The 56,132-nt window shown below is 64.6% G+C and carries 50 protein-coding genes; 23 read left to right on the top strand and 27 right to left on the bottom strand.

Annotated elements, in window-relative coordinates:
• Positions 1 to 235: 235 nt before the first annotated feature.
• The 10 genes from AC0L3K_RS33680 to AC0L3K_RS33635 all read right to left on the bottom strand — a co-directional run bounded on the left by AC0L3K_RS33680 (position 236) and on the right by AC0L3K_RS33635 (position 11,742).
• Entirely contained in the window at positions 236 to 1,273 is a 1,038-nt protein-coding gene (locus AC0L3K_RS33680; protein ID WP_473367624.1) for an amino acid ABC transporter substrate-binding protein, read from the bottom strand.
• A 59-nt stretch (positions 1,274 to 1,332) separates the two neighbouring features.
• Positions 1,333 to 1,926 carry a L,D-transpeptidase gene (locus AC0L3K_RS33675; protein WP_007597994.1) on the bottom strand — a complete coding sequence of 198 codons (594 nt, stop codon included), beginning with the start codon at positions 1,924 to 1,926 and terminating at the stop codon, positions 1,333 to 1,335.
• 383 nt (positions 1,927 to 2,309) lie between these two features.
• A complete protein-coding gene (locus AC0L3K_RS33670; RefSeq protein ID WP_473367622.1) occupies positions 2,310 to 3,284 on the bottom strand; it encodes a hypothetical protein in 975 nt (324 codons plus the stop codon).
• A gap of 103 nt (positions 3,285 to 3,387) precedes the next feature.
• On the bottom strand, positions 3,388 to 3,951 hold the full coding sequence (locus AC0L3K_RS33665; protein ID WP_473367621.1) for a thioredoxin family protein: 564 nt from the start codon (positions 3,949 to 3,951) through the stop codon (positions 3,388 to 3,390).
• A gap of 31 nt (positions 3,952 to 3,982) precedes the next feature.
• Complete coding sequence (locus tag AC0L3K_RS33660) at positions 3,983 to 4,681, bottom strand: cytochrome c biogenesis CcdA family protein (RefSeq protein ID WP_473367620.1); 699 nt, start codon at positions 4,679 to 4,681, stop codon at positions 3,983 to 3,985.
• Between the two features lie 508 nt (positions 4,682 to 5,189).
• A complete protein-coding gene (locus AC0L3K_RS33655; RefSeq protein WP_018456005.1) occupies positions 5,190 to 5,801 on the bottom strand; it encodes a sigma-70 family RNA polymerase sigma factor in 612 nt (203 codons plus the stop codon).
• Between the two features lie 400 nt (positions 5,802 to 6,201).
• Positions 6,202 to 6,936: a response regulator gene (locus tag AC0L3K_RS33650; protein ID WP_007597984.1), complete on the bottom strand. Its 735-nt coding sequence runs from the start codon at positions 6,934 to 6,936 to the stop codon at positions 6,202 to 6,204.
• A gap of 10 nt (positions 6,937 to 6,946) precedes the next feature.
• On the bottom strand, positions 6,947 to 8,692 hold the full coding sequence (locus AC0L3K_RS33645) for an ATP-binding response regulator (RefSeq protein ID WP_007597982.1): 1,746 nt from the start codon (positions 8,690 to 8,692) through the stop codon (positions 6,947 to 6,949).
• Positions 8,662 to 10,692: a sensor histidine kinase gene (locus AC0L3K_RS33640; RefSeq protein ID WP_007597974.1), complete on the bottom strand. Its 2,031-nt coding sequence runs from the start codon at positions 10,690 to 10,692 to the stop codon at positions 8,662 to 8,664. The genes AC0L3K_RS33645 and AC0L3K_RS33640 overlap by 31 nt, the downstream gene beginning before the upstream one ends.
• A 54-nt stretch (positions 10,693 to 10,746) precedes the next feature.
• Positions 10,747 to 11,742: a TRAP transporter substrate-binding protein gene (locus tag AC0L3K_RS33635; RefSeq protein ID WP_354200167.1), complete on the bottom strand. Its 996-nt coding sequence runs from the start codon at positions 11,740 to 11,742 to the stop codon at positions 10,747 to 10,749.
• 185 nt (positions 11,743 to 11,927) lie between these two features.
• On the opposite strand from AC0L3K_RS33635, the gene ugpB reads away from it, so the two are divergent.
• The 10 genes from ugpB to AC0L3K_RS33585 all read left to right on the top strand — a co-directional run bounded on the left by ugpB (position 11,928) and on the right by AC0L3K_RS33585 (position 23,172).
• Entirely contained in the window at positions 11,928 to 13,268 is a 1,341-nt protein-coding gene (ugpB, locus tag AC0L3K_RS33630; RefSeq protein ID WP_354127110.1) for a sn-glycerol-3-phosphate ABC transporter substrate-binding protein UgpB, read from the top strand.
• A gap of 190 nt (positions 13,269 to 13,458) precedes the next feature.
• A complete protein-coding gene (locus AC0L3K_RS33625; protein WP_473367619.1) occupies positions 13,459 to 14,406 on the top strand; it encodes an aminoglycoside phosphotransferase family protein in 948 nt (315 codons plus the stop codon).
• 395 nt (positions 14,407 to 14,801) lie between these two features.
• Positions 14,802 to 16,424 carry an ABC transporter substrate-binding protein gene (locus AC0L3K_RS33620; protein WP_354200165.1) on the top strand — a complete coding sequence of 541 codons (1,623 nt, stop codon included), beginning with the start codon at positions 14,802 to 14,804 and terminating at the stop codon, positions 16,422 to 16,424.
• A gap of 239 nt (positions 16,425 to 16,663) precedes the next feature.
• Entirely contained in the window at positions 16,664 to 17,677 is a 1,014-nt protein-coding gene (locus AC0L3K_RS33615) for an ABC transporter permease (protein ID WP_106941332.1), read from the top strand.
• A gap of 9 nt (positions 17,678 to 17,686) precedes the next feature.
• Positions 17,687 to 18,586: an ABC transporter permease gene (locus AC0L3K_RS33610; protein ID WP_354127039.1), complete on the top strand. Its 900-nt coding sequence runs from the start codon at positions 17,687 to 17,689 to the stop codon at positions 18,584 to 18,586.
• A 103-nt stretch (positions 18,587 to 18,689) separates the two neighbouring features.
• Entirely contained in the window at positions 18,690 to 20,447 is a 1,758-nt protein-coding gene (locus AC0L3K_RS33605) for a dipeptide ABC transporter ATP-binding protein (RefSeq protein WP_007597964.1), read from the top strand.
• Between the two features lie 19 nt (positions 20,448 to 20,466).
• A complete protein-coding gene (locus AC0L3K_RS33600; protein WP_007597962.1) occupies positions 20,467 to 20,646 on the top strand; it encodes a DUF4089 domain-containing protein in 180 nt (59 codons plus the stop codon).
• A gap of 7 nt (positions 20,647 to 20,653) precedes the next feature.
• A complete protein-coding gene (locus AC0L3K_RS33595) occupies positions 20,654 to 22,051 on the top strand; it encodes an AtzE family amidohydrolase (RefSeq protein WP_219678982.1) in 1,398 nt (465 codons plus the stop codon).
• Between the two features lies 1 nt (position 22,052).
• Entirely contained in the window at positions 22,053 to 22,445 is a 393-nt protein-coding gene (hpxZ, locus tag AC0L3K_RS33590) for an oxalurate catabolism protein HpxZ (protein ID WP_007597958.1), read from the top strand.
• Positions 22,446 to 22,449: 4 nt separating this feature from the next.
• Positions 22,450 to 23,172 carry a GntR family transcriptional regulator gene (locus AC0L3K_RS33585; protein WP_219678988.1) on the top strand — a complete coding sequence of 241 codons (723 nt, stop codon included), beginning with the start codon at positions 22,450 to 22,452 and terminating at the stop codon, positions 23,170 to 23,172.
• A 111-nt stretch (positions 23,173 to 23,283) separates the two neighbouring features.
• Here the strand turns inward: AC0L3K_RS33585 and atzF are convergent, their stop codons facing one another.
• The gene (atzF, locus tag AC0L3K_RS33580; RefSeq protein WP_473367623.1) at positions 23,284 to 25,089 is read right to left on the bottom strand and encodes an allophanate hydrolase; all 1,806 of its coding nucleotides are present in this window, start codon (positions 25,087 to 25,089) and stop codon (positions 23,284 to 23,286) included.
• A gap of 306 nt (positions 25,090 to 25,395) precedes the next feature.
• On the opposite strand from atzF, the gene AC0L3K_RS33575 reads away from it, so the two are divergent.
• Positions 25,396 to 27,252, top strand: a complete 1,857-nt coding sequence (locus tag AC0L3K_RS33575) for a feruloyl-CoA synthase (protein WP_473367618.1) — start codon at positions 25,396 to 25,398, stop codon at positions 27,250 to 27,252.
• Positions 27,253 to 27,559: 307 nt separating this feature from the next.
• Here AC0L3K_RS33575 and AC0L3K_RS33570 read toward each other — a convergent pair whose 3' ends face one another.
• Complete coding sequence (locus AC0L3K_RS33570) at positions 27,560 to 28,066, bottom strand: MarR family winged helix-turn-helix transcriptional regulator (RefSeq protein ID WP_354200162.1); 507 nt, start codon at positions 28,064 to 28,066, stop codon at positions 27,560 to 27,562.
• An 83-nt stretch (positions 28,067 to 28,149) separates the two neighbouring features.
• Here AC0L3K_RS33570 and AC0L3K_RS33565 point away from each other — a divergent pair, with 83 nt between their 5' ends.
• Positions 28,150 to 29,370, top strand: coding sequence for a cytochrome P450 (locus AC0L3K_RS33565; RefSeq protein WP_354162194.1), 1,221 nt, complete (start codon positions 28,150 to 28,152; stop codon positions 29,368 to 29,370).
• Between the two features lie 44 nt (positions 29,371 to 29,414).
• Complete coding sequence (locus AC0L3K_RS33560; protein WP_007597950.1) at positions 29,415 to 30,626, top strand: ABC transporter substrate-binding protein; 1,212 nt, start codon at positions 29,415 to 29,417, stop codon at positions 30,624 to 30,626.
• Between the two features lie 176 nt (positions 30,627 to 30,802).
• On the opposite strand, the gene AC0L3K_RS33555 is transcribed toward AC0L3K_RS33560, so the two are convergent.
• A complete protein-coding gene (locus AC0L3K_RS33555; protein ID WP_354127032.1) occupies positions 30,803 to 32,065 on the bottom strand; it encodes an NAD(P)/FAD-dependent oxidoreductase in 1,263 nt (420 codons plus the stop codon).
• A 307-nt stretch (positions 32,066 to 32,372) separates the two neighbouring features.
• Between AC0L3K_RS33555 and AC0L3K_RS33550 the strand changes: the two genes are divergently transcribed.
• A complete protein-coding gene (locus AC0L3K_RS33550; RefSeq protein WP_007597947.1) occupies positions 32,373 to 33,545 on the top strand; it encodes an ABC transporter substrate-binding protein in 1,173 nt (390 codons plus the stop codon).
• A gap of 150 nt (positions 33,546 to 33,695) precedes the next feature.
• Here AC0L3K_RS33550 and AC0L3K_RS33545 read toward each other — a convergent pair whose 3' ends face one another.
• From AC0L3K_RS33545 to AC0L3K_RS33505, 9 genes are all read right to left on the bottom strand, one after another.
• Entirely contained in the window at positions 33,696 to 35,567 is a 1,872-nt protein-coding gene (locus AC0L3K_RS33545; protein WP_473367617.1) for a bifunctional sugar phosphate isomerase/epimerase/4-hydroxyphenylpyruvate dioxygenase family protein, read from the bottom strand.
• Positions 35,564 to 36,301, bottom strand: coding sequence for an ABC transporter ATP-binding protein (locus AC0L3K_RS33540; RefSeq protein WP_007597945.1), 738 nt, complete (start codon positions 36,299 to 36,301; stop codon positions 35,564 to 35,566). The genes AC0L3K_RS33545 and AC0L3K_RS33540 overlap by 4 nt, the downstream gene beginning before the upstream one ends.
• A 10-nt stretch (positions 36,302 to 36,311) precedes the next feature.
• Positions 36,312 to 37,055, bottom strand: coding sequence for an ABC transporter ATP-binding protein (locus tag AC0L3K_RS33535; protein WP_219678996.1), 744 nt, complete (start codon positions 37,053 to 37,055; stop codon positions 36,312 to 36,314).
• Positions 37,052 to 38,050: a branched-chain amino acid ABC transporter permease gene (locus tag AC0L3K_RS33530; RefSeq protein ID WP_354127030.1), complete on the bottom strand. Its 999-nt coding sequence runs from the start codon at positions 38,048 to 38,050 to the stop codon at positions 37,052 to 37,054. The genes AC0L3K_RS33535 and AC0L3K_RS33530 overlap by 4 nt, the downstream gene beginning before the upstream one ends.
• Positions 38,047 to 38,922 (bottom strand): branched-chain amino acid ABC transporter permease, encoded by an 876-nt coding sequence (locus AC0L3K_RS33525; protein ID WP_354127029.1) that lies wholly within the window; start codon positions 38,920 to 38,922, stop codon positions 38,047 to 38,049. Before AC0L3K_RS33525 ends, AC0L3K_RS33530 begins: the two co-directional genes overlap by 4 nt.
• A 157-nt stretch (positions 38,923 to 39,079) precedes the next feature.
• Entirely contained in the window at positions 39,080 to 40,210 is a 1,131-nt protein-coding gene (locus AC0L3K_RS33520; protein WP_007597937.1) for an ABC transporter substrate-binding protein, read from the bottom strand.
• Positions 40,211 to 40,268: 58 nt separating this feature from the next.
• Positions 40,269 to 41,147 (bottom strand): shikimate dehydrogenase, encoded by an 879-nt coding sequence (locus tag AC0L3K_RS33515; protein ID WP_354162211.1) that lies wholly within the window; start codon positions 41,145 to 41,147, stop codon positions 40,269 to 40,271.
• Positions 41,148 to 41,290: 143 nt separating this feature from the next.
• Positions 41,291 to 42,229 (bottom strand): LysR family transcriptional regulator, encoded by a 939-nt coding sequence (locus AC0L3K_RS33510; protein WP_219679008.1) that lies wholly within the window; start codon positions 42,227 to 42,229, stop codon positions 41,291 to 41,293.
• A 328-nt stretch (positions 42,230 to 42,557) separates the two neighbouring features.
• Positions 42,558 to 42,734 (bottom strand): hypothetical protein, encoded by a 177-nt coding sequence (locus AC0L3K_RS33505; protein WP_007597932.1) that lies wholly within the window; start codon positions 42,732 to 42,734, stop codon positions 42,558 to 42,560.
• 167 nt (positions 42,735 to 42,901) lie between these two features.
• On the opposite strand from AC0L3K_RS33505, the gene AC0L3K_RS33500 reads away from it, so the two are divergent.
• The 7 genes from AC0L3K_RS33500 to AC0L3K_RS33470 all read left to right on the top strand — a co-directional run bounded on the left by AC0L3K_RS33500 (position 42,902) and on the right by AC0L3K_RS33470 (position 48,244).
• Entirely contained in the window at positions 42,902 to 43,630 is a 729-nt protein-coding gene (locus tag AC0L3K_RS33500; RefSeq protein ID WP_007597931.1) for a helix-turn-helix transcriptional regulator, read from the top strand.
• A gap of 83 nt (positions 43,631 to 43,713) precedes the next feature.
• A complete protein-coding gene (locus tag AC0L3K_RS33495; RefSeq protein ID WP_354200159.1) occupies positions 43,714 to 44,373 on the top strand; it encodes an acyl-homoserine-lactone synthase in 660 nt (219 codons plus the stop codon).
• 1 nt (position 44,374) lies between these two features.
• On the top strand, positions 44,375 to 44,593 hold the full coding sequence (locus tag AC0L3K_RS33490; RefSeq protein WP_027514447.1) for a hypothetical protein: 219 nt from the start codon (positions 44,375 to 44,377) through the stop codon (positions 44,591 to 44,593).
• 311 nt (positions 44,594 to 44,904) lie between these two features.
• On the top strand, positions 44,905 to 45,822 hold the full coding sequence (locus AC0L3K_RS33485; protein ID WP_007615745.1) for a branched-chain amino acid ABC transporter permease: 918 nt from the start codon (positions 44,905 to 44,907) through the stop codon (positions 45,820 to 45,822).
• Positions 45,819 to 46,763: a branched-chain amino acid ABC transporter permease gene (locus AC0L3K_RS33480; RefSeq protein ID WP_354127026.1), complete on the top strand. Its 945-nt coding sequence runs from the start codon at positions 45,819 to 45,821 to the stop codon at positions 46,761 to 46,763. The genes AC0L3K_RS33485 and AC0L3K_RS33480 overlap by 4 nt, the downstream gene beginning before the upstream one ends.
• A complete protein-coding gene (locus tag AC0L3K_RS33475) occupies positions 46,756 to 47,523 on the top strand; it encodes an ABC transporter ATP-binding protein (RefSeq protein ID WP_354127025.1) in 768 nt (255 codons plus the stop codon). The genes AC0L3K_RS33480 and AC0L3K_RS33475 overlap by 8 nt, the downstream gene beginning before the upstream one ends.
• The gene (locus tag AC0L3K_RS33470; protein WP_354127024.1) at positions 47,516 to 48,244 is read left to right on the top strand and encodes an ABC transporter ATP-binding protein; all 729 of its coding nucleotides are present in this window, start codon (positions 47,516 to 47,518) and stop codon (positions 48,242 to 48,244) included. The genes AC0L3K_RS33475 and AC0L3K_RS33470 overlap by 8 nt, the downstream gene beginning before the upstream one ends.
• 181 nt (positions 48,245 to 48,425) lie before the next feature.
• Here AC0L3K_RS33470 and AC0L3K_RS33465 read toward each other — a convergent pair whose 3' ends face one another.
• The 3 genes from AC0L3K_RS33465 to AC0L3K_RS33455 all read right to left on the bottom strand — a co-directional run bounded on the left by AC0L3K_RS33465 (position 48,426) and on the right by AC0L3K_RS33455 (position 52,069).
• Positions 48,426 to 48,773 carry a hypothetical protein gene (locus tag AC0L3K_RS33465; RefSeq protein ID WP_473367616.1) on the bottom strand — a complete coding sequence of 116 codons (348 nt, stop codon included), beginning with the start codon at positions 48,771 to 48,773 and terminating at the stop codon, positions 48,426 to 48,428.
• A gap of 339 nt (positions 48,774 to 49,112) precedes the next feature.
• Positions 49,113 to 50,561, bottom strand: a complete 1,449-nt coding sequence (locus tag AC0L3K_RS33460; RefSeq protein ID WP_473367615.1) for a glutamine synthetase family protein — start codon at positions 50,559 to 50,561, stop codon at positions 49,113 to 49,115.
• A gap of 149 nt (positions 50,562 to 50,710) precedes the next feature.
• Positions 50,711 to 52,069, bottom strand: a complete 1,359-nt coding sequence (locus tag AC0L3K_RS33455) for an aromatic ring-hydroxylating dioxygenase subunit alpha (protein ID WP_354200156.1) — start codon at positions 52,067 to 52,069, stop codon at positions 50,711 to 50,713.
• Between the two features lie 110 nt (positions 52,070 to 52,179).
• Here AC0L3K_RS33455 and AC0L3K_RS33450 point away from each other — a divergent pair, with 110 nt between their 5' ends.
• Positions 52,180 to 52,965, top strand: coding sequence for an IclR family transcriptional regulator domain-containing protein (locus AC0L3K_RS33450; RefSeq protein WP_354200155.1), 786 nt, complete (start codon positions 52,180 to 52,182; stop codon positions 52,963 to 52,965).
• An 87-nt stretch (positions 52,966 to 53,052) separates the two neighbouring features.
• Here AC0L3K_RS33450 and AC0L3K_RS33445 read toward each other — a convergent pair whose 3' ends face one another.
• Complete coding sequence (locus AC0L3K_RS33445; RefSeq protein WP_219679028.1) at positions 53,053 to 53,448, bottom strand: group II truncated hemoglobin; 396 nt, start codon at positions 53,446 to 53,448, stop codon at positions 53,053 to 53,055.
• 12 nt (positions 53,449 to 53,460) lie between these two features.
• Complete coding sequence (locus tag AC0L3K_RS33440; protein ID WP_007597907.1) at positions 53,461 to 54,369, bottom strand: helix-turn-helix transcriptional regulator; 909 nt, start codon at positions 54,367 to 54,369, stop codon at positions 53,461 to 53,463.
• A 152-nt stretch (positions 54,370 to 54,521) separates the two neighbouring features.
• Between AC0L3K_RS33440 and AC0L3K_RS33435 the strand changes: the two genes are divergently transcribed.
• Positions 54,522 to 56,063 carry a benzoate-CoA ligase family protein gene (locus AC0L3K_RS33435; RefSeq protein WP_354200154.1) on the top strand — a complete coding sequence of 514 codons (1,542 nt, stop codon included), beginning with the start codon at positions 54,522 to 54,524 and terminating at the stop codon, positions 56,061 to 56,063.
• Positions 56,064 to 56,132 lie beyond the last annotated feature (69 nt).

The raw sequence follows: 56,132 nt of genomic DNA, 5'->3' as shown, positions 1-56,132 counted from the left end.
CCGCCCCGCCCCCCCCCCCCCCCCCCCCGGCCCGGCCCCCCCCCCCCCCCCCCCCGCCCCCCTCCCCGCCCCCCCCCCCCCCCCCCCCCCCCCCACGACAGTTGAGATTGTGGATAGCGCGCCCGCCCCAAGCTCGTCATTGCGAGGAGCACTTGCGACGAAGCAATCCAGACTGTCACCGCGGGGGGATTCTGGATTGCTTCGCTTCGCTCGCAATGACGGCGGATAGAGCTCCCTACCGCACCGGCGGTGCATACTGCACGCCGCCCGCATTCCACAGCTGGTTCATGCCCCGCGGGATCTTCAGCTTCGACTTCTCGCCGATGTTGCGCTCGTACATCTCGCCATAATTGCCGACGTTGCGGATGATTCGGACGACCCAATCCTTGGTGAGGCCGAGCTGCTCGCCGTAATTGCCCTCGGTGCCGACCAGCCGCATCACTTCCGGCTTCTTCGACTTCAGGGCTTCGTCGATGTTCTCCGAGGAGACGCCGAGCTCCTCGGCGTTGATCATCGCGTACAGCGTCCACTTCACGATCATCATCCAGTCGTCGTCGCGCTGGCGCACGACGGGCGCAAGCGGCTCCTTTGAGATCATGTCCGGCAGGATCATGCTGTCGCCGGGCTTCGACAGGTTGATCCGCAGTGCGTAGAGCTGGGAGACGTCGGCGGAGAGCGTGTCGCATTTGCCGGTGTCGTAGGCTTTCACGACGTCGTCCAGCTTGTCGAACTTCACCTCTTCATACTTCATGTTGTTGGCACGGAAGTAATCCGCGACGTTGAGCGCCGTGGTGGTCCCGGTCTGGACGCAGACCTTGCTGCCGGTCAGGTCCAGCGCGGTTTCCTTGTTGCGCGCGCGCGGCAGCATGAAGCCTGCGCCGTCGTAATAGGCGACCGCGGGGAAATAGAGATCGTAGTCGAGCTCGCGCGCCATGCTCCAGGTCGAGTTGCGCGAGAGGATGTCCACTTTCCGGCTCTGCAATTCCTTGAAGCGCTCGCTGGCATCGAGCGCGACGAACTTCGCCTTGCTCGGGTCGTTGAAGATCGCGGAGGCCACCGCGCGGCAGAAATCGACGTCGAAGCCGGTCCAGTTGCCCTTGTCGTCGGGGATCGAGAAGCCCGGCAGCCCCTTGTTGACGCCGCACAGCACCTCGCCACGGCGGACGGTGCGCTTCAGCGTGCGGGTGTCGTAAAACTCGTAGATCACCGCGAGGACGCCGACCAGCACGGCAACCGCGAGCCCGATCAGCAGGCCGCCACGAAAAGTGCGCATCATTTTGCTCTCTCGAAATAATCGGGAAAAGGAATATTCGCCAGGGCGAGGAGATCAGATCAGAGCTCGGGCTTCTGCCGGATGACCACCTTGGTGCCGACCGGGACGCGATCGTAGAGATCGGCGACGTCGCGGTTGACGAGCCGGAAGCAGCCCGAGGAGACCTTGGTGCCGATCGTGTCGGGACGGTTGGTGCCGTGGATGCGGTAGACCGTGGTGCCCAGATACATGGCGCGTGCGCCGAGCGGATTGCCGGGGCCGCCGGCCATGAAGCGCGGCAGATAGGGCTGGCGCTGGATCATCTCCGGCGGCGGCGTCCAGTCCGGCCACTCCTTCTTGTTGGTGATGTTCACCAGCCCTTGCCACTGAAAACCATCGCGGCCGACGCCGATGCCGTAGCGGATCGCGCGACCACCGGGCTGCACCAGATAGAGATGCCGTTCGGCGGTCGAGATGATGAGGGTGCCGGGCGCTTCAGTGGTGCGGAAGTAGACGACCTGCTTCTGCCATTCCGGATCGAGCTCATAGGCATCGTCGGCGACCAGGCCCGGCTCGTCGCCGCGGTCGGGCTGCTGGGCGTAGGCATGGGGCGCGGACAGGATCAGGCCGATCGCAGCCACAAACATCCCGGTCAGGCGACGAAAATCCGTCATTTCAAGCTCTCCCCCACTGCCACAGCAAATATCGTTCGGAACCATCTGAACCCAGCGGCAGCTTCATGGCAAGTTGATGGCGCGCCCGGCTGGCATGTCACGAGAATGCTTTGGTTTTTTGACGGACCGCCGGCAATGCCACAAACAGGGGATGGCGCGAAAAGCAGTGAGCTGGGCACGATGTGCTCCCTCCCCCGCCTGCGGGGGAGGGTCGGGGAGAGCGTGTCTCTGCAATGGGGCACTCCCAACGTGGAGAGAACCCTCACCCGTCGCGCGGGACGATGCTTCGCATCGCCCGGACGCGCCGACCTCTCCCGCAGGCGGGAGAGGCTCAGACCGAATTCGCGGCGAGATCAAACTTCGCCAATCGCACTGGATCCCAGCTAGATCTGGTTGTTCTCCGGCGCGATCCCGAGCCGCCGGACGATCTCCGTCCCCACGGCGCGGGCCTCTGGCCTTGACCCGATGCGAGGGCTGCGAAACCGTCGTCCCGACTGCAATCGGATCACGACGATGCAGTGCTCGTCCTCGGAGCGGCCGCGGCGCTCGACCGTGATCGACTTCACGTCGCGCCCCTCGATGTGGTCGGCGCGCAGCGTGCCGTCGCCCCACAGGCGTTCGACGCGGATATCGCCCTGGCGGATGATCCAGAAGGCGCCGGTCACAAGGTTGGCATGTCGATAAACGCCGATAGCGGCGATCGCGCCGACCGGCAGCAGCATGATGTCCACCGGCCCGGGCGACAGGCCACGCCAGAGCCTGTAGGCGTAGGGAACGGCGCACAATGCGACGACGATCAGTGCGACGATCCTGATGTCTCTTGCGGAAAACGGCTCGAGGGGATCGCCGAGGCGCATCTCGGGATTGCTGGCATCGAGAGGATTGACCGGAGACTCGACCTCGGGAACGTCGAATTGCGTGGCGATCCGCGCCACCGTCTCGTGCACGTGGGTGACATCGGCGATCGGCGGCGATGTCAGGCGCTCACCGGAGGCCAGCGTGAAGGCGAGCTGGAAGCGGGCTTTCGCCCTCTTGCTGCCGGGAACCTGTAATCCCTTGATGTCGTCCTTGGCGACGATCCGCGTCCGGAGTTTTCCGAACGGGCGCTGCTCCCCGATCAGGATCTCGTCTGGCGTGATGATCCACACCACCGCCGGCGCCAGCATGATGATTCCGACGAACGCTGCTCCCACCAGCAGCGCGACCACGGAGATGATCACCTCCAGGGGGTCGTGCGTGAACAGGCCCGGCGTGAAGCACAGCGCAACGGCAGCCGCAAAGCCGGACATGACCAGCCGCTGCGCGATCGAGGCGCCTTCACGAAGGCGAATGTCAGTGCTGCTGGTGGCGTCGTCCATCGCGGGCGGCTGATTACGTGGCCCGCGAAACTCCACGGACGGGTCCGTGGAGTCAAGCAACAAGCCCGTCAGGCGAACCCAGCCGCGTGATATCCGGGCCGCATCAGCTGCTGGCGTTCAGCAGCTTTGCCACGGTGCGGTCGATCTCGTCATAGCGGCCCTCGCCCGCGTGCTGGAACACGATCTTGCCGTTCTGGTCGATGATGTACTGCGCCGGCCAATACTGGTTGCTGTAGGCATTCCAGGTCCTGGAATCATTGTCCTGCGCCACCGGATAGGTGATGCCGTGCCGCTTCAGCGCCGCCTGGACATTGGAGGCCGAGCGCTCGAACGGGAATTCCGGCGTGTGCACGCCCACCACGACGAGACCCCGGTCCTTGTACTTGGCGTAGAGCTCGGTGACGTGCGGCAGCGTGTTGACGCAGTTGACGCAGCCATAGGTCCAGAAGTCCACCAGCACGACATTGCCGCGGAGGTCGGCGAGGCTGAGCGGCTTCGAGTTGAACCAGTTGTTGATGCCGGTGAAGTCGGACGCAGTCTGCTGGCTTGCGGCAGCGGTGACGACAGGGACAGCGCGCGCGGCCTCGCCGCAGATGCCGGGGATGACAGCGCCTGTTACGGCGATGCCGATCAGTGCGGCGGAGACGGCGAGCAGTTTGAAAGTCATGGACGAGTCCTCCGGTTGAGATGCGCGATGATCACAGGCCGATCTGGCCGGTGGGATAGAAGCCGGTGAGCCACGCCACGATCAGCGTGTCGTATTGGAAATAGGCGGCGAGCGCGAAGCCGATCACGACGACGCCAAAGCCCTGCTGCAGCCGCGGCGACATGCGCGCGAGGCTGCGCACCCGCGTCGTCGCGGCCTGCCCGCCATAGGCAATCGCCAGCATCGGGATCGCCGCGCCGATCGCGTAGGCGATCAGCAGCGTGCCGGCCCAGGTCGCGTTCTCAGTCGTCGCGACCAGCGTCAGGATCGAGCCGAGCACCGGGCCGGCGCAGGGCGTCCAGACCAGGCCAAGCGTGGTGCCGAGCACGAGCCCGCCGAGCGCACCCTCGCGCTGCGTGGCGCCGGAATTGCCGAGATCGAGCCAGCCGTTGAGCCGGATCGACAGCCATTCGAACGGCGCCGGCCACAGCATCAACAGGCCGAAGCCGAGCAGCAGGATCGATGCCGCCTCGCGCAGCATGTTCGGATCGAAATTAAACAGCCGCGTGATGGCGCCGAGCAGCAGCGCGGTCGCGGAGAACGACACGACGAAGCCGAGCGCGATCATCGCCGGACGCAGATGCGAGCTGCGGCCGATCGAGGCGCCGAGCAGGATCGGGAGCATCGGCAGCGTGCACGGCGCGGCGATGGTGAGGATCCCGGCAAGGACGGCGAAGAGAAGTTCGAGCATCGGGGCACTCGTGAAGGGGGTCACGAGGATGGTTCGGCGGTGATGGGCGGATTGTTACGAGTGTCACGTGCTCGTGACGGAGGAGGTGCCGGCCAAGGGCGGCGGTGCGTTCCCTCCCCCCTTGTGGGGGAGGGTTAGGGAGGGGGGTAGCCCAGCAAATGGTCTATCCGTCTGGCATCATGCCGCGCGTACAAGTCGAGAGAGTCCCCGTGTGGGCCCCTCTCCCTGCCCCTCCCCCACAAGGGGGAGGGAAGGAGAGAGACCGCCCGCCTCACTCAAGCGCACCGCCGCAGCAGTCTGCCCCAAACACAAAACGACCCGGAGGGGGGCATCCCGTCCGGGTCGTTGGAGGTCTTGGGAGGTTTAACGAAACCGTATGTGAGCTTTATAGGAGGGAAGTTTTTCCGCCTGATGTTGTGCTTTGTTTCAATTGTTTCGTCGGCGGTAACACTTCCGTGTCCGGGACAGGGCCAAAACAGATGTCCTATCCCTTTGAAGTCTCTGAACTTCAGGCGGCGAAGCGCTCGACGCCACAGCCCTTAAGCAATTCGGCGAGTTGCTTGCGGGCGTAGAACATCCGGGTCTTCACCGTGCTCTGCGGGATGCCGATGATCTGTCCTACCTCCTCCACCGACTTCTCATGATAGTAGACCAGAGTGATGATTTCCCGATGCGCGGGTGACAGCTTCTGAACGCAGGCGCGCAGGATGGCGCTGGTGTCGCTGCGGTCGAGCGAGGTCTCCGGCGTGTCGCAACCATCGGCGATCTGGCGCACGTCTTCCTGGTCGATGTCCTCGAAGCGACGCTGGCGCATCGCGGTCAGCGCCTTGAAGCGGGCGATCGAGAGCAGCCAGGTCGAAACCTGCGAGCGGCCCTGGAATTGGCCGGCGGTCCGCCACACGTCCAGAAACACCTGGCTGACGAGGTCTTCCGCCGTGGTGGCGTCGCGCACGATCCGCAGGATGAAGCGGTAGACGCGCACATTGTGCCGGCAATAAAGGATGTGCATGGACGTCCGGTTGCCGTCGGCAATGCTTTCGAGAAGCATGTCGTCCGAGGTCGCCTGAGCGGCAATGATGCTCTGGCTGGCTTGGGCGTTGATGGCGATCACGTTCGGCATTGACTTGGCTCCCCGTAGCGCCGCAACCGAGCGGCGTTTCCTTCGACCAAAGTGTTAATGAGCCAACGTTTCGGGACGTCTGCACGAAAAGGGGAAAATGGTTTCGTGCGCCGCCAAATTGTTTCGTCGGATTAGTCGCGACGAAACATTCGGGGCAAAAAAGCGTGTAATTTCAATGTACGGAAAATACGGGGTGGGGATGAGGCGACAAGCGGAGGCGCCGGGAACGTATTTCGGGCTTTTGCGTTCGCGCTCCCGTGTCGTCCTGGACAAGCGAGCGCTGATCCAGGACCCATTACCCCAGGGAGGAGTTTGACGACGACTGTGGATCACCAGCCGTCTCCCAAATTACCCGTCGGGATAATGGGTCCTGGCTTTCGCCAGGACGACAATGGGGCCGCTACGCCTTCTCGCCCGCCGGCGAGAACAGATAGCCGCCGCCGCGGATGGTGCGGATCACGGCGGGTTTTGCCGGATCGGGCTCGATCTTGCGGCGGATGCGCATGATGCGCAGATCGACGGCGCGGTCGAAGGCTTCGGCGTCGCGCGCGTTGGCCAATTCCAGCAGGCGCTCGCGCGACAGCACGCGCTTCGGATTGGCCGCGAACACTTTCAAGAGCCCGAACTCGGATGCTGTCAGCGGGTGCTCGTTGCCCTCGTCGTCGCGCAAGGCCTGCGCTTCGAGATCGAGCCACTTGGTCCCGAACCGCACCAATTGCTCCTTGTCCGATTTCGCAGCCGCCGTTTCCGCCACCGCTTTCGCCGGCGCGCTCCGGCGCAGCACCGAGCGGATGCGCGCCATCAGCTCACGCAGCTCGCACGGCTTGGCCACGTAATCGTCCGCGCCGAGCTCGAGGCCGACGACGCGGTCGATCGGGCTCGCCGTCGCCGTCAGCATGATCACCGGCACGTTGATGCGGCTCTTGAGGTCGCGGATGATCGAGAGCCCGTCTTCCTCCGGCATGTTGAGGTCGAGCACGACGAGGTCGGGCATGCTGCCGTCGATCGCCGTGCGCAAGGACTTGCCGCCGTCGCACAGCGTCACGGTGAAGCCGTGCATCTTGAGGTAATCGCCGACCATCTCCCGGGCCGGGGCCTCGTCGTCGACGATCATGATGTGCTGGCTTTGGGTCATGGTCCTGAGATCACGGTATTTCGGTCGCGGGGAGGGTGATGGTGAAGGTCGAGCCCTTGCCGGGGCCCTCGCTCTCGGCGGTCACCTCGCCGCCGTGCATGTCGATAATACGCTTGACGATGGACAACCCAAGCCCGGTCGAGCTCTCGCCGGCGGTCGGTTTTGCCGACAGCCGCTGGAACCGGCCGAACAGGCGGCCGAGATCCTCCGGCGACAGGCCGGCGCCCTCGTCGCTGACGCGGACGATGGTGTCGCCGCCCTCATGGCTGACGATGACGCCGATCTTGCCGCCGATCGGCGAGTATTTGATGGCGTTGCTGATCAAATTGTCGATCGCCTCGCGGATGCGGTCGGTGTCGCACATGGTGACGATGTTGACGGGCGCGGTGACGCTGATCGCCTGCTGCTTGTTGACGGCGAGCGGCTGGTTGGCCTCGGCGACCTCCTTGACCAGAGCCGCGACGTCGACGGGCTCGCGGCGGATGGTGATGTCGAAGGCATCGGCCATCGCGTCCGAGATCAGATGATCGACCATCGTGGTCAGGCGCTTGGTGGCATCGCGGATGTGATCGACCTGGGCCACCACGCCGCTTGACGACGCGCCGGTCGAGATCAGCTCCTTCAGCATCTCGGTGCGGCCGAGGATGACGCCGAGCGGGTTCTTCAGATCGTGGGCAACAGTGCCGAGGATCTCGTTCTTGAAGCCGTTGGCGCGCTGCAGCCGCAGCCATTGCGCCGAGAGGCGGCGGTTGGCCTGCATCAGCGCGCGGGTGCGCTGGGCGACGCGGTCTTCCAGCTGGGTGTTGGCGGCCTGGAGCTGCTGGTAGAGGATGACGTTGTCGAAGGCGATCGAGAGCCGGCTGGAGAAGATCTCGACCAGCGAGCGGTCGGTCTCGGACAGCTCGCGCTCGGCCTGCAGCAGCACCACGACCTCGCGTCCGCTTCCGGTGCGCAAATAGATCACGCTGCGGTGGTCGGCGAATTCGTTCTTGCGGCCCTGGAAAGCGGCTTCCACCATTGCGCGCAGATCGGGGTCGAGCGCCTTCGACGAGGTCGTGCCGATGAAGCGGCTGTAGCAGCCGCTGCCGGCGAGCACCGAGAGCTCGGGGTCGATGCCGCCATTGTCGCGCAAGACCAGGATGCCGGCGCAATCGACGTTGAGCAGCGAGGCGAGCTGGGTCAGCACGCCCTCGGCGAGCCGTTGCATCGACTTGAAGTCGTACAGCGTGGAAGCCGCGTCGATGATGATCTCGAGCCCGCGCCGGGTTTGCAGCATGCGCTCGAGCTGCTGGTAGGAGCGCAGCGCCGCGGTCAGCGATGTGAACAGCTTGTCGGCGGTGAGCTCGGTCTTGGCCTTGTAGTCGTTGATGTCGTACTGCACGATCACGCGCCGCTCGGGCGCCTGGCCGGGCTGTCCGGTGCGCAGGATGATGCGCACGGTCTCGTTCTTGAGCTCGTTGCGGATGTACTCGACCAGCTCGAGGCCGGCGACATCAGTCTCCATGATGACGTCGAGCAGCACGGCAGCGATGTCGTTATGCGCGGCCATCAGCTTGCGACCTTCGGCCGCGGAATGGGCGGAGAGGATCTCCAGGCCCTGGCCGTTGAGATTGTAGTCGGACAGCGCAAAGCGCGTGCCGTCATGCACGGCCGGATCGTCGTCGATGACGGCGATCTTCCATTTCCGGGCGTCAACATCCTCCGATGCGGTACCGGTGTCGTCGATCAGGTGGAGGACATCGTCCTGTTCGGCCATTGAGAAGTCCCGTCAGTCTCTGTGCTTTGCCCGCCGCCCCTGGCGACCCGGGGCATGATAATGCGAAATGTGGTGCCTTGTCCCAGCTTGGATTCCAACATCATGCGACCGCCGAGCTGCTGGGTGACGAGGTTATAGACGATATGGAGGCCGAGTCCCGTGCCACCTTCATTGCGCCTGGTGGTAAAGAATGGGTCAAAGGCCTGGCGCTGCACGTCGGAGGTCATGCCGGCCCCGTCATCGGTGAAGATGATCTCGACGTCGTCGGCCCCGCGGGGGCGCGCCGAGATCGTGATCGTGCCGGCGCGGCCGTCGGCAAAGGCGTGGTTGGCGGCGTTGAGGAACAAATTGGTCAGGATCTGGCCGTAGGAGCCGGGATAGCCGTCGAGCAGCAGTCCCTCGGGCATGTCGACATGGAGCGTGATCGGCGACCGCTTCAGCACTGGGCGCAGGCTCGCGATGATCTGGTCGGTGGCTTCGCTGAGTGAGAACTGCCGCCGTTCGGCATGGGAGCGGTCGACCGCGACCTGCTTGAACGACTGGATCAGTTCGCCGGCGCGCTGCAAATTGGCGACGAGCTGCTGCGAGGCGTCGCGTGAGGACTGCACGAATTCTTCCAGCTGCGAGCGGCGCAGGCCGCCTTCGCCCTTGAGCTGGGCCTCGAAGATTTCGGTGCGCCGGGCAAAACTCGACGCAACGGTGAGGCTGATGCCGATCGGATTGTTGACCTCGTGCGCAACGCCGGCGACGAGGCCGCCGAGGGCTGCGAGCCTCTCGGCATCGATCAGATTCTGCTGCGCGGCGTTGAGCTCGAGCAGTGCACTCTCGGCTTTCTCCTTGGACGCGCGCAGCTCGTCCTCGGTCTGGCGTTTCGCGATGGCGTTTTCGCGGAACACTTCCACCGCGCGCGCCATGGCGCCGACTTCGTCGCGCGCGCGCGTGCCCTGCACCTCGCGGCCGAGGTCGCCGAGCGTGATCGCGCGCATCGCCGCCATGATCTGCTGCAGCGGCAGCCGGATCGACAGCGCGATCAGCACGCCGGCGGTGAGAATGATGCCGAGGAAGATCACGGCGATGGAAAGAACGCGACGGGAAATGTCCGCCAGCGTGCGGTCGAACGTCTCCTGCGCCTTCTGCTCGCGCTGGCGCATCTTGGTGGAGAGATCATCGATGGCGCCGATCGCCTCGGCCTGGTTGGCGTCGATGGTGTTGCGCAGCAGCTCGGTGCGGTTCGTGAGCTGCTCGGAGAGCTTTGCAAAGCCTTCGCGCAGCGCGGCGGTCCGGGCCGCGAGTCGTCGCAGCGCCATGCGCTGGAGGTCGTTGTCGGCGAGATCGATCATCACGGGGATGGTCTTCTCGATCGTCTCGGTGTTGCGGCGGGCGTCGTCGGCCGCACCCGATGACAGCGACAGATAGTAGGAATTGGCCGCGACCAGCATCGCGGTGAAGGCCTCGCGCGACTTGCCCAGCGAAGGCCAGATCAGCGCGTCGCGATGGCCGGTGGCGCCTTCGATGATGGAGTAGAGCCCGGCCATGTCTCTGGCCGGTCCCTGCACCTGATCCTCATAGGTCCTGGCGATGGTCGCCTGCACGCCGCGCAGCTCGCCGAAGCCGTTGAGGAAGCGGTCGGTGGTGCGCTCCAGCTCCTCGACCGAGCCCGACAGCATCGGGTCCTTGGCGGCTCGGTTGCTCAGTGTCCCCAGCACCGCCTCGCGTAGCAGCAGGATCTCGGCGAACAAATCGGGGCTCGGCTGGTTGATGTAGCGGTGGATCAGATTGTGCAGCCGTCCCGTCTCGCTTTCGAGCAGCGCCAGGATCCGGTCGGACTCGCGCACCTGGCGCACGTCGTCCCAGGCCGAGCCGAGCACCTGCGAGCCGTTCCAGATCAGCCCGACCAGCACGATGACCACGGCGGAGTTCAGCGCCGCGATGGACAGGATGCGCCAGCGGATCGGCACGGCCCGGAGCATGCCGACCAGCCGCGCGCGCAGCCGCCCCATCGGGCCCGGCGACCTGTCTGCGTGCTCGCTGTGTCCAAGCCCGGGCAAGTGGCCTCACTCCACCTTGCGAATGCGTTCGATCAGCGCGGCCGCGGCCGGATCCTGCCCGGCCTTGGCGTAGATCGCGACCATCGCGTCTTCGAACGGCTTGCGGTCGATATCCCTGACGATGGTGACGTCCGCTGCTTCCGCCTTGCGCTGCGACTGCTCCTCGAGGTCGCGCCATTTCTCGCGCATGAACCGGCTGGAGCGCTGCGCGGCTTCCCTGAAGATGGTCTGGTCGTCGGCCGACAGGCTCTTCCAGGCCTTCAGCGAGATCACCAGCACTTCGGGGCTCATCGTGTGCTCGGTGAGCGCGAGGTAGCCGGCATGCTTGTAATGGTCCGTCGTCACGTAGGAGGGCCAGTTGTTCTCGGCGCCGTCGATCAAATGGTTGGCAAGTCCGGCGAGCACCTGCCCATAGGGCATCTCGACCGGCTCCGCGCCGAGCGCGCGGATCATCTGGCTCATCAACTCCGACTGCTGCACCCGGATCCGCAATCCCTTGAGGTCCGCGACACCCCGCACAGGCCGGACGCCGTTGTAGATCGACCGCGCGCCGGAATCATAGAAGGCGAGGCCAACGAAGCCATATGGCTCGAAGCTGCCGAGGATCTCGCTGCCGATCGGCCCGTCCAGCACCTTCTGCATGTGCTCGATGGACCGGAACAGGAACGGCATCGCCAGCACGTTCATCGCCGGGACGAAATTGCCGATCAGCGCCACATTGGTCCGGTTGAGGTCGATCGCACCGACCCGGGTCTGCTCGATGGTCTCCTTCTCCTCGCCGAGTTGGCGGGAGTGAAACACCTTGACCTCGTGCCGGCCGCCGCTGCGCTCGGCGATCAGGGCGCCCATGTAGCGCAGCGCCTGCACGGTCGGATAATCCTCGGTCTGGGTGTCGGCCGCGCGGAATTCGCGCGCAGCGGCTCCCGTCGCGCAGATGGCGATCAGAAGCGCGACGAAAACCACCCCGGTCCGCGAGCGTTCGGCACGGTTCAACACTGGCACACTCAACCCCTCAGTGGTGGAGTCTATGGCGGGAGGAAAAGGTTCAATGCAATCTAGCAGATGGTCGTGGGAAGGCCATCCCGCCCGGCGCAGCGGCGTGATTGTGCGGCGCGGCCGGGGCTCATTCCCGGTTGAAACCGCAAATGCCGCGCCTTAAGCAGGGACAGCCGCTTTCGTCGTGCGGCATGGAAAGAGCCATCGTGACTTCAGCATCGCGCCTTTTGCAGGTCGTCGCCGCCTTTGCGGTCCTCTCATTGGCCGCGCCGGTGCGTGCCGCGACCGACATCGCGTGGTGGCACGCCATGTCCGGCGAGCTCGGCCGGCAGCTCGAGAAGCTCGCCTCCGACTTCAACGCCTCGCAGCCGGACTATCGCGTGGTGCCGACCTACAAGGGCAATTACACCGAGACGGTGACGGCCGCGATCTTCGCCTTCCGCTCGCGCAGCCAGCCCGCGATCGTCCAGGTCAACGAGGTCGCCACCGCCACCATGACGGCGGCCAAGGGCGCGATCTATCCCGTGTTCAGCCTGATGCGGGACATGAACGAGCCGTTCTCGCTAAATGACTACCTTCCTGCCGTCTCCGGCTACTACACCGATGCGGCCGGCAATCTTTTGTCCTTTCCGTTCAATTCGTCGACGCCGATCCTCTATTACAACAAGACCATGTTCCGCGACGCAGGGCTAGATCCGGAGACGCCGCCGAAGACCTGGCCGGAGCTTGGTGCTGCTGCGAAACGCCTGCGCGATCGCGGCGCGGCGTGCGGCTTCACCACGTCCTGGCCGTCCTGGATCCATGTCGAGAATTTCTCCGCCTTCCACAATCTGCCGCTGGCGACGCGGACCAACGGCTTCGCCGCGCTCGATGCCGAGTTGACCATCAACAATCCGTCTCTGGTGCGTCACGTCTCCGAGCTCAGCGAGTGGCAGAAGACCAAAGTGTTCGACTACAGCGGCCGCGGCCAGTCGGCCGAGCCGCGCTTCCAGAACGGCGAATGCGGCATCTTCATCGGCTCCTCGGCGACGCGCGCCGACATCAAGGCGAATTCGAAGTTCGAGATCGGCTACGGCCTGATGCCGTATTGGCCCGACGTGAAGGGCGCGCCGCAGAACTCGATCATCGGCGGCGCCACACTTTGGGTGCTGCGCGATCGACCGCGCGAGGAATACAAGGGTGTGGCGCGATTCTTCGCTTACCTCTCGCAGCCTGGCGTGCAGGCCGCGTGGCACCAGAACACCGGCTATCTGCCTGTGACCCGCGCCGCCTTCGAGCTGACGCGCGCGCAAGGTTTTTACGAGCGCAATCCCGGCTCGGCGATCTCGTTCGAGGAGATCACGCTGCATCCTCCGACGGAGAATTCGAAAGGCATCCGGCTCGGCTCCTTCGTGCTGATCCGCGGCGCGATCGAGGACGAGCTGGAGCAGGCCTTTGCCGGCCGCAAGAGCGCGCAAGCCGCGCTCGATGCCGCGGTCGAACGCGGCAACAAAATCCTGCGCCAGTTCGAACGCGCCAGCCCGGATCGGTAGCGGGCGCTGAGCGCACGCCTCGTCCTTCGAGACGCCCGCTGGCGCGGTCTCCTCAGGATGAGGCTAAGCGGCTTCGCTGCCCGCCAAAATTGTTGTCGCGCACTCCGTCCTCATCCTGAGGAGCCCGCCAAAGCGGGCGTCTCGAAGGATGGGCCGCGGGGAAACTACTCTTGAAATGCATTAGGTTACGATGTCGATGTTACTCCCCCACTTCGCCGACGCCGAGAGCTTTCGCGCCTTTCGCGCCGACCCTCCGCGATGGCTCTCCGTCGCGCTCGACATCGCCCGCAGCCACGATCTCGATGTCAGCGCGCCGCACGTGTTTACCACCGGCACCAATCTCGTGGTCGGGCTCGGCGATCGCTTGATCCTGAAAATCTTCCCGCCGCTGCTCCGCGCGCAATTCGTCTCCGAGCACGGCTCGCTGACCCAGCTTGCCGGCCGCCTCCATCTGCCGATCCCCGAGATCGTCGCCGAAGGCGAGCGCGACGGCTGGCCTTATCTCGTCGTCACACGCCTTGCCGGCACGCTTGGTTCGGAGGCCTGGCCGCAATCACCTGAAGCGCAGAAGGAACGCGTGCTGCGCCAGATCGGCGAGACCATCGCGTCCGTGCAGCGCGCTCCGCTCGGCCCGCTCGCGCAAATCCAGCCGCGCTGGGAAGACTTCGTGCGCGCCCAGATGCAGGGCTGCAAGGCGCGCCACACGCGTCTCGGTCTTGCGCCGAAATTCCTCGCCGGCCTCGACGATCTCCTGCGTGATGCGGCAAAACTGATTCCGACGGATGCGCCGCCGGTGATCCTGATCGGCGAATACATTCCGGAGAACTTCCTGCTCGCCTGCGACGACGGCCAATGGTCGCTCGCCGGGCTCTTCGACTTCGGCGACGTGCTGGCGGGATGGCGCGACTACGATCTGCTCGGCCCCAGCGCCTTCATGGCAGCGGGCCGGCCGGGGAGGGTGCGCAGCCTGCTCGAAGGCTTTGGCTACGCCAAGCCCGACTTCGCGCTCAAGCGCCGCCTGATGGCGCTGATGCTGCTGCATCGCGCCAGCGACCTCAACAGCCACATCTGCATCGAGGGCTGGCAGGACAAGGCGAACGATCTGGTCGAGCTGCAGGAGCTGATCTGGGCAGAGTAATTCACCGCTGCCGACCTCATCAACGCTGTCGTCCTGGACAAGCGCAGCGCTGATCCAGGACCCCTTACCCCAGGGCGGGGTTTTGCGAAGACTCGTGGTTGCCAGCTTCGCGCCGCAACTTCTCCCTGGGGTAATGGCTCCTGGCTTTCGCCAGGACGACGGCGGTTCAATAAGCCGCCCGCCAAACAAGCGAAGCTCAATTCAGCTTATTTTATGAGCAAATGCGCATCTTTGTATGCAACGCCCCAAATGATTGGCCCTTGATCGACGGTCCGGTCAATGGCTGTTTCATGTAGATATATCAGTGGCTTATGCTGGTTTAAACGCTCCTTAAGCCTTGGCACGAACCTTGCGAATCCAGTTCCAACCAGAAAACTTTGTGTTGGAGCCATTTCATGAAGCGCCGCGATTTCCTCAAGTCCGTTTCCGGATTGGCCGCAGGCGCGGCGCTTCCGGCCATGCCGTCCGTGATCTCGTCGGCCAAAGCCGATGCGCGCTCGGAGACGCTGCTGATCGTCTCGGAAGGCGGCCCCAACAATCTCGACATCCACGGCGTCGGCACCAACGTGCCCGGCTACGAGGTGTCCTGGAATTGTTACGATCGCCTGCTCAGCCACGAGATGAAGACCGGCCCCGGCGGCGTGCCCTATTACGACCGCGACAAGTTCAAGGGCGAGCTCGCCGAGGACTTCAAGATCGACGACATGTCGGTCACCTTCAAGCTGAAGAAGAACGCCAAATTCCACGACGGCGCGCCTGTCACCGCCAAGGACGTGAAGTGGTCGCTCGACCGCGCCGTCAGCGTCGGCGGCTTCCCCACCTTCCAGATGAGCGCGGGCTCGCTGACCAAGCCTGAGCAGTTCGTCGTGATCGACGACTACACGGTGCGTGTCGACTTCCTGAAGAAGGACAAGCTGACGATCCCCGATCTCGCGGTGATCGTGCCCTGCATCATCAATTCCGAACTGGTGAAGAAAAATGCCAGCGAAAAAGATCCGTGGGGTCTTGAGTACACCAAGCAGCAGACCGCGGGCTCCGGCGCCTACAAGGTGACGAAGTGGACAGCCGGCACCGAAGTGGTGATGGAGCGCAACGACGACTGGGTCGGCGGCCCGCTGCCTAAGATCAAGCGTGTGATCTGGCGCATGGTGCCGCAGGCCGGCAACCGTCGCGCGCTGCTGGAGCGCGGCGACGCCGACATTTCCTACGAGCTGCCGTTCAAGGATTTCCAGGAGATGAAGGCGAGCGGCAAGCTCAACGTGGTGTCGCTGCCTTTCTCCAACGGCATCCAGTATATCGGCATGAACGTGACCAAGCCGCCGTTCGACAATCCCAAAGTGCGTCAGGCGGTCGCCTACGCGATTCCCTACCAGAAGATCATGGACGCGGTGATGTTCGGGCTGGCCAATCCCATGTTCGGGGCTGCCAAGGACAAGCCGACCGAAGTCGCCTGGCCGCAGCCGCACAAATACAATACCGACATGGACAAGGCGAAAGCGCTGCTGGCCGAGGCCGGATACGCCAACGGCTTCGAGACCACGATCTCGTTCGACCTGAATTTCGCGGGCGTCAACGAGCCGCTCTGCGTGCTGGTGCAGGAGAGCCTGGCCCAGATCGGCATCAAGACCACCATCAACAAGGTGCCCGGCGCCAACTGGCGCACCGAGTTGAACAAGAAGGAGATGCCGCTCTTCACCAACGTGTTCTCGGGCTGGCTCGATTACCCCGAATACTTCTTCTACTGGTGCTATCACGGCAATAATTCCGTCTTCAACACCATGAGCTACAAGTCGGCGGAGATGGACAAGCTGATCGACGGCGCACGCGCAGCCGCCGCCACCGGTGACACCGCGACCTACGACACCGACGTGAAGGGCTTCGTCGACCTCGCCTACAGCGACATCCCGCGCATCCCGCTGTACCAGCCGTTCGTCAACGTCGCGATGCAGAAGAACATCAGCGGCTACCAATACTGGTTCCACCGGAGGCTGGATTATCGCGCGATGGCGAAGGGGTGAGGGCGGATGGCGGGCGCTGTCCTTCAGAGTGAGGTGAGCACGCTCTTCGGGCTCCCTCCCCCCTTGTGGGGTCCGAGGCGAGCGAAGCTCGCTCTCGAGGTTGGGGAGAGGGGTAGCCACAACCTCAGACCTCTCGCGGAGCCACCCCCCTCCCTAGCCCTCCCCCACAAGGGGGGAGGGAACGCAGTGGAGCGAGCCGCGCGAGCGTGCTCACCAGCGCAGCCCAGGAGGAGCACCCCATGCTGACCATGATCGGCAAGCGCCTGATGTTCGCGATTCCCTCGTTGATCGGGGTCGTCATCGTCACCTTCCTGCTGACCCGCGCGCTGCCGGGTGATCCCGCCGCCTATTTCGCCGGCCCCGCCGCGACGAAGGAAGCCGTCGAGCAGATCCGCAAGAAGCTCGGCCTCGACAAGCCGCTGATTGAACAGTTCTTCCGTTACACCAACGATCTCGCCCATGGCGATTTCGGCAACTCGCTCACGACGGGCCAGCCGGTCGCGGCCGAGATCCGCAACCGCCTGCCGGCCTCCGCCGAGTTGACGCTGCTCGGCCTCATCGTCTCGATCGTGATCGCCATCCCTCTCGGCGTGCTGGCGGCGACGCGGCCGGGATCGTGGGTCGATCATCTCTGTCGCATCACGACGACGGCCGGCGTCTCGCTGCCGGTATTCTTCACCGGTCTCGTGCTGGTCTATGTCTTCTATTTCCGGCTCGGCTGGTCGCCCGCGCCGCTCGGCCGGCTCGATGTGTTCTACAGCGCGCCGCCGACGGTCACAGGCTTCTATCTGATCGACACCCTGATCGCACGCGACTTCGAGGCGTTCCGTTCGGCATGCAGCCAGCTCATCCTGCCGGCGACGACGCTTGCGATCTTCTCGCTGGCGCCGATCGCGCGCATGACGCGCGCCTCGATGCTGGCGGTGCTGTCGTCGGAGTTCGTGCGTACCGCGCGCGCCAGCGGCCTGTCGCCGGCGACCGTCATCGTCACCTACGCCTTCCGCAACGCGATGCTCCCCGTCATCACCACGCTGAGCATGGTGTTCTCCTTCTTGCTGGGCGCCAACGTGCTGGTCGAGAAAGTGTTCGCCTGGCCCGGCATCGGCTCCTATGCGGTCGAAGCGCTGATCTCGTCGGACTTTGCTCCGGTGCAGGGTTTCGTGCTGACCATGGCGGTCATGTACGTGCTGCTCAATCTCGTGATCGACATTCTTTATGGGGTGATCGATCCGCGCGTGCGCTTGGAAGGGTAGGGGGACACAATGAGCACCGTTGCGCCTGCTGTTGAACCTGTCGGTCCCGCGCGGACCTCGGGATTCGTCGCGCTCCTCGACCAGACCCGCTACGTGCTCGGCGAGAACAAGGTCACCGGTTTTGCCTTCGCACTGCTGATCGTGATCCTCCTTGCCGCGATCTTCGGCCCCTATGTGGTGCCGTATGACCCGCTGGCGTCCGACACCGCGGCGTCGCTGAAGCCGCCGTCGGCCGCGCACTGGTTCGGCACCGACCAGTTGGGCCGCGACATCTTCAGCCGGGTCGTGGTGGCGACGCGGCTCGATACGTTCATCGCGGTCGCTTCGGTCGTCCTGGTGTTCCTGATGGGCGGGCTCGCCGGCATCGCGGCCGGCTATTTCGGCGGCTGGACCGATCGCATCGTCGGTCGCATCGCCGACACCATCATGGCGTTCCCGCTGTTCGTGCTCGCCATGGGCATCGTCGCAGCCCTCGGCAATACCGTGCAGAACATCATCCTGGCCACGGCAATCGTGAACTTTCCGCTCTACGCCCGCGTTGCGCGCGCCGAAGCCAATGTCCGCCGCAACGCCGGCTTCGTGCAGGCCGCGCGGCTGTCCGGCAACGGCGAATTCCGCATTCTCCTCGTGCATATCCTGCCGAACATCATGCCGATCATGATCGTGCAGATGTCGCTGACCATGGGCTACGCCATCCTCAATGCCGCCGGTCTCTCGTTCATCGGCCTCGGCGTCCGTCCGCCGACGGCGGAATGGGGCATCATGGTCGCCGAAGGTGCCGGCTTCATGGTGTCAGGCGAATGGTGGATCGCGCTATTCCCGGGCCTCGCTCTGATGATCGCCGTGTTCTGCTTCAACCTCCTCGGCGACGGCCTGCGCGACATCGTCGACCCCCAGCGGAGGACGTGATGGCTGGATTCCGCGCAAATTTTTGCTCAAAATTCTCCAATGATTTCAATCCCGTTCTACTGTGCATGGGGTTGTTTTCGACGTTTTTGTTTGGGAGGCACCCATGACCGCCCAGCCGCTGCTCGACGTCCAGGACCTCACGGTCGAATTCACCACCCGCCGCGGCATCGTCAAAGCCGTCCAGCACGTCAACATCTCCGTTGCCAAGGGCGAGACGCTGGCGATCGTCGGCGAGTCCGGCTCCGGCAAATCGGTGACCTCCTATGCCGTGATGCGCATTCTCGATCGTGCAGGGCGGATCGCCGAGGGCTCGGTGATGTTCTCGGGCATCGACGTCAAGGCCGCGACCGAAGACCAGATGCGCGATTTGCGCGGTCGCGAAGTCTCGATGATCTTCCAGAACCCGCGCGCCGCGCTCAACCCGATCCGGAAGGTCGGCGACCAGATCGAAGACGTGCTGCGCACCCATGTGCAGCAGGCCATGGTCTCGGACCGCGGCGAAAAGGCGATCGAGGCGCTGGAGCAGGTCAAGATCGCCCGCCCGCGCGAGCGCTATCACGCGTATCCGTTCGAATTGTCCGGCGGCATGTGCCAGCGCGTCGTCATCGCGCTCGCGCTTGCCTGCAATCCGCAGCTGCTGATTGCGGACGAGCCGACGACTGGATTGGACGTCACCACGCAGAAGGCGGTGATGGATCTGATCGTCGAGCTGACCAAGCGCAAGGCGATGTCCACCATCCTGATCACGCATGATCTCGGCCTCGCCGCAGCCTATTGCGACCGCGTCGTGGTGATGGAAAAGGGCCGGGTGGTCGAGACCGCAAAGGCCGCCGACATCTTCGCCAACCCGCAGCACCCCTACACGAAGAAGCTGATGCGCGCGACGCCGCGGCTGGGCGTGAGCCTGCGGGATCTGTTGCCGGAGGAGGAGACTCTTGCCTCTCCCAGCACCGTGTCCGCGGAAGCAGCCCCTCACCCCAACCCTCTCCCCGTGAAGGACGGGGAGAGGGAGAAGACGCCTCTTCTCCTCATCGACAAGCTGGTCAAGGAATATCCCCGCCAGGGCGCGACCGCCACGCTCGGAAAATTGTTCGGCCGCAAGCCGCCGGTCGAGCCGGATGTGTTCCGCGCGGTCGACGGCATCAGCTTCACGGTCGGCCATGGCGAGAGCGTCGGCCTGGTCGGCGAGTCCGGCTGCGGCAAATCGACCACGTCGATGATGGTGATGCGGCTGCTGGACCAGACCTCGGGCCTGATCCAGTTCGACGGCGAGGACATCGGCGCCATCGCGCCCGCCGGCTTTGCCCGGCTGCCGCAGCGCAGCCGCATCCAGATGGTGTTCCAGGATCCGACCGACAGCCTCAACCCGCGCTTCACCGCCGTGCGTGCCATCGCCGATCCCATCATGCAGCTTGGCGACATCAGGGGGCGGGACGCGCTCCGCGCCCGCTGCGAGGAGCTCGCCACCATGGTCGGCCTGCCGCACAATCTGCTGGATCGCTTCCCGCACCAATTGTCGGGCGGCCAGAAAGCCCGCGTCGGCATCGCCCGCGCCATTGCCCTGCACCCGAAACTCGTCATCCTGGACGAGCCGACCGCCGCGCTCGACGTCTCGGTCCAGGCGGTGGTCCTCAATCTGCTCCAGGACCTCAAGGCGCGGCTAGGTATGAGTTATCTGTTCGTCTCGCATGATTTGAACGTAGTGCGCTTGCTGTGCGATCGTGTCATTGTCATGCGGTCGGGTCGAATCGTCGAGGAAGGATCTTCCGAGAGGGTCTTGAGCGATCCGCAGGACGATTACACCAAGGAGCTGTTGACGGCGATCCCGCATCCGCCGCTGCAGACACTGGGCGCACACTGAGAGCTTGTTTGGGAGCGTGATGGCCGAACCGCTGGACGATTATATCGACGCTGTTACGAAAGCGTTGGCGTTGCCTGTCGAGGAAGCATGGAGGTCGTCCATTCGCGCCAATCTCGAGGTCTCGCTACGGCTCGGCCGCTTCGTCGACGAATTCGCGCTGCCGGATGAGACCGAGCCGGCGCCCGTCTTCACGGTCTGACGCCGCCATGACGACCAAGCCAGAGATGACGGCCTCCGAGATCGCGAGCGCGGTTGCGGGCCGCAAGATGTCGGCGCTCGATGCGACCGAAGCAGCGCTTGCGCGTATCAAGCAGCACGACACCATCCTCAACGCCTTCACCGACATCACCGCCGATCGCGCCCGCGCCAAAGCGCGCGCGATCGATGCCGACATCGCCGCCGGCAAGACCGTCGGCCCATTGGCCGGCGTGCCCTTCGCGGTGAAGAATTTATTCGACGTCGCAGGCCTCGCCACCCGCGCCGGCTCGAAGATAAACCGAGACCGCGCGCCCGCGACGCGCGATGCCACGCTGATCGAGCGTATGGAAGCGGCTGGCGCCGTGCTCGTCGGTGCGCTCAACATGGGCGAATACGCCTATGACTTCACCGGCGAGAACGTCCATGACGGTCCCTCGCGCAATCCGCATGATACCACGCGGATGAGCGGCGGCTCCTCCGGCGGATCCGGCAGCGCCGTCGGCGGCGCGCTGGTGCCGATCGCGCTCGGCTCCGACACCAACGGTTCGATCCGCGTGCCGTCCTCGTTCTGCGGCATCTTCGGCCTGAAGCCCACCTATGGCCGGCTCTCGCGTGCGCGCTCCTTCCCGTTCGTCGCGAGCCTCGATCATCTCGGCCCGTTCGCGCGCTCCGCCACCGATCTCGCGCTCGCCTACGACGCGATGCAGGGGCCGGATGCGGACGACGCCGCCTGCACCACCACACGTGGTCTGGAGCCGACGCTGCCGCTGCTCGCCAATCCGGTTTCGGACCTGCGCATCGCAATCGCCGGCGGGTACTTCCAGCAGAATCTGTTTCCGGAAGCCGTCGAAGCCGTCAGCCGCGTCGCCAAGGCGCTGGGCGCAACGCGCGTGGTGGACGTGCCGGAAGCCGCGCGCGCCCGCGCGGCGGCCTATGTCATCACCACCACGGAAGGCGCCTCGCTGCATCTCGACCGGCTCCGCAAGCGGCCGAACGATTTCGATCCCGCCGTGCGCGACCGGCTGATCGCGGGCGCTATGGTGCCGGCGCCGCTGGTCGACCGCGCGCAAAAATTCCGCCGCTGGTATCGAACGCAACTCGCCGAGATATTCAAGTCGGTCGACGTGCTGATCGCACCGGCGACGCCGTGCACCGCGCCGAAACTCGGCCAGATCAATTTCAATCTTGGCGGCGTCGAGCTGCCGGTGCGCGCCAATATCGGCATCCACACCCAGCCGATCTCCTTCATCGGCCTGCCTGTGGTTGCCGTGCCGGTGCCGCTCGAACCGCTGCCGATCGGCGTGCAGATCATCGCCGCGCCATGGCGCGAGGACATCGCGCTGCGCGTCGCATACGCGTTGGAGAAGATGGGCGTCGCCGCCGCGCCCAGCGCAAAAGGATTTTGAGATGGAGATCGATCTCCCCGACGTGATCGCGGACGTCAAAGCCGCGTTCGATCGCTATGAGCAGGCGTTGATCACCAACGACGTCGCGGTGCTCGGCGAGCTCTTCCGCAACGATCCCCGCACGCTGCGTTATGGCATCGGCGAGAATCTCTACGGCTATGAGGCGATCTCCGGATTCCGCGCCGGGCGCTCGCCGGTCGGCCTCAATCGCCGCACCGCGAAAACCGTGATCACCAGCTATGGCCGCGACACGGCGGTCGCCTCCACCCTGTTCTATCGCGACACGATGCCGGGCAAGGTCGGCCGGCAGATGCAGACCTGGGTAAAATTCCCGGAGGGCTGGCGCGTCGTCGCCGCCCATGTCAGCATCATCGACGAGTCGAAAGAGACCTGACCGTATGACGCTTGACGATCTTCCGCCCGGAGCGCTGCCGGCCGATCCGGCGGTGCCGCGTGTCGACCGGGCGTCACCATCAGCTCACAAAATCACGCGCGCCGAGGAGCTGCGCCTGCAGCTCGCCGACGAGATCGTGCGCGGAGCTCTGCCGCCCGGCGCGCCGCTTGACGAGACCGACATCGCGCGCCGCTTCAGCGTCTCGCGCACGCCGGTGCGGGAAGCGCTGCGCCAGCTCGTGGCAAGCGGCCTCGTCGAAGCACGCGCCCATCGCGGCGCGGTGGTGGCACAGCCTTCGTTCGAACGGCTGACGGGCATGTTCGAGGCGATGGCGGAGCTGGAAGCGCTGTGCGCGGGTCTTGCCGCCGAACGGATGTCAGCTGCCGAGCGTCACGGCCTCGAAGCCATTCACGAAGAGCTGCGGGTGTTGAGCTACGCCGGCAATCCCGAGCGCTTCCACGAGGTCAACGAGCGCTTCCACAACGCGATCTATGCGGGATCGCAGAACGGCTACATCGCCGAGATCACGCTGGCGACGCGCGTGCGCGTGCAGCCGTTTCGTCGCGCCCAGTTCCGCAACCTCGGCCGATTGGCAAAGTCGCAAGCCGAGCACGACCGCGTCGTCGTCGCCATCATGCGCGGCGACAAGCAGGGCGCCGCCGCCGCGATGCGCGCGCATATCGAGCTGGTGCGCGGGGAGTACGAGATCTACGCGGTGTCGGTGTAGGGCCGCGCGCACGGTGCCGTAGGATGGGCAAAGGCGCAAAGCGCCGTGCCCACCATCTACCCAAGCTGACGGTGATGGTGGGCACGCTTCGCTTTGCCCACCCTACGAGAACTATGCCGTAGCGGCTTCCGCCATAAACTTCCGCCATCCACCATAAGCCGTGATATCTCGCGCCTCGCCCAGCACCTCGGGCTCGACGAGAAATCCCTTCACGCTGCGGCCATCCGCCAGCCGCACGGTGCCAATCGCCATCGGCGCGGGAATCGCGTTGACGAACTTGCCGAAGGCGGACGACGACAGCATCCAGATCTCCAGCTCGATCGACGCGCCCTTGCCGGTTTCGACGCGCAGCATGCCCGGCTTCGGCGGCGTGGTCTTCAATGCGTAGAGCTTGTAGTCCGCCGCGGTCCTGGTCGCCTCGATCAGCTGGCCGTTCAGCGCTTTCAACTCGCCGTTCAACGCCATGCCGGACAGATGCGCGCCGACCACGGCGATGGGAATCTCGTCGATGCCGTTTGCGGCAAGCGGCGCCAGCGCTGCTTGCGCCACGCCCTTTGCGCCAAGCGTCAGTTTGGTATCGGCATGAAACACGCGTCCGATGCTCGCGAGCAGCGCGTCGTGGCCCGTGGGTGCAAGGAGCGTGATGCCGAACGGGATGCCGTCGGCGCGCATCGCCGCCGGCAGCGCGAGACCGCAGAGGTCGAGCAGATTCACAAAATTGGTGTAGGTGCCGAGCCGGCTGTTGAGCTCGATCGGATTGGCCAGCACCTGCGCGGTCGTATAGGCCGTCGGCGCCGTCGGCAGCACCAGCGCGTCGATATTGGTGAAGGTTCGCTCGGCGATCTTGCGCAGGCCCTGCAGGCGATAGAGCGCGGAGAAGGTCTCCGCCGCCGTCAGCCGCGCGCCGGCAGCAGTGATCTCGCGTGTCACCGGATGGATCGCATCCGGCGCGGACGCCAGCAGGTCGCGGATCACGAGATAGCGCTCGGCGACCCACGGTCCTTCGTAGAGCAGCCGCGCCGTCTCGTAGAATGGCTCGAGGTCGAACTCGACGAGGGTTGCGCCAAGCGCGATCCAGCGCTTCAACGCGTCAGCGTAAGCCGCTTCCGCCTTCTTGTCGCCGAAGAAGATCAGCTGTCCGCTGCGGGGCACGCCGAGGCGCAGGTTTGCCGGGAGCGGGGTGATCGCGCCAAGCGGCCGGTCGCGCGAGAACGGATCGGCCTGGTCGGGACCCGCCATCACGGAGAGCGCCAGCGCGGCGTCGTCCACGGTCAGCGCGAACACCGAGATACAGTCCAGCGTCCGGCAGGCCGGCACCAGGCCAGCGGTCGAAATCATGCCGAGGCTCGGCTTCAGACCAACGATGTTGTTGAGCATCGCCGGCACGCGCCCGCTGCCGGCGGTGTCGGTGCCGAGCGACAGCGGCACCAGCCCGGCGCCGACGGCGGTAGCCGATCCCGAGCTCGATCCGCCGGGAATGAGGTCCTCACGGATCGCGTTTCTGGGGATGCCATAGGGCGAGCGCACGCCGACAAGGCCGGTCGCGAACTGGTCGAGATTGGTCTTGCCGATGATGATCGCGCCGGCGGCGCGCAGCCGCGCAACCGCGGTCGAATCGTGTGTCGGGATGTACGAGAAGGCCGGGCACGCCGCGGTGGTCGGAAATCCCAGCGCGTCGATATTGTCCTTCACCACGACCGGCACGCCGTAGAGCGGCAGCGTGGCGGCCTCCTTCGCGACGAGCTTCTCGGCTTCCGCGATCGCGTCGTTTTCGTCGCGCAGGCTGATGAAGACGGCGGGATCGTTGTGGTCGCGGATGCGCTGATAGGTGCGCGCGACCGTCTGCGCCGGCGTGAGCGTGCCCGCGCGGTGCGCGGCCACGATCGCGGCGATCGTTTCAGGCTGCTCAGCCCCCATTTCAGCCCTCATGGCGACAAACTCCGGCTACGTCTCTTCACCCGGATCGAAGCAAGCGATGTGCCATTGTGTACAGAATCCGGGCAGGACAAGTGCTGCGGATGTTATCGAGAGATCAGTGGCTTGGGGGATATTTCGAGCGCCGGCTGGCCTGCGTGTCAGCGCCCTGTTACGGGCATTTGCGCAAATAATGGGCAGCTCACCGGGCCCGAGCTTGCGCCCCAACAATTGTCGTGGCCAACATGCTGGCCAACGCGGTCCCGACGAGGCTGCGGTCGGTCCCGGCTCCCGGGCGAGGAGGAAACCATGACAGCCGCCCCTCGCGGTGATGCTTCGAGCCTGTTCGCGACACCCAGAACCGTTGCCGAGCATCGCGCCGACGGCAGCATCGTGCTGCGCTCGCCCGAGCCGCTGCGCGATGGCGCGCGTTGCGTCGGCGACTGGCTGGAGCAATGGGCGCGGCAGAGGCCTGATACGATTTTCCTCGCGGAGCGCAGCAGTGCCGAAGCGCCATGGACCACCGTCACCTATGCGCAGGCGCTCCGGCAGGTGCGCGCGACAGCGTCCTGGATTCTGGCGCAAGGTCTCAGTCCGGAGCGCCCGCTCGCGATCCTCTCCGACAACAGCATCGATCATGCGTTGCTGGCATTGGCGGCCCAGCATGTCGGCGTGCCCTCGGCGGCGATCTCGCCGGCCTATTCGCTGATGTCCAAGGATTTCGACAAGCTCAAGAGCATGATCACGCTGCTTGAGCCCGCCGCGATCTATGTCTCCGCGACGAGGCCGTTTGCGGCGGCGCTGGCCGCGATCAAACCGCTGCATAGCGCGCAGATCATCAGCGGCAATTCAGACGATGCCGATGCGCTGGCCTTTCGCACCATCGCGGCAACGCCGGAGAGCCCCGACGTCGCAACGGCCTTCGCCGCAGTGACGCCCGATACGATCGCGAAATTCCTGTTTACCTCGGGCTCGACCGGCACGCCGAAAGCCGTGATCAACACCCAGCGCATGCTGACGTCGAGCCAGCAGGCCAAGGCGCAGACCTGGACGTTTCTCGAACAGGGGCGCGACGATCTCGTCATTCTCGACTGGCTGCCCTGGAGCCACACCTTCGGCGCCAACCACAATTTCAATCTCGTGCTGCGCAATGGCGGCTCGCTCTATATCGACGGCGGCAAGCCGGCGCCCGGTCTGTTTGCGATGTCACTCGCCAATCTCAGAAGCGTGATGCCGACGGTCTATTTCAACGTGCCGCGCGGCTTCGACATGCTGATCGCGGCGCTGCGCGGCGACGGGGAACTGTGTCGCCGCTTCTTCAGCGAGGTGAAATTCGCGTTCTACGCCGGTGCCGCGTTGCCGCAGAATCTCTGGGACGCGCTCGAAGAACTCTCCGTCAAGACTGTTGGCCGCGCGATGCCGATGGTCTCGGCCTGGGGCTCGACCGAGACCTCGCCGCTGGCCACCGACTGCCATTTCCTCGCGGAACGCTCGGGCAACATCGGCGTGCCTATCCCCGGCACCGAATTGAAGCTCGTCACCTCGGGCGACAAGCTGGAGGTGCGCGTGCGCGGCCCCAACGTCACGCCGGGCTATTGGAAAGCGCCGGAGCTGACCAGGCAGGCGTTCGACGACGAGGGATTTTATCTCATCGGTGACGCCGTGAAGTTCGCCGATGCGAAGCGGCCCGAGCGCGGCCTGTTCTTCGACGGTCGCGTCGCGGAGGATTTCAAACTCAATTCCGGCACCTGGGTCAGCGTCGGCACGCTGCGCCTCGCCGGCATCGCCGCGCTGGCGCCGCTCGCGCAGGATATCGTCATCACCGGCCATGGCGGCGACGAGGTGCGCTTCCTGGTGTTTCCGAACATCGCTGCGTGCCGCGCGCATGCCGGCCTGCCTGAGACCGCAGGCGTCAACGACGTGCTTGCGCATGACAAGGTCAGAGCCGCGATCGCGCAGGGTCTGGCGAAGCTCAAGCAACACGGCGCCAACTCCTCCGGCCACGCCACGCGCGCCCTGCTACTCGTCGAACCGCCGTCGGTGGACGGCGGCGAGATCACCGACAAGGGCTACATCAACCAGCGCGCGGTGCTGACGCGACGTGCCGATGCGGTAGCGCGGTTGGATCACGATGCGCCGGGCGAGTGGATCGGTTGCGTCAGATAGCCCGTCCACGCCTGCGCTAGCAGCTCTCGTGCCCCGGCTCTGCGCAGCAGCGTTTCACGCTGCAGCGCGCCCGGGACACGAGAGTTGAGCAAGCCTAAATACGCCAGCCCACCTGCCGCATCATTCTGCACGATTCTTTTGTTGCCTAAGCAACTAATTTATGCGAAGCGTTCCAGATAAAGACTGACGGCGGAAGGAACCGCCGCGTCGGATCCTGGAGGAAGCAATGCTCGGCAGAGAGGGTGCCGCGGGCGAATGCCGGCGCGTGCCTGGACATGACAGAGGTCGGCGCCGGCTGCGTAGCCGGTCAGGTCTCGGTGCTGCCGGTCACTGCGCCGAGATTTTCGTGCAGGCGGCGCAACAGGTCGATCAGAACCTCGCGCTCGCCCTTGTCCAGGCAGGACAACAGGCGCCGTTCGCGCTCGAAGGCCGCGACGATCACCTTGTCATGGATGGCGCGGCCCTTCGCCGTCAGCGAGATCGAATGGGTGCGCCCGTCGTTGGGATCGGTGCGGATCGAGATCAGCCCCCGCTTTTCAAGGCCAGCCAGCGTCCGGCTCACCGGGCCCTTGTCGAAACCAATGACGTGGCAGATGCGCGAGGCGGGGATGCCGGGCTCGATCGCCAGCAGCGACATGATCCGCCATTCCGTGACGTTGACGCCGAACTGCCGCTGATAGAACGCGGTGGCGCTGTTCGAGAGCTTGTTGGCGATGAAGGTGATGAACGCGGGGACGTAGCGGTCGAGATCGAGCGTCGGTCCCGTCTCGGCGTGCGCAGGTTTTTGGCGGGCTCTGGTCGAAGACGGCGGCATATCGGGATTCTGTCTCGCGGCGTGTCTGGAGACCTAAGGGTAAGCGCCGCACTTTCACAAGTTCAAAATGAGGGAGGACTTCCATGAGCACATCCAGCTCCCCGGAAATTAACGGTTCGTCGGCCGTCCCGCATCTCGACGTCGATCCTTTCGCAATGGATTTTTTCGCCGATCCCTATCCCACGCATGAGCTGCTGCGGGAGGCGGGACCTGTCGTCTATCTCGACAAGTGGAACGTCTATGGCGTGGCGCGCTATGCCGAGGTTCATGCCGTGCTGAATGATCCCGCGACGTTCTGCTCCAGCCGCGGCGTCGGTCTCGCCGATTTCAAAAAGGAGACGCCGTGGCGGCCGCCGAGCCTGATCCTCGAAGCCGATCCTCCCGCGCACACCCGTACCCGCGCCGTGCTCTCAAAGGTGCTGTCGCCGACGGTGATGAAGGGGCTCCGCGACCGCTTTGCCGCGGTAGCGGAACAGCGTGTGGACGCGCTGCTGGAGAAGCGCAGCTTCGATGCCATCACGGACCTCGCCGAGGCCTATCCGCTGTCGATCTTCCCGGATGCGCTCGGGCTGAAGCCGGAGGGGCGCGAGAATCTCATTCCCTATGCCAGTGTCGTGTTCAACGCCTTCGGCCCGCCGAACCAGTTGCGCCAGGAAGCGATCGCGCGCTCGGCGCCGCACCAGGCCTACGTCACCGAGCAGTGCCAGCGGGACAACCTCACGCCCGGCGGCATCGGCGCCTGCATCCACGCCCATGTCGACGAGGGTGCCATCACCGCCACCGAAGCGCCGCTGCTGGTGCGTTCGCTGCTGTCGGCGGGCCTCGACACCACGGTCAACGGCATCGGTGCTGCGGTGTATTGCCTGGCGCGCTTTCCGGAGCAGTGGCAGCGCCTGCGTGGCGATCCCACCCTGGCGCGCAACGCTTTCGAGGAGGCCGTTCGTTTTGAAAGCCCGGTGCAGACCTTCTTCCGCACGACAACGCGCGAGGTCGAACTGTCAGGCGCGACCATCGGTGAGGGCGAGAAGGTGTTGATGTTCCTGGCGGCTGCCAATCGCGATCCGCGGCGCTGGGACAAGCCTGACAGCTACGACATCACCCGCCGCACGTCCGGCCATGTTGGCTATGGCTCAGGTATTCACATGTGCGTCGGCCAGCTGGTCGCGCGGCTGGAAGGCGAGACAATGCTCGCGGCGCTGGCCCGACGGATCGCAAAAATCGAGATCACGGGCGAGCCAAAGCGCCGCTTCAACAACACGCTGCGCGGGCTCGACAGCCTGCCCGTGAGCATCACGCCGGCCTGACGCGACCGGCATCGAAAACAACAAATACGACAGGGGAGGGAACAATGAAGAACTTGAAGTGGACGCTTGCGCTGGCCGCGAGCCTGATTGGCGGCGCGGCAAATGCCGAGATTTCGGACAATGTCGTGCGCGTCGGCGTGCTCAACGACATCTCAGGCATCTTCCAGGACACCAACGGCATGGGCTCGGTCGAGGCCGCGCGCATGGCTGCCGAGGATTTCAACGGCGGCGGCAAGGGCATCAAGGTCGACATCGTCTATGCCGATCACCAGAACAAGGCCGATGTCGGCAACGCCATCGCGCGCAAATGGCTCGATGTCGAGGGTGTCGACGCCATCGTCGACGTGCCGAACTCGGCCGTCGGTCTCTCCATCAACACGCTGCTGCGCGACAGCCGCATGACGTTTCTTGCGTCGTCCACCGCGAGCTCCGATCTCACCGGCAAGGCCTGCTCGCCCAACACCATCCAGTGGGTCAACGACGCCTGGGCCACCGGCAACACCACGGCGGCGGCGATGATGTCGCGCGGCGGCAAGGAGTGGTATTTTCTCACGGTCGACTACGCACTCGGCAAGGGCATCGAGGCGGAAGCCCAGAAATACATCGAAGCGCATGGCGGCAAGGTGTTGGGCTCCAGCAAGCACCCGCTCGGCACCTCCGACTTTGCCTCCTTCCTGTTGCAGGCGCAGGGCTCGAAGGCGCAGGTGATCGGGCTCGCCAATGCCGGCGGCGACACCATCAACGCGGTAAAGCAGGCCGCTGAGTTCGGGATCCAGCAGGGCGGACAAAAGCTCGTCGCCTTCCTGCTCTTCATCAACGACGTCCACGGCATGGGCATCAAGGTCGCGCAAGGGCTCCAGCTCATGGAAGCGTTCTATTGGGACATGAACGACGACACCCGCGCCTTCGCCAAGCGGTTCGCCGCGCGGCCCGGCATGAACGGCAAGATGCCGAGCGGCAACCAGGCCGGGGTCTATGCATCCACGCTCGCTTATCTCAACGCGGTCGCCGCGACCGGCAGCGACAACGCCAAGGACGCCGTGCCCGAGATGAAGAAGTTTAGGGGTAAGGACAAGCTGTTCGGCGACACCACGATCCGCCAGGACGGCCGCGTCGTGCATCCGATGTATCTGTTCGAGGTGAAGAAGCCGGAGGAATCGAAATATCCGTACGACTATTACAAGCTGGTCTCGACGATCTCTGCGGAGCAGGCGTTTCGACCGTTGGCGGAAGGTGGGTGCGGGTTGGTGAAGTAGTGATGTAGCCGCGAGCGCCGCTGCACCCTCTCCATCTGTGGGAGAGGGTGGCTTCGCAAAGCGAAGCCGGGTGAGGGGTTCTCTCCGCGAGTCATTCTCTTTCGAGCGCGCTGAGACAGACCCCTCATCCGGCGCTTCGCGCCACCTTTTCCCGCAAGGGGAGAAGGAAGAAAAAGCTACACCACCTTGCTGCTTCCCTGCGTAATCAGCCGCGCGGCGCGCTGGTCGCGGGCGTAGATCCAGAGCCAGCTCAGCGCGACGCTGAGGCGGTGGCGCAAGCCGATCAGGAAGTAGATGTGGGCGATGCCCCAGATCCACCACGCGATGGTGCCGCGCAGCTTGATGCGGCCGAAATCGATCACCGCGAGCCGCTTGCCGATCTGCGCGAGGCTGCCGGAGTGTTTGTAGCGGAACGGCCCGGTCGGCTCCTGGCGCAGCCGGGCCTTGATGGTCTCGGCCACGTGACGGCCCTGCTGCTTGGCGGCCGGCGCGATGCCGGGCACCGGCTTGCCGTCCCAGGCGTTGATCAAAACGGTGTCGCCGATCGCAAAGATTTCTGGATGACCGGGGATGGTGAGATCGGCTTCCACTTGGACGCGTCCGGCGCGATCGGCCGGTGCGCCCAGCCATTCCGCGGCGGGCGAGGCACGGACGCCGGCGGCCCAGATCTTGGTTTTGGCATCGAGCCGCTCGCCGCCGAACACCACGCCGTCGCGGTCGATCTCAGTGACGGCCTGTCCCAGCACGACCTCGACGCCGATTTTCTCCAGCGAGGCCTGCGCATAGGCCGAGAGATCATCGGGAAAGCCTGCGAGCACGCGCGGACCCGCCTCGATCAGCACCACCCGCGCCTTGTTGGTGTCGATATTGCGGAAGTCGGCTGGCAAGGTGTGGTGCGCCATCTCGGCGATGGTCCCCGCGAGCTCCACGCCCGTTGGACCGGCGCCGACGATGACGAAAGTCAGCCGTGCCGCGCGTTTGGCCGGATCGGTCTCGCGCTCGGCGCGCTCGAACGCCACCAGGATATGACGGCGCAAGGTGGTCGCGTCCTCCAGCGTCTTCAGGCCGGGCGCGAACTGCTCCCATTCGTCGTGGCCGAAATAAGCGTGCCGCGCGCCAGTGGCGAGCACCAGCGTGTCGTACGGCACCTCGCTGCCATCGTCGATCAGCACGCAGCGCCTGTCGGCATCGACGCCGCTGACGGTCGCAAACAGCGTCGTCACATCGCGCCGGTCGCGCATCAGGTGCCGGACCGGCCAGGCGATCTCGCTGGTCGCGAGCGAGGCGGTCGCGACTTGGTAAAGCAGCGGCTGGAACAAATGATGGTTGCGGCGGTCGATCAGCGTGATCTCGACCGGGCTGCCGGCGAGCCGGTAGGTCGTCTCCAGCCCGCCGAAGCCGGCTCCGACAATGACGACGCGGTGCGGTGTCGTGGTCATGTTGCGCCCTCGAATCTCGCTGCTCTATTCTCTCATTTAAGTGCGGATTGGGCGTGGCGGTCCAATAGCCGTCATCAATGGACGCATAGGCTAAGGGTATCGAGTGTATCGCTATCCCGCGAAAAAGCGCCGCATGCTCCGCCGAAGTGAGTAGAATTATATTTCTTGCTATCGCCGATCGGGGCGAAATATGGTGCAGGGGCGGGCGCCGAGCCATTGGCGGCGCGAGAGATTTTGCGTTCAATAGAGATGACCCGGGGCGGCAATCACCCCGCTTCCGGGCATAATAATATGGAGGGGAGTGGTTATGAGGACGGCATTCTGGCTGGCGGGCGCAGCGGCGCTGGTGCTGGCAGGCCCGGCATCCGCCGGCGACACCATCAAGATCGGTTTCGTTTCGACCTTCAGCGGCCCGACCGCCGTGATCGGCAATGACATGCGCAACTCGTTCGAGCTCGCGCTCGATCATCTCGGCCGCAAGATGGACGGCAAGCCGGTCGAGGTGATCTACGAGGACGACGGACAGAAGCCCGACGTCGGCAAGCAGAAGACCGAGAAGCTGGTGCAGTCCGACAAGGTCGACTTCATCGTCGGCTATATCTGGTCCAACGTGCTGCTGGCCTCGCTGAAGACCGCGGTGGACTCGCAGACTTTCCTGATCTCGGCCAATGCCGGCCCGTCGCAACTCGCCGGCGATCTTTGTTCGCCCTACGTGTTCTCGACCTCCTGGCAGAACGACCAGACTCCGGCTGCCATGGGCCTCTACATGAACCAGAAGGGCGTCAAGAGCGTGTTCCTGATCGGCCCGAACTATGCCGCCGGCAAGGACATGCTCGCGGGCGTGAAGAGCACGTTCAAGGGAGAGGTCAAGGGCGAGGAATACACGGTCTGGCCGAGCCAGCTCGACTTCTCCGCCGAGCTGTCCAAGGCGCGCGCCTCGGGGGCCGAGTCGATCTTCGTGTTCTATCCGGGTGCAGCCGGCGTGCAGTTCCTCAATCAATATGCGCAGGCCGGGCTGAAGAGCACGATGCCGCTCTACACGGCTTTCACCGTCGACGAGCTGTCGCTGCCGCTGCAGAAGGAGAATGCGCTCGGCGTTCCCGGCGCGCAGGAATGGGTGAATGATCTGCCCAACGAGCAGAACAAGCGCTTCGTCGCCGACTATCGCAAGAAATACACCGGCCTGCGTCCCACCTATTACGGCGCGCAAGCCTACGACGCGGCCCAGCTCATCAACAGCGCGGTGGTCGCGGTGAAGGGCGACACCAGCAAGAAGGACGCGATGAAGGCCGAGATGGAGAAGGCCAACTTCAAGTCGCTGCGCGGTCCCTTCAAGTACGGCAAGAACCACATCCCGGTGCAGAGCTTCTATCTCCAGGACGTGGTCAAGGACGGCGAGGGCCAACTCTCGCTGAAGACGGTCGCGACCATCGTCGAAAACGACCAGGATCGTTTCCACGACAAATGCGCGATGAAGTGAGCTGATTGCTTCTCCCTCTCCCCGTCCTTACGGGGAGAGGGGTTCTCAGCTCTCTCTCTCTTCATTGCGAGCGTAGCGAAGCAATCCAGAATCTTTCCACGGAGGGATTCTGGATTGCTTCGTCGCAAGGGCTCCTCGCAATGACGGCCACTACACCCGCGGCATGCTCACAGGCCGCACTTCGCGTGACTGCGCGGCAAGCCTGATCCCGGCATTGGCTGCACCAAACCCCTGATAATCCCGCCGCTCCACGATCTCGAAGAAGAAACGCTCATCGAAGATGTGGGTGTAGACTTGGAAGAACTCCCCGTCGCCTTCGCGGTCGTAGAGAATATGGTTGGCGCGCAGCTGCGCCATCAGCTCGGGTGCGAGGTCGTATTTGGCTTCGATGTCATCGTAGTAATTGTCCGGGATATCCAAAAAATCCGCGCCCCGCTTGCGCATTTCCGCGACCGCCGCAAAGATGTCGCGGCAGGAGAATGCAACGTGCTGCACGCCCGAGCCGAAAAACTCCGAGATGAAACGGGCCGGCAGCGTGCGGTTGGCGGATGAGCCGTTGAGCACGAAGCGCAGGCTCTGGTCGCCGTTGATGACGGCCTGGCTTTGCACGAGGCCTCTGGGATCGGCGATCTCCATCTGCGGCAGCCGCTCGAGATCGAGGATGCCGGTGTAGAACAGCAGCCAGGACAGCATCTCGTCGTAGGGCATCGACTGCGCGATGTGATCGACAGCTAGCAGCGCGTCCGCGCCGGCGTCGCTCGGGACCGGTTCGAAATCCGTGTTCCAGTTCTTGCCGGCTTGGTCGAGAAAATACAGCAGGCTGCCGCCGACGCCGTGAATTGCGGGAATCTCGAGCTCGCCCGGCCCGACCGGCTGGTAGAAGGTGCGCGCCTTCAGTGTCTCGGCGCGCTGCATGACGAGGCCGGCATTGTCGACGTCGAGCGCGATGGCGCAGACGCCGGGGCCATGCGTCACGTAGTGCGAATGCGCAAAGCCGTCGGTCTCGGAGTTGACGACGAGCTCGACCTTGCCTTGCGACCATCGCTCCACCGCCTTGCTGCGATGCTTGCCGGTCTTGCGAAAACCGAGTTGCGCGAGCAGGCGGGCCAGTTCGCCGGCCTTGGTCTCGTTGACGGCAAACTCGATGAATCCCGTGCCTCCACTTTTGGGCTTGGGCGCCAAGGGTTCGCTGACGAGCTTTGGCCAAGCCGGTGCAAGCTGGTCCTCCAGCAGGATCAGCGAACGCAGGCCGTCGACCGCGGTCTGTATGGCCGAGCCGGCGCGGAATTGGTCGTTGAAGATCTCCAGCGACAGCGGCCCGGCATAGCCCGTCGCCGCGATCGCCGCCATGAACTCGCCGACCGGCAGGTCGCCCTGGCCGGGGAAGGAGCGGAAGTGCCGGCTCCACGACAAGATGTCGAGCTCGAGCTTCGGCGCGTCCGCAAGCTGGACCAGGAAGATCTTGTCGCCGGGGATCGAGGCCATCGCGCGGACTGGAAAGCCGGGGGCCAGTGCGTGAAAGCTGTCGAGGATCACGCCGATCGCGGGATGGTCGGCGCGCCGCACGATCTCCCAGGCGTCGCGGTAATCGTTGACGTGGCGTCCCCAGGCCAATGCCTCGTAGCCGACGCGCAAGGACCGCTTGGCGGCGTGCTCGCCAAGCTTGCGAAAATCGTCTGCGGCGCGGTCGATGCCGCCGAGCGCGGCCGGCGACACGTTGGAGCAGATCAGCAGCAGATCGGTGCCGAGCTCCTGCATCAGGTCGAACTTGCGTTCGGCGCGGGCAAAGTTGCGCGAACGCTGCGGCTCCGGCATGCCCTCGAAATCGCGGAACGGCTGAAACGCGCAAATCTCGAGATTGAGGTCCCCGCAGAGCTTTGCGATGTCGCGCGGGCCTGAGCCGAACGACAGCAGATCGTTCTCGAAAATCTCGACCGCGTCGAATCCGGCGGATGCGATGGCGCGGAGCTTTTCGTCAAGGGCGCCGGAGAGAGAGACCGTTGCGATCGAGCGTTTGGTCATGCTGCGTTGTCCTCCATGGCGCCGCCAAGGAACAATTGTCCGATGCGGGGATCATTCAAAATGCGCTTCGCACCGTCGACCATGCGGGTCTGGCCGAGCTCGAGCACGATGCCGATGTCGGAAATCTCCAGCGCCGAGCGTGCGTTCTGCTCGATCATCAGAATGGTGACGCCGCGGTCGCGCAGGGATTTCAGGATGTCGAAAGTCTGCTGCACCATCAGCGGCGACAGGCCGATCGACGGCTCGTCGATCAGCACGAGCTTCGGCTCGAGCAGCAGCGAGCGGGCGATTTCGAGCTGCTTCTGCTCGCCGCCAGATAGCGTGGAGGCCTGCTGCGTCGATTTCCGCCGCAGCGCCGGGAACAGGTCGAGCGCGGCCTCGATCCGGCTCTGCAGGTCGATGCCCTTGCCGGCGGAAACGCCGCCGAGCTCGATGTTGTGGCGCACCGACAGCTCGGGAAAGATGTTGCGGCCCTGCGGCACGTAGCAGATGCCGGCATTGAGCAGCGCGCGCTGGCTCAGATTGGTGACGTCGCGGCCGGCGAAGCTGATTTTGCCCTCGCGCAGCTTGAGCAGGCCGAAGATCGCCTTGAACACGGTGGACTTGCCGGCGCCGTTCGGGCCGATGATGGTGGTGATGGTGGCCTGCGGCACGGCGAAGGTGGTGCCGTTCAGGATCGTCATCTTGCCGTAGCCGCCGACGAGATTGTGAACCAAGAGGATCGGATCGCTCATGGTCGCTCTCCTAATGTCCGAGATAGGCTTCGATCACGGCGGGGTTCTTTCGGACCTCGTCGGGTCGTCCCATTGCCAGCACTTTGCCTTCCGCCATCACCATCACGCGCGAGCACAGCGACATCACGAATTCCATGTTGTGCTCGATCACGACGAAGGTGGCGTTCTTCTCGCGGTTGATCGCGACTAGCCGCTCCTTCAGGTCCGCCAGCATCGACGGGTTGACGCCGCCGGCGGGCTCGTCGAGCAGCACCAGCCGCGGTCCGCCCATGAAGGCCATGGCGGCGTCGAGTAGTTTTTGCTGGCCATAGGACAAACCGCCGGCCGGCTCGTCGGCAAGATGATCGAGCTTGAAAAAGCCGATCATCTGGTTGGCGGCCTCCGTCAGGCCGGCATCGGAGCGGCCGACCAGCCGCGAGGCCATGCTGCCCTGGTGCTCCTGTCCTGCGAGGATCAGGTTCTCGCGCACCGAGAGTTTTGGGAACACCTGCAGGAGCTGGAAGGTGCGGCTGACCCCGAGCTTGTTGAGCTCGGCGGGTCGCAGGCCCGTCACGACCTTGCCGTCGAGCTTGACCTCGCCGCCGCTCGGCGTGAGCTGGCCGAGGATGCAGTTGAACAGGGTCGACTTGCCGCAGCCGTTCGGTCCGATCAGGCCGAGGATCTCGCCCTCGCGGACGTCGAAAGAGACGCCGCCGACGGCGCTGATGCCGCCAAAATTCTTCTTGATGTCGGAGACTTCGAGGACCGCGCTCATTGCACTGTCTCCAGCCGGGACTTTGCGACGGCGCGCTGGGCCGAGGCCGCCTTGGTTCGGCGCTCGGCGAGATAGCGGTCGAGGATTCCCAAAATGCCGGTCGGCGACCAGATCAGCAGCCCCATCACCGCGATCGCGTACAGCATCAGATAATATCCCTCGGTGAAGCGCAGCCATTCCGGCAGCAGCACCGCGATCATCGCGCCGAGGAACGGACCCAGGAAGAAGCCGGCGCCGCCGACGATCACCATCATCAGGAGGTCGAGCGAGAGCGACAGGTTGAACGGCACGGGATCGATATATTGCGTCAGCGGCGCATAGAGCGCGCCAGCGACGCCGCCGAGCGCCGAGCCGATCGCGAATGCCATCAGCGTATAGCGGCGCGTGTCGACGCCCAGGGACTGCGCCCGCAGCGGGTTTTCACGCAACGCCATGAAGGCGCGGCCCCAGGGCGAGCGGATCAGCCACCACACTGCAAGCGACACGATCGCGAGCGAGCCGAGACAGACATAGTAGAACGGCAGCGGCTTGTTGGTCGCGATGCCGAAGATGTGCGGCCGCGGAATGTTGGAGATGCCGTAGATGCCGCCGGTGAGCCAGCTCTCGTTGCGAAACACCAGGAAGGCCAGCGTGGAGAAGGCGAGCGTGACGAAGGCGAGGTAGTGGTGCTGCACCCGCAGCGCCGGATAGCCGAGCACCCAGCCGACCGCGAAGCTCAGGCCGATCGCGACGACGATCGCCGCCGGCAGCGGCCAGCCATGCGTGGTCATGATCGCTGCCGCGTAAGCGCCGATGCCGACGAAGGCGCCCTGCGCCAGCGAGACCTGGCCCGCATAGCCAAGCGTGAGGTTGAGGCCCATCGCGGCGATGGCCATCACCGCCCATTGGCTCAGGATGAACAGGCCATAGCGGTTGAAGTTCATGGGGACTGCGATCAGCGCAGCGATGACGATGAGGCCGAACGCGATCTTGAGAGGTTTGGCGAAGCCGCTCATACGGTGCGCTCCTCGGCGCGGCCGAGCAGGCCCTGCGGCCGGAACAGGATGACGGCGATCAGGAAGATCATCGGCACGGCGGCGCGATACTGCGTCGAGACATAGGCGGCTGCGAGATTGTCGAGCACGCCGATCAGGAGGCCGCCTGCGATCGCGCCTCGCACCTGGTTGAAGCCGCCGATGATCGCGGCGATGAAGGCAGCCTGGCCCAGTACCTCGCCGGACGTGAATTTCGCGAGGTAGATCGGCGTGATCAACAGCGAGGCGAGCGCGACCAGGAACGCGTTGATCAGGAAGGTCAGGAGAATCATGCGCTCGACAGGGACGCCGATGATGCGCGCCACCGTCGGGTTCTGCGCCGCCGCCTGCATCTGGTGGCCGAGCGAGGTGCGGTCGAGAAGCGCAGTCAAGCCGAAGACGGCAAGGATGGCGAGGAGGAGAACGCCGATGCTTTGCAGCGAGACGGCATGGCCGAGGATGGAGATATCGCCGGTCGGCACGATCGAGGGGAAGGGTGAGGCTTCGGCGCTGAAGAACTGCTTGACGGCCTCCTTGAGGCCGATCGCGAGCGCCATGGTCGCGATCGCGAGCGGCAGCACGCCGTGGCGTAGCATCGGATCGACCAGTAGCATCTTGAAGGCGAGGCCGAGCAGGAGCATCGAGAGCAGGATGCCGAGGATGATCGCGAGCCAGAACGGCGCGCCGGCATGCATCGCCGCCAGCATCAGGAACGCCGGCAGCATCACGAACTCGCCCTGCGCGAAATTGATGGTCTGCGAAGTCTGCCACAGCAGCGTGAAGCCGACCGCGACCAGCGCATAGATCGCGCCGGTGGCAAGTCCCGCGACCAGAAGATCGAACAGATTGGACATTTTCCCCTCTCGGCGCTCGCGCTCTGTCTTCTCGCTCTCCCCGCTCTTCCTTTTCTCCCTCTCCCCGCGAAGGGCGGGGAGAGGGAGACGAAAGATCTCGCTCCGCATCCGCCTTCGCTAAACCTTCGGCGGACAGGCGCGGCGAGAGGCAAAGACCTCACTTCACCTTCGGCAGCACCTGCTTCACCACTTGCTTGCCTTCGACCACTTCCACCAGAAAGCTCTGGCGGTCGATGTCGCCGGTGTCGCTGAAGGTGACGTCCATCAGGATGCCCGGCTCGTCCGCGGCCTTAATGGTCAGGCCGTGCAGGGTGTCGGCGAACGCCTTCGAATCCACCTTCCCCATCTTGTCGGTGGTGGCCTTCACCATGTAGACCGCGAGATAGCCTTTCAGCCCGTTATGGTCGGGCACGTAATTGTACTTCTTCGCGAACTTGTCGCGAAACGCCTTGATCAGGTCGACCGGCGCATCTGTGGTGAGGCCGACGTGGCCGCGCGCGCCGTTGGCGGCATCGCCCGCGAGCTCGATCACCTTCTGCCCGATCAGCGTGGTCTCGCCCATCAGCGGCGCGGTGACGCCCTGACGTTTCAGCTCCTTGAGGATACGTGCGCTCTCTTCCTCGTTCAAATAGACGAACACGGCATCGGGATTGGCGGCCTTGATCTTGCCGACGTCGGCGGCGAAATCGGCCTGACCTGCTTCGGTCGAGAGATCGGCGACCACCTTGGAGCCGAGCCGGTCGAGCTCCTTGACGACGACATCGCGACCGCCGCGGCCAAAATCGTTGTTGACCCAGACCACGGCGACCGACTTCGCCTTCATGTCGTCGTGAATGTATTTGGCGACCTTCGGCATCGACGATTGCTGGCCGAACGAGGTGCGGAACAGGAATTTGTTTCCGCCTTGCGTCAGCTCGGCGGCTTCGCCGCCCATGATCTGCGCGATGCCGGCTTCGGCCGCCAACGGCGCGGTCACCTTCACCGAGCCGGAATAGCCGGGTCCGAGCAGCACATAGGGCTCGGCGTCGAGCGCCTTTTGCACCTGCGCGCGCGCGACGCCGGGGTTGGATTGCGAATCCGCATGAGTGACTTCGAGCTTGCGGCCGAGCACGCCGCCCTTGGCGTTGATCTCCTCGATCGCGAGGTCGATGCCGTTTTTCCAGTTGGTGCCGACGGTGGCGCCGCCGCCGGACAACTCGGCGACGTCGGCGAGCTTGATCGCCTGGGCGTGGACGCTGGTTGCAGTCGCGAAGGCAAGCAGGGCGCCGGCCAGAATGGTCGATTTCATGGTCTCTCCTCCCATTTTTCGTTGATGTTGTGCGCGGCCTTGTGTCCGGCCGCTTCGGTTACGCTGCGTGATAGGCCGAGCTTCGTGCCGCCATCACCTCGTCGAATGCCTCTCCCATGATCTCGGTCGATGGGGCAAGACCCGTGAACAGTTCGAAAGCGTCGGCGGCCTGGTAGATTGCAAGCTCCCGGCCGGTCATGATCCGCGCGCCCTTGGCTTGGGAAGCCGCCAGCAGCGGCGTGATCAGCGGCGAATAGACGGCGTCGGCGACCCACAGGTTTTGACGCAGCAGCGTCGGCGCGACCGGCGTTTCCCGGTTCGGCAGCATGCCGACCGGCGTGCCGTTGACGAGGCCGGTTGCGCCGTCGAGCGCATCCTCGACGCTTGCGGCGACCCTGGCGCCCCCCTGCTTGACGAGCAGCGCGGCGAGTTTTTCGGCGCGTGCCGGCTCGCTGTCGAAGATGCGGATGTCGGTCACGTCAAGGCTCGCCAGCGCAAAGGCGATCGCCTTGCCGACGCCGCCGGTGCCGATCACGGCCACCGCGTTGCCGGACGGCGCCAGCAGCGGCGCGACGGCGCGCGCAAAGCCCGTCGTGTCGGTGTTGTGGCCGGTTAGCCGGCCGTTCCTGACGACGACGGTGTTGACCGCCCCCATGGCGGCCGCACCCGGTGCCAGTTCATCGAGCAGCGGGACCACTGCCTCCTTGTAGGGAAAGGTGACGTTGACGCCGGCAAAGCCGAGCCGCCGCACGCCTTCCAGCATCAGCCGGAGCCCGGCCGTATCGGCGCCGGCCACTTCGATGAGCTGATAATGTCCGCGCAGGCCAAGCCCCTCCGCGGCGCGCTCATGCATGGCAGGGGAGGCGGAATGCGCGATGGGTGCGCCGATCAGGCCGGTCAGGAGCTTTTTGGATGCGGCGGGTCCGCGCTTTGACATGGTTCGCTATCGTCTCGTTGGGAGCGTTCGGTCCCGGCCATTAGCGGGGAAATCCGCCCAGTTCCAAGGGGCTTCCCCTAGGAACGATAGTCTTTCCTCGGCCTAACACAATTACCCTTTTGTCCTGCAAACCTAACATAATGTTATCTCTTCCGCCCCCGTGCCGCCGCGGCCCTGCCTTTGCCCTGCGACGGCTCGACTGCGCGCATCTCCGCGCGCAGGGACTCGATGAAATACTCGACATGAAGCGACAGCGGCGCGCCGCGCTTCACCGCGATATAGGTCTCGAATCGCGTTGGCTCGGTGATCTTGATCAGCTCGATGCCGGGATAGCCGCCATGGGCCACCGTGAACTGGTCGATGACGGCGATGCCGAGCCCCGCCTTCACCAGCGCGCAGACCGTGGTGCCGAAGCGGGCGCGGATGGTGATGTTGTATGCGAGGCGGTGGCGCGCGAAGATCTCGGCCATGATCCGCCCGTAGGGATCGTTGGGATCAATGCCGATCAGCGGATAGCGCGTGATCTCGGCGGCGGAGACCTGCTTGCGGCCGGCGAGCTCGTGGCCCGGCGGCACGATGCAGTAGAGCTCGCCTGAGGCGAGCGGCATGAAGTCGAGCCCGGAATGCTCCAGGCGGTAGCTCATCGCCACGCACTCGCCGCGGCCGAGCATGAGGTAGTCGATGGCTTCCTCGAGCTTGAGGATGTTGATGTCGATGCCGAGATCCGGATAGCGCCGCCGGACCCGCTCGATCGCGCGCGGCACCATGACTTGCGAAATGCTCGGCACCGAGCCGATGCGCAATTCCGACAATCCGCCGCGTCCGATCTTGGAGATGATCTCGGAAAGGTCGTCGACCTTCTTGTAGACGCCGTTGATCTGCTCGAAGATGTTCTCGGCTTCCGGGGTGGGGAAATAGCGTCCGTTCTGGCGCTGGAAGAAGCGGATGCCGAGCGAGCGCTCGGTGTATTTGACGAGGCGGCTGATGCCCGGCGCCGAAACGTTCAGCAGCTTCGCCGCGCCGCCGATCGTGCCCGTCACCATCACGGCACGGATCACTTCAACCTGGCGCAGCGTCATCATTTCCTAGGCATCCAAAAGATAATCGTGGGCGGCGCTGCCTTTCCCTCTCCCCTTTGTGGGAGAGGGTGGATCACAGCGATAGAGCGAGACGGGTGAGGGGTTCTCTCCCGCGCGAGCCTCGCGCATTTGAACGCGTGGAAACAACCCCTCATCCGGCGCCATAGCCGATGCGAAGCATCGGCGTTTTGTTTTAAGAACGGCGGCCGAAGGCCGCCTATGCCACTTCTCCCACAAGGGGAGAAGGAAGGAAACATTCGCGTTCGGTTGTTCGGTTCAGAGGAAGGCATGGCACCGAACGGACCGTTCGTGCGCTCACAGCGATTGCGTGCTAGCTCGCCGGTCCGTCCGGCGAGGCGCTCTCTGCTGGCTTGCTGCGCTCGCTTTGCAGCACCCCGCGCGCGAACTCGATGATCTTCTGCTTGTTTGCCGTTTCGCGGACCGCGAAAAATACGCGGTTGAGTTCCAGGCCGAGCACGCTGTTGAGGGCGATGTCCTCGTCTTCCATCGTGGTTTCCCCGCTTCAGACATTGTAGGTGTATCTTGACGTCGCTTCTTCCACAAGTAGATTAAACCTTCTTGGTCAATGGGATACCGGGAAACTACGGAAACCGTGAATTGAGGCAGTGCCCAAAGACGTGCTATATCGCACAGCGAGGGTCAGGAAACGCACCGATGTCCGCCGTGGATTATGGCCGGGAAGCGCTCGACTTCATTGAGGGGCTAGGGGCCTATCGGAGGGTTCCGGACGCTATGAATGCGCTCGAAGGGGCCTTCGGGCGCTTCGGCTTTGAAACCATCATCGTGACAGGGTTGCCGAATCCCGACCAGCGGTTCGCACAGATGGTGCTCGCCAAGCGCTGGCCCGCGGAATGGTTCAGCCTCTACACCCAGAACAACTACGACCGCGTCGACCCCGTGGTGCGGATGTGCCGACAATCGGTCAACCCATTCGAGTGGTCGGAAGCGCCCTATGATGCCGAACTCGATCCGGGCGCGGCGGAGGTCATGAACCGCGCCGGCGATTTCCGCATGTCGCGCGGCTTCATCGTGCCGATCCACGGGCTCACCGGCTATGAAGCCGCCGTGTCGCTCGGCGGCATCCATCTCGATCTCAACGCCCGCAGCAAGCCGGCATTGCACCTGATGGCGATGTATGGCTTCGACCACATTCGCCGTCTGCTCGATCCGGCGCCGTATCCCTCGACGCGCCTCACTCCGCGCGAGCGCGAGGTGATCTCCTGGGCCTCACAGGGCAAATCGGCCTGGGAAATCGGCGAGATACTGCACATCACGCAGCGTACCGCCGAAGAGCATCTCGCGACCGCCGGGCGCAAGCTCGGAGCCGTGAACCGTACGCATGCGGTTGCACTGGCGATTCGCAACAAGATCATCAATCCCTAAGCGACGTACTGGGAAATTTCCCAATATCGAACCATTCTCTTTTCGCAGAGGGTGCCCTCCATTGAGGACGAATGGGGGCTTTCATGATTCACGCCATTTCTGCAGTAAATCGCCACCTTTACGAAGATGTACTCGATCAGCATTTCCGGCTGCGGCACGACATCTTCGTCGAAGAGCGGCGCTGGGAGACGCTGCGCAGGCCGGATTGTCGCGAGATCGATGCTTATGACGACGAGGACACAGTCTATCTGCTTGCGCTGGAGGGACGCCGTGTTATCGGCGGTCACCGGCTCTACCCGACCACCAAGCCTTCGATGATGAGCGAAGTCTTTCCGCATCTGGCATCGGTTCGCGGCTGTCCTTCGGATCCGCTGGTCTGGGAATGGTCGCGCTACTTCGTCGTGCGCGATCGCCGCGACGGCGCGCTCAACCTGCAACTGATGGCGGCGGTGCAGGAGTTCTGCCTCGGTCAGGGGATCGCGCAGGTCAGCGCGATCATGGAAACCTGGTGGTTGCCGCGCTTTCATGAGGCCGGCTTCGTCGTGACCCCGCTCGGCCTACCGGCTCTGGTGGAGAATGCGTGGACCATGGCGGCGACGATCGACATTCGTCGCGAGACGCTCGATGCCCTGCATGATCGCATCGGTGTGCCTTCTATCGTGCAACAGGACGGCCCGCGTCTGGACGCCGTCGCCCGTGCCAACCTCTGCGGCCTCGCTGCCGCGCAACGAAAGAGCGCCTGAGATGTCGAACATGATGCGGGACAGCCAGATCATGGCGCAGATCAAGGACGAAAATCTCGGCTACATGTCCGACATGGCGCTCGAACTCGCGCAGATGGCGGAAGACACCGGATTGGCGACGCTCGCCTATCTGTTCCGGATGGCGGCGCTGGAGGCCTCGACGGCCAATAGCGTGCTTGCCGAGCCGGATGACCTTCCCCGGCAGATGACGTCGCACTAGGCGGCTCCATCTACACGTTGCGACGAATTCACACCCTCTCTCCGGCAACGGAGGGAGGGTGATCCGTTTTGGGTGCGTCAGGTTGACCCATCCTGCGCGGCAGTCTTCTTGCAAGGCCGATTGCAGGGGCCAGGACCGATCGGATGCATCGGCATGCAACAAAGTGCATGTTGGGTGTCGAATCGCTCTTGCCTCGGAACGATACTGCCATTACCCATTTTTCCGCCTTGTAGAGGCAGGGGGAGCTCTTTCACTGATGGCGACCGTGTTCGAACATCGGCGCGAACCTGCGTGCGCCTGAAAGAGTTTTGATGCTGCTCGTCGTCGAACAGTTCTTGAACGGATTGCAGTTTGGCCTGCTGCTGTTCCTGCTCGCCGCCGGCCTGACGCTGGTGTTCGGGATCATGGATCTCGTCAACCTCGCGCACGGCTCGCTCTACATGATGGGCGCCTATTTCGCCGCGACCTTCGCAGCCTGGACCGGCAGCTTCCTGCTCGGCGCGCTGCTGGCGCTCGGCGCGACGCTCGTGCTCGGCATTGTGCTCGAGATGACCGCGCTGCGGCATCTCTATGGACGCGACCATCTCGACCATGTGCTCGCGACCTTCGGCCTGATCCTGTTCTTCAATGAAGCCGTGCGGCTGATCTGGGGGCCGGCCGGGCTTGCGCTGCCGCTGCCGGCCTGGCTCACCGTGCCGGTGCCGATCCTGCCGGGCATTCACTATCCCGCTTATCGCCTCGCCATCATCGTCGTGGCGCTGCTGGTTGCGCTGCTGCTCTATCTCGGCGTGATGCGCACCCGCATCGGCATGCTGATCCGGGCCGGCGCCTCCAACCGCGAGATGATCGGTGCGCTCGGCATCAACATCAAGCTGCTCTACACCCTGGTGTTCGGCCTCGGTGCCGCGCTCGCCGGCCTTGCCGGCTTGATGCAGGCGCCGATCCTCACCGTGCAGATCGGCATGGGCGAGAACATCCTGATTCTGGCCTTCGTTATCATCGTGATCGGCGGTATCGGTTCGATCCGCGGCGCGTTCCTGGCCGCGATCTTTGTCGGCATGATCGACACGCTCGGCCGCGCTTTCCTGCCCAATTTGTTGCGGCAGGTGCTGAGCGGCGCCGCGGCCTCCACCGCCGCGCCCGCGTTGTCGTCCATGCTGATCTATCTGCTGATGGCGATCGTGCTGGTGGTGCGTCCGGAGGGGCTGTTTCCGGCCAACCGCCGATGAAGGCTTTCACTGTGAGTAAGGCCGTCACGGCCCTGATGCTGGCGGGCCTCGTGCTGCTGCCGCTGTATTCGCAACTCTCCGGCAACATCTTCATCCTGACGCTGTTCACGCGCATCGTCATTCTGGCGCTGGCGGCCGCGAGCCTCAACCTCATCATGGGTTTTGGCGGCATGATGAGCTTTGGCCACGCCGCCTATCTCGGCATCGGCGGTTACGCGGTCGGCATGCTGGCGCAGGAAGGCGTGGGAAGCGGCTTCATCCAGTTTCCGGTCGCGCTCGCGGCGTCCGCGACTTACGCGCTGGTGATCGGCGCGCTCTCGCTTCGCACGCGTGGCGTTTACTTCATCATGATCACGCTCGCCTTCGCGCAGATGGCCTATTACGTCGCCTCGGGGCTGGCGCGTTATGGCGGCGATGACGGCCTCACCGTCTACAAGCGCAGCGACTTCTCCGGGCTGATCAATCTGTCGAACCGCACGCAGTTCTATTATCTCTGCCTCGCCTGCCTATTGGGCGTGGTCTTCCTGATCTGGCGCATCGCCAATTCGCGCTTCGGCCTCGTCCTGCAGGGCCTGCGCTCCAACGAGCAGCGCATGCAGGCGATCGGCTTTCCCTCGAAACGCTACCAGCTGGTCTGCTTCGTCATCTCGGGCATGATGTGCGGCCTTGCCGGCGCGCTGCTCGCCAACAACACCGATTTCGTCAGCCCGGCCGCGATGTACTGGACGCGTTCCGGCGACCTCATGGTGATGGTGATCCTCGGGGGCATGGGCACGCTGTTCGGTCCGGTCATCGGCGCCGTGGTGTATTTGCTGCTGGAAGAGTTCTTGTCGCAGCTCACCGAATACTGGGCGCTGATCATGGGCCCGATGCTGCTGCTGATCGTGCTGTTCGGCCGCGGCGGCATCATGGGCCTGCTCGGGAGGCTCCAACGTGGCTGAGCCGCTGCTCCGCGTTGACAAGCTGGTGCGCCGCTTCGGCGGCATCATTGCGACCGACAACGTCTCGCTCGACGTCGCGGCGGGTGAGCTGCACGCCATCATCGGCCCGAACGGCGCCGGCAAGACCACGCTGATCAGCCAGCTCACCGGGCATCTGGAGCCGCATTCCGGCAGCGTCTCGCTGGCGGGGCGCGACATCACCTATCTGCCGGCCTATCGCCGCTGCGCGTTGGGCCTGGCACGTTCGTTCCAGATCACTTCGCTGCTGCTCGATTTCACCGCCGCCGACAATGTTGCGCTCGCGGCGCAAGCGCATGCCGGCACCTCGTTTCGCTTCTTCGCCGATGCACGCAAGGAGAAGGGCCTGCGCGATGCCGCGCATGCCGCGCTCGACCGCGTCGGTCTCGCCCATCGTGCCGATGTCCTGGTGTCCAGGCTCAGTCATGGCGAGCGTCGCCAGATCGAGCTGGCCGTGGCGCTGGCAAGCAAGCCGAAACTTTTGCTGCTCGACGAGCCGATGGCCGGCCTCGGCGTCACCGAGTCCCAGCGCATGGTGCAGCTGCTCCAGGAACTGCGGAAAGAGGTCTCGATCGTGCTGGTCGAGCACGACATGCCGGCGGTGTTTGCGCTGGCCGACCGTATCTCGGTGCTGGTCTATGGCCGCGTCATCGCCTCCGGCGATCCGGCCGCGATCAGGGCGAACGAGGACGTCAAGCGCGCCTATCTCGGCGAGGCGCATGTGGTGACGCACCATGGCTGAAAAAGGGATGGGTGACACGCTGCTCGAGGTCGACGGCATCGAGACCTGCTATGGCCTGTCCCAGGTGCTGTTCGGCCTGTCGCTGTCGGTCAAATCAGGCGAGATGGTCTCGCTGATGGGCCGCAACGGCATGGGCAAGACCACGACCATCCGCTCCATCATGGGCCTGACGCCGGCGCGCGCAGGCAGCATCCGCTTTGCGGGTTCGGAAGTGCGGACGCAGCCGTCCTACAGGATCGCGCAACTCGGTGTCGGCCTCGTCCCCGAGGGGCGGCAGATTTTCCCGAACCTCACCGTGCGCGAAAACCTGGTCGCGGCCGCCGCCGATCGTTTCGACAGCAGCAATCCCTGGACGCTGGCGGCGATCTACGTGATGTTTCCGCGCCTGGCCGAGCGCGCCTCCAACATGGGCAACCAGCTCTCCGGCGGCGAGCAGCAGATGCTCGCAATTGGCCGCGCGCTGATGACCAACCCGAAGCTCCTCATCCTGGATGAAGCCACCGAAGGCCTGGCGCCGCTGATCCGCGAAGAGATCTGGAGCTGCCTGTCGCTGCTCAAGAGCCGGGGACAGTCGATCCTGGTCGTCGACAAGAACGTCGACCACCTGGCCCGCATCTGCGACCGCCACACCATCATCGAGCGCGGCAAGACGGTGTGGAGTGGCACCTCCGACGAACTGATGGCCGAGCCGGATCTGCAGCACAAATACCTGGGGATTTGAGGCGGCGGCGAGGTGAGGGACGGTACGCGTGGCCGCTCACCCGGTGTCGTCCTGGCGAACGCCAGGACCCATACCGCGAGGTCTGTCCATTGTGGACGGTATCAGTACCGGAGGAAGAATCTTCGCCAAACCCCTTCCCCGGGGTAATGCGTCCTGGCTTTCGCCAGGACGACATTGGCAATCACCAGTAAATCCCATGCCGATGCAGTTCGCGGATCACGCGCGCCTCCGTGGACGGCTGGCGGCGCTTCGGCTTGGTCGTCTCGGTCGTGCTGGTCACCGGTGTGGCCGAGGGTTGCGTCGGCGCGGTGGCCGCGGCTGAAGCCGGGCTGGTGATTGCCGTCTGGACATTCGCCGGCTGCGTTGCCGCCGGGGCTTGCGTCGTCTGCGGTGCGGCTGTCGGCGAGGCCCGTTGCTCGGCCGCCGGTTGGTTTGCACTGGTCGCTGCAAGGCTCAGACTGCGCGGACCGCCGGCATGGGCTTGTGTTGCGAACAGCGAGAGCGCTGCGATCAGGATCAGCTTTCGCATGGAAATCCCCATTATCTGGTCAATCCGGCTTACCTCTTGGCGGCTGACTGCCCCATCAGCGCGCCAGCCGATGCGCGCCGATTTCGATCAGAGTGGTCCGGCAGGACAGGCGATAGATCAGGCTGAACAATTGACCCAACATGACCGAACTCCTTTGTTGATCACTCGACAAAGGTTAACCCCGGTGTTTTTCCGGCGGTTTTCGGCACGTGACGAAAATGGTTTCGTCGGACCGCGACCTGATGTCGCCGGAACAGGTGGGACGAAGTCACCTCACGGGGGTGTGAGCATTGAGCCGCTGCGCCTCCACCTGCAAGGGAGGAGGTCAGAGGGAGCAGGTCAAAACACCTCGAAATATTCGCGGTGCTCCCAGTCGGTCACCTCGGACAGGAAGCGGTCGATCTCGGCATTCTTGATGTGGGTGTAATAATCGACGAACTCAGGCCCGAGCTTTTCGCGGAAGAACGGATCGTCCTTCAGCGCGCTGACCGCATCGCGCAACGACTTCGGCAAGAGCGGCGCCTTGGTTTCGTAGGGTGTGTCGGCCGACGGGCCGGGATCGAGCTTGCGATCGACGCCGTCCAGCCCTGAGAGGATCTGCGAGGCCATGTAGAGATAGGGATTGGCGGCGGGCTCGCCGATGCGGTTTTCCAGGCGCGTGGCGGCATCGCCGGCCGCTCCGAGCACGCGGATCATCACGCCGCGATTGTCGCGGCCCCAGATTGCGCGGTCCGGCGCCAGCGAATAGGAGCGGTAGCGCTTGTAGCCATTGATGGTCGGGGTGGTGAACACGGTCGACGCGCGGGCGTGGTCGAGCAGGCCCGCAAGCCAGGCGCGGCCGAACGCGCTGAGCGGCTCGCCGCCGTCTTTGGTCGTTTCCTGGGCCATGAACTGGTTCTCGCCGCTCGCGCGTGAGACCACCGATTGGTGCAGATGCCAGCCGCTCGCGAACAGGTTCGGCAGCTTCGGTCGGCACATGAAGGTGGCGTGATAGCCGTGGCGGTGCGCGATCTGCTTCACGGCGGAGCGAAACAGCACCATGTTGTCGGCGGGCTCCAGCCCCTTCTTCGGCGCGAAGGTGAACTCGCACTGGCTCGGCCCGAATTCGACCTCGACCGAGCGCAACGGCAATCCGAGCGCGACGATGTCACGCCGCAAGATCTCCAGCACCGGCTCCATCTGATCGAAGCGCTGCTCGGTGAGATATTGATAGCCGTGGCTGAGCAGGCTCACCGAGGGCGGCGTGCCGGGCTGGCCAGCGTCCTCGGGCCGCATATGCGGATCATCGAGCTTGAAGATGTGGAATTCGACCTCGAGGCCCGCCACGAAATCGTGGCCGCGGCTTGCGAGCTCGTCGAGCACCTTGCGATAGAGCCCGCGCGTCGCGAACGGAACGGGGCGGCCGTCGTTGAAATAGAGGTCGCAGAGAACCCAGCCCGTGGTCGGTGCCCACGGCAAAACGCGAAACGTGGAGGGATCGGCGATCATCAGCACGTCGGCCGCGCCCTCCATCTCCTTCATGCCGAAGCCGCCGCCCGACGTGAACACCGGAAACACCGTGCGGTGCGAGGTGTCCTTGGCGAGCATGGTGGTGGTGATGGAGCAGCCGCTCTCCAGCGAAGCGATCGCCTCGGCCGCGACGATGGTCTTGCCGCGCAAAATGCCGTGCTGGTCCGGGAAGGCGAGGCGGATGACCTCGAGGTTCTTCTCCTCCACGATGCGGCGCATGCGTGTCGCCGCGTCGTTCTGCTCATCCGACCACAGCGCATGACGCGCGACGAAAGTCACTTTGGTTGCTCCTTGGTCGTTAGGCGCGACACTGCCGCAACAGATTCCGTCATTGCGAGCGCAGCGAAGCAATCCAGAAACTCTCCGCGGAAACAGTCTGGATTGCTTCGCTTCGCTCGCAATGACGAAGGAGGGACCTGCATTCCGTGCTACTCCGCCGCCGTCAGCCGATGCACGTTGTCCGCGATCTCCTTCGGCACCGGCGCCGTCCACGGCGCGCTGCGGCGGCGCTTGACGTCGACTTCCATCCAGTAGATCTCCCAGCCTCGTGTCGGCCCGATGCCGTCCATGGTCGCCGGGCCCTGGATCGAACGTGCGGTGGCCTCGTCGAGATGCAGCATCGGCTTCTCGCCGCCTGCGACCTTCTCGATCTCCTGCCGCAGCAAGCGGCGGTATTGCACGATCGCCTTGTCGCTCGTGCCGAGGTGCTCCCTGGTGCGGTCCTGGATCGCGCCCATCGATTCCACCGCCCACTGGTCGTGGACGTTGATGTCGGTGCCCATGCCGGTATAGGTCGCCGTCTGCTGCTCGTGCGGATCGAAACCGTAATCGTTGGTCCTGTTCTTGCGAGATTTGTAATCCGGCAGCTCATAGAGCTCGAGCCGCTGGTCGCGCATCATCTTCTTGTCCACGGGGTTCGCGTAGCTCGTGAAGATCGCGTACCAGTAGCAGTTCTCGTCGTCGACCGGCACGTGCCACTGCGTGATCGTCATCTCCGTGCTCATGGGGATGACGAAACCGTGCGGGAAGAGCTGGTTGGTGACGCGCACATGGGTGCGCTCCTCGTCGATCTCGCGCAGCGCGATCAGCCGCAGGCCGTATTCGGTGTGCTCGACATTGATGATCGGACGGTCGTACTCGCGCAAGATCTTCGTCATCGGCAGGTCGGAGCCTGCCGATGCGCCGCGGAACTGCTTGCCGTAGGCCGTGGACGTGTCCTCGTCCTCGAAGAAGCGATGCAGGTAGGAGGCGTGCGCGGGATCGATGCCGACTTCGAGCGCCTGCAGCCAGTTGCAGGCCATGTGCCCCTTGAACGCGAAGGTGTGCGTGCCGGGCGCGACGAAGCAGTCGAGCTCCGGAAAGGCCGGCGGCTCACCCTCGCCGAGATAAGCCCAGAGGATGCCGCTCTTCTCCACCACGGGATAAGAGCGCTGACGAATGTTCTGGCAGAGCTTTGAGTCCTTCGGCTCCGCCGGGGTTTCAATGCATTGCCCGGTGGCGTCGAACAGCCAGCCATGGAAGGCGCAGCGCAGGCCGCCATGCTCGAGCCGTCCGAACGCGAGATCGGCGCCGCGATGCGCGCAGTGCCGATCGATCAGCCCGTAGCGTCCGGTCTCGTCGCGGAATAGCACCAGATTTTCGCCGAGCAATCTGACGGGGCGGATCGGACGATCGCCGTCGAGCTCGTCCACCAGCGCCGCCGGCTGCCAGTAGCTTCGCATCAGCTTCCCGCAGGGGTCCTTTGGACCGGTGCGGGTGATCAGGTCGTTCTGCTCCTGGCTCATCATGGCGAGTGCATCCTTTGTGGAGTGGCGTTTGTTCGCCTATTGAACGAATGGGCGAATTATGACATGCCTTGGTCTGGCAGCAAGCACTATTTTGCAGGATCCCGACACCCATGCCCAAGCTGAAGCGAAGCGAGAGCGACGAACGCGCGACGGATTTCGTCGAGAGCCTCGATCGCGGGCTGCGCCTGTTGCAATGCTTCGGCACCACGGCTGGACCGCTGACACTCAGCGATCTCGCCCGTGCCGCTGAGCTTCCACGCGCCACCGCGCGGCGCATGCTGTTCACGCTCCAGCGCGGCGGCTTCGTCAGCGGCGACGGAAAACTGTTCTCGCTGACGCCGCATGTGCTGACGCTGGCGGCGTCGTATCTGCGCTCCAGCCAGCTCGTCACGGTCCTGCAGCCGGTGCTCGACCGCGTTGCGACAGCGGCCAACGAAATCTCCTCGCTCGCGGTACTCGACGGCGATGAGGTCGTGTTCGTCGCACGCAGCAGTCCGACGCGGATGTTCTCAGGCGGATTGGAGATCGGCTATCGGCTTCCGGCGTTCTGCACCTCGGTCGGGCGCGCCATGCTCGGGCAGCTCGATGATGCCGAGCTTGCTGCGCGCCTGAAAGCGATGAAGCGCGAGGCGCTGACGCCGCAGACGGTGACCGACGCAAAGGCGCTGCTCGCACGCATCGCCGCCGACCGCACCCAAAACTATTCGCTGGTGGACCGCGAGGCCGAGCCGCATTTCCGCTCGATCTCGGTCCCGGTGCGTCGTTATGACGATGTCATCGTCGCCGCCATCAACATGGGCGCTCATGTTGACCGGGTGCCGGCCAAGGAGTTGATCGAGCGATTTTTGCCGCTGTTGCGCGAGGGCGCGGAGGCGGTGCGGTCGCAACTCTTGTAGCCCGGGTGAGCGAAGCGATACCCGGGAAAGTCATCGTGAAGACCCGGATGTCGCTTCGCTCATCCGGGCTACGCGCCTGTGCAAAAATCACGACCGGTTGCGCATCCAGTCGGCGAGGCCCGATATCGCACGATCGAGATCCTGTCGCGCAGCGCTATCCGTCACCGTCTCTTCCAGCGCGCCGCGCATGCAGAGCATCCACGCGTCGCGCTCGGTATCGCCGATGCCAAAGCCGATGTGGCGCTGGCGCAGCCGCGGGTGGCCCTTCTCGACCGAATACAGTTTCGGGCCACCGGTCCATTCGGTGAGATAGCGCTTCAGCACATCCCTGATGAGGCCGAGGTCGTCCGCATGCATTGCGCGAATGATCTTCGCCTCCGGCAGCGTATCCATCCGCTCGTAGAAGCGATCGACCAACAGGTCGATCGTGGCGCTGCCGCCGATCCGCTCGAACATGGAGATTGCGACGTCGCTGTCGGTCATGGGAGTTCGGACCTACAGCGCCACGCTGCGCAGCCCGAAGCTGCGTGCTTCGTTCTGCAGCACCGGCCGCACCGCATCAACCAGGCGCGCCGCGGCGGCATCGACGGACAGTCCTGCCGTGTCCACCACCGCCGTCGCGCGCGCATATAGCGGCTCGCGGCTCAAGAGGATGTTGCGCAGCTCCGCCATGGCGGAGCGGTCGTCGGCCATCGGACGCAGATCGCCCTGGCGGCGGACGCGGGCCATGTGCTCCTCGGGCTCGGCCTTCAACCAGATCGTGTAGAACGACGACAGGATCTGGTCGAACGTCAGGGGCTCCGAGACGATGCCGCCGCCGGTCGCCAGCACCATCAGCTCGTTGCGCGCGAGCAGCTGCTGCAGTGCCGCCTGCTCCATGCGGCGAAAGCCTTCCTGGCCGTAGAGCGCGATGATCTCGGCGACCGAGAGCCCGTTCTGCTGCTCGACCTCCTTGTTGAGCTCGACAAAACTCCAGCCGACCTTCTTCGCCAGCATCCGGCCGAGCGTGGATTTGCCGGCGCCGCGCAGGCCGATCAGCGCGATGCCGCAGAACGGTGCGCGCCGTGGCGCCGACGCGCTGCCGCCCGCGAGCAAATCCTTGGCTTGCGCGATCTGACTTGGCGTCGCCTTGCGCAGGAGATCGCGAAACATCTGCCAGTCCGGGGTCGGATCGACCGAGGGAAGCAGGTCCTCGAGATGCGCGCCCATCGCGTCGGAGACGCGGCGCAGCAGCACGATGGAGACATTGCCCTTGCCGCTTTCGAGCTGCGCGATGTAGCGCTCCGATATTCCTGATACCTTGGCGAGCACCTTGCGCGACATGCCGCGCAGCGCGCGCGTGGTGCGCACGCGCTGGCCGAGCTGTTCGAGAAATCGGGATTCGGCGTCGGGACTGTCGGTCATGGACTACGGATCATGGGCCTGCTTGAGCGGATGTCTTCTTTTAAGGAGGTCCTGCGGCGCGTATTAATGAAACATAGTGCCTGCTGGCATTGACAGCAAGCCAATGCGGTGTCTTTCTATGAATTATAATTCTAAATTCAGGGGAGAAGTCCGTGAGCGAGGGATCCTATAACGCGGTGACCTGGCTGCTCGACCGAAACGTCGAGGAGGGACGCGGCAACAAGCTCGCCTTCGACGACACCGTCTCACGGCTCACCTATGGCGAGCTCCAGCGCGAAACGCGGTGCGCCGCCAACATGCTGCGCCGGCTCGGTGTTCGCCGCGAAGAGCGCGTGGCCATGATCATGCTGGATACTGTCGACTTCCCGATTGTGTTCCTGGGCGCGATCCGCGCCGGCATCGTGCCGGTGCCGCTCAACACGCTGCTGACATCGGATCAATACGCCTACATCCTCGCCGATTGCCGTGCGCGCGTGCTGTTCGTCTCGGAAGCGCTCTATCCCGTGATCAAGGACGTCGTCGGCCGCATGCCGGATCTCGAGCATGTCGTGGTCTCCGGCGCCAAGCAGAACGGTCACAAGCAGCTCGCCGAGGAGATTGCGGAAGAGAGCGACCGGTTCACGACCGCTGCGACACATCCGGATGAGCCGGCGTTCTGGCTCTATTCGTCAGGGTCGACGGGCATGCCCAAGGGGGTGCGGCATATCCATTCGAATCTCCAGGCCACTGCGGACACCTACGCCAAGCAGGTGCTCGGCATTCGCGAGAGCGACGTCTGCCTTTCCGCGGCAAAGCTGTTCTTCGCCTATGGTCTCGGCAATGCGTTGACCTTTCCGATGTCGGTCGGCGCCACCGTCGTGCTCAACAGCGAGCGCCCGACGCCCGCCCGCATGTTCGACCTGATGAACCGCTACAACCCCTCGATCTTCTACGGCGTGCCGACCTTGTTCGCGGCGATGCTCAACGACGAGAGCATGAAGAGCGAGCGTGGCGGCAAGAATTTGCGCATCTGCACCTCCGCCGGCGAGGCGCTGCCGGAATCCGTCGGCAACAGCTGGAAGGCGCGCTTCAGCGTCGACATTCTCGACGGCGTCGGCTCGACCGAGCTGTTGCACATCTTCCTCTCGAATGCGCCCGGCGACATCAAATACGGCTGCTCCGGCAAGCCGGTGCCGGGCTATGCGGTGCGGCTGGTCAACGAAGCCGGACAGGATGTTGCCGACGGCGAAGTCGGCGAGCTCCTGGTCGATGCGCCCTCCGCCGGCGAGGGCTACTGGAACCAGCGCCACAAGAGCCGCCGCACGTTCGAAGGACCGTGGACCCGCACCGGCGACAAATATGTCAGGGATGCCGAGGGCCGCTACACCTTCTGCGGTCGCGCCGACGACATGTTCAAGGTCTCCGGCATCTGGGTCTCGCCCTTCGAGGTCGAGAGCGCGCTGATCACGCATCCCGCCGTGCTGGAAGCTGCCGTCGTGCCCGAAGCCGATCCGGAGGGACTGCTGAAGCCGAAGGCCTTTGTCGTGCTGCGCCCCGGCGCGACGACGACGGGCCTGCAGGAGATGCTCAAGGACCACGTCAAGCAGAAAATCGGCCCGTGGAAATATCCGCGCTGGATCGACGTGGTGGACTCGCTGCCGAAGACGGCGACGGGAAAGATCCAGCGGTTCAAGCTGCGGGACGGGACGAATTGAGTGCGTGGATGTCTTGCGTTTCTGTCGCGCCGAATCTCGCTGCGCTCCCTTGTGGGGGTGGGGGAGGGC

It is taken from the genome of Bradyrhizobium sp. MI1.10, from assembly GCF_055811035.1.
The sequence above is the reverse complement of the archived record's forward strand: the minus strand, read 5'-3'. Positions and strand labels throughout refer to the sequence as shown.

What these genes read in the sequence shown, in the direction of transcription:
- AC0L3K_RS33680 (WP_473367624.1), bottom strand. Translation starts at nt 1,273, where the DNA reads ATGCGCACTTTTCGTGGCGGCCTGCTGATCGGGCTCGCGGTTGCCGTG.
- AC0L3K_RS33675 (WP_007597994.1), bottom strand. Translation starts at nt 1,926, where the DNA reads ATGACGGATTTTCGTCGCCTGACCGGGATGTTTGTGGCTGCGATCGGC.
- AC0L3K_RS33670 (WP_473367622.1), bottom strand. Translation starts at nt 3,284, where the DNA reads ATGGACGACGCCACCAGCAGCACTGACATTCGCCTTCGTGAAGGCGCC.
- AC0L3K_RS33665 (WP_473367621.1), bottom strand. Translation starts at nt 3,951, where the DNA reads ATGACTTTCAAACTGCTCGCCGTCTCCGCCGCACTGATCGGCATCGCC.
- AC0L3K_RS33660 (WP_473367620.1), bottom strand. Translation starts at nt 4,681, where the DNA reads ATGCTCGAACTTCTCTTCGCCGTCCTTGCCGGGATCCTCACCATCGCC.
- AC0L3K_RS33655 (WP_018456005.1), bottom strand. Translation starts at nt 5,801, where the DNA reads ATGCCGAACGTGATCGCCATCAACGCCCAAGCCAGCCAGAGCATCATT.
- AC0L3K_RS33650 (WP_007597984.1), bottom strand. Translation starts at nt 6,936, where the DNA reads ATGACCCAAAGCCAGCACATCATGATCGTCGACGACGAGGCCCCGGCC.
- AC0L3K_RS33645 (WP_007597982.1), bottom strand. Translation starts at nt 8,692, where the DNA reads ATGGCCGAACAGGACGATGTCCTCCACCTGATCGACGACACCGGTACC.
- AC0L3K_RS33640 (WP_007597974.1), bottom strand. Translation starts at nt 10,692, where the DNA reads ATGGGGCGGCTGCGCGCGCGGCTGGTCGGCATGCTCCGGGCCGTGCCG.
- ugpB (WP_354127110.1), top strand. Translation starts at nt 11,928, where the DNA reads ATGGAAAGAGCCATCGTGACTTCAGCATCGCGCCTTTTGCAGGTCGTC.
- AC0L3K_RS33625 (WP_473367619.1), top strand. Translation starts at nt 13,459, where the DNA reads ATGTCGATGTTACTCCCCCACTTCGCCGACGCCGAGAGCTTTCGCGCC.
- AC0L3K_RS33620 (WP_354200165.1), top strand. Translation starts at nt 14,802, where the DNA reads ATGAAGCGCCGCGATTTCCTCAAGTCCGTTTCCGGATTGGCCGCAGGC.
- AC0L3K_RS33615 (WP_106941332.1), top strand. Translation starts at nt 16,664, where the DNA reads ATGCTGACCATGATCGGCAAGCGCCTGATGTTCGCGATTCCCTCGTTG.
- AC0L3K_RS33610 (WP_354127039.1), top strand. Translation starts at nt 17,687, where the DNA reads ATGAGCACCGTTGCGCCTGCTGTTGAACCTGTCGGTCCCGCGCGGACC.
- AC0L3K_RS33605 (WP_007597964.1), top strand. Translation starts at nt 18,690, where the DNA reads ATGACCGCCCAGCCGCTGCTCGACGTCCAGGACCTCACGGTCGAATTC.
- AC0L3K_RS33600 (WP_007597962.1), top strand. Translation starts at nt 20,467, where the DNA reads ATGGCCGAACCGCTGGACGATTATATCGACGCTGTTACGAAAGCGTTG.
- AC0L3K_RS33595 (WP_219678982.1), top strand. Translation starts at nt 20,654, where the DNA reads ATGACGACCAAGCCAGAGATGACGGCCTCCGAGATCGCGAGCGCGGTT.
- hpxZ (WP_007597958.1), top strand. Translation starts at nt 22,053, where the DNA reads ATGGAGATCGATCTCCCCGACGTGATCGCGGACGTCAAAGCCGCGTTC.
- AC0L3K_RS33585 (WP_219678988.1), top strand. Translation starts at nt 22,450, where the DNA reads ATGACGCTTGACGATCTTCCGCCCGGAGCGCTGCCGGCCGATCCGGCG.
- atzF (WP_473367623.1), bottom strand. Translation starts at nt 25,089, where the DNA reads ATGGGGGCTGAGCAGCCTGAAACGATCGCCGCGATCGTGGCCGCGCAC.
- AC0L3K_RS33575 (WP_473367618.1), top strand. Translation starts at nt 25,396, where the DNA reads ATGACAGCCGCCCCTCGCGGTGATGCTTCGAGCCTGTTCGCGACACCC.
- AC0L3K_RS33570 (WP_354200162.1), bottom strand. Translation starts at nt 28,066, where the DNA reads ATGCCGCCGTCTTCGACCAGAGCCCGCCAAAAACCTGCGCACGCCGAG.
- AC0L3K_RS33565 (WP_354162194.1), top strand. Translation starts at nt 28,150, where the DNA reads ATGAGCACATCCAGCTCCCCGGAAATTAACGGTTCGTCGGCCGTCCCG.
- AC0L3K_RS33560 (WP_007597950.1), top strand. Translation starts at nt 29,415, where the DNA reads ATGAAGAACTTGAAGTGGACGCTTGCGCTGGCCGCGAGCCTGATTGGC.
- AC0L3K_RS33555 (WP_354127032.1), bottom strand. Translation starts at nt 32,065, where the DNA reads ATGACCACGACACCGCACCGCGTCGTCATTGTCGGAGCCGGCTTCGGC.
- AC0L3K_RS33550 (WP_007597947.1), top strand. Translation starts at nt 32,373, where the DNA reads ATGAGGACGGCATTCTGGCTGGCGGGCGCAGCGGCGCTGGTGCTGGCA.
- AC0L3K_RS33545 (WP_473367617.1), bottom strand. Translation starts at nt 35,567, where the DNA reads ATGACCAAACGCTCGATCGCAACGGTCTCTCTCTCCGGCGCCCTTGAC.
- AC0L3K_RS33540 (WP_007597945.1), bottom strand. Translation starts at nt 36,301, where the DNA reads ATGAGCGATCCGATCCTCTTGGTTCACAATCTCGTCGGCGGCTACGGC.
- AC0L3K_RS33535 (WP_219678996.1), bottom strand. Translation starts at nt 37,055, where the DNA reads ATGAGCGCGGTCCTCGAAGTCTCCGACATCAAGAAGAATTTTGGCGGC.
- AC0L3K_RS33530 (WP_354127030.1), bottom strand. Translation starts at nt 38,050, where the DNA reads ATGAGCGGCTTCGCCAAACCTCTCAAGATCGCGTTCGGCCTCATCGTC.
- AC0L3K_RS33525 (WP_354127029.1), bottom strand. Translation starts at nt 38,922, where the DNA reads ATGTCCAATCTGTTCGATCTTCTGGTCGCGGGACTTGCCACCGGCGCG.
- AC0L3K_RS33520 (WP_007597937.1), bottom strand. Translation starts at nt 40,210, where the DNA reads ATGAAATCGACCATTCTGGCCGGCGCCCTGCTTGCCTTCGCGACTGCA.
- AC0L3K_RS33515 (WP_354162211.1), bottom strand. Translation starts at nt 41,147, where the DNA reads ATGTCAAAGCGCGGACCCGCCGCATCCAAAAAGCTCCTGACCGGCCTG.
- AC0L3K_RS33510 (WP_219679008.1), bottom strand. Translation starts at nt 42,229, where the DNA reads ATGATGACGCTGCGCCAGGTTGAAGTGATCCGTGCCGTGATGGTGACG.
- AC0L3K_RS33505 (WP_007597932.1), bottom strand. Translation starts at nt 42,734, where the DNA reads ATGGAAGACGAGGACATCGCCCTCAACAGCGTGCTCGGCCTGGAACTC.
- AC0L3K_RS33500 (WP_007597931.1), top strand. Translation starts at nt 42,902, where the DNA reads ATGTCCGCCGTGGATTATGGCCGGGAAGCGCTCGACTTCATTGAGGGG.
- AC0L3K_RS33495 (WP_354200159.1), top strand. Translation starts at nt 43,714, where the DNA reads ATGATTCACGCCATTTCTGCAGTAAATCGCCACCTTTACGAAGATGTA.
- AC0L3K_RS33490 (WP_027514447.1), top strand. Translation starts at nt 44,375, where the DNA reads ATGTCGAACATGATGCGGGACAGCCAGATCATGGCGCAGATCAAGGAC.
- AC0L3K_RS33485 (WP_007615745.1), top strand. Translation starts at nt 44,905, where the DNA reads ATGCTGCTCGTCGTCGAACAGTTCTTGAACGGATTGCAGTTTGGCCTG.
- AC0L3K_RS33480 (WP_354127026.1), top strand. Translation starts at nt 45,819, where the DNA reads ATGAAGGCTTTCACTGTGAGTAAGGCCGTCACGGCCCTGATGCTGGCG.
- AC0L3K_RS33470 (WP_354127024.1), top strand. Translation starts at nt 47,516, where the DNA reads ATGGCTGAAAAAGGGATGGGTGACACGCTGCTCGAGGTCGACGGCATC.
- AC0L3K_RS33465 (WP_473367616.1), bottom strand. Translation starts at nt 48,773, where the DNA reads ATGCGAAAGCTGATCCTGATCGCAGCGCTCTCGCTGTTCGCAACACAA.
- AC0L3K_RS33455 (WP_354200156.1), bottom strand. Translation starts at nt 52,069, where the DNA reads ATGATGAGCCAGGAGCAGAACGACCTGATCACCCGCACCGGTCCAAAG.
- AC0L3K_RS33450 (WP_354200155.1), top strand. Translation starts at nt 52,180, where the DNA reads ATGCCCAAGCTGAAGCGAAGCGAGAGCGACGAACGCGCGACGGATTTC.
- AC0L3K_RS33445 (WP_219679028.1), bottom strand. Translation starts at nt 53,448, where the DNA reads ATGACCGACAGCGACGTCGCAATCTCCATGTTCGAGCGGATCGGCGGC.
- AC0L3K_RS33440 (WP_007597907.1), bottom strand. Translation starts at nt 54,369, where the DNA reads ATGACCGACAGTCCCGACGCCGAATCCCGATTTCTCGAACAGCTCGGC.